Consider the following 54,082-nt stretch of genomic DNA (forward strand, 5'->3'; position numbering starts at 1 on the left):
GTCCACCCTGAAGCTGCTGCGGGTCCTCGAACACGAAGACGTAATAGCCCGGGCCAGGGACGACGCCCAGGCAATCGTCGGCGGTGACCCGCTGCTGGCCGGCCACCCCGGCCTCGCCGATGCCATTGAGCAGTACCTCAACCCCGAGAAGGAGGCGTTCCTTGAACGCGGTTAGCAACGAGGGCGCACCGGGCGCCGCCGGATCGCGGTGGGCGCCGTGACGCGGATCATCTCCGGGGCCGCCGGCGGCACACCGCTGGCAGCTGTTCCAGGATCGTTGACCCGGCCTACGACGGACCGGGTCAAGGAAGCGCTCTTCTCCCGCCTCGATGCCTTCGACGTGATCGCCGGCGCCCGGGTGCTGGATCTTTATGCCGGTTCCGGTGCCCTGGGCGTGGAAAGCGGCAGCAGGGGAGCGCGGGCGGTGGACCTGGTCGAGTCGGACGCCAAGGCCAGCGCCGTGTGCCAGCGCAACGCTGACCTCATCAATGGAGTGCTGGGCCAGAAAACCGTAACCGTCCACCGCTCCAAGGTGGAGCCGTTCCTTGACCGCGCGGCGGCAACGGCCGCCTGGGACCTGGTGTTCCTGGACCCGCCGTATCCGCTGGAGGACGGCACGCTGTCGGCGGTGCTGCAGAAGCTCGCGGTCCACCTGGGCCCCGGAGCCGTGGTGGTGGTGGAACGCTCCTCGCGGTCGCCGGAACCGGGCTGGCCGGAGGGGATGACCAGGTTCGCCGAAAAGAAATACGGGGAGACCAGGCTGTGGTTTGCGGAGCCGTTTGTTCCTGACGCCATCGCCCCCGGTGACTTGGCTGACGGTGACCTGGCGGACGCTGACGGGGCTGAGTCCCCGGGCGCCTAGGCCGAGAAAGGGTCCAGGTCCACTCCGGCCAGGACCTTTGCGGGGTGGGGGCCGCGCGATGTCAGCTCAGCTGTCCACGATTCCGGCCAGGGGCCCTGGGTCCCCGCAAGGATGATGTTTCCCGGATACCTGCCCTGGAACATGCCGGCCTCGGCAACGGCGCCCACATCGGCCATGGCCCCGCGCATCGCCGCCACCTGGCTCCTGACGAGCGTGAGCGCCGGCTCGTCACCCACATTCACGATCAGGAGCCCTTCCGGGCCCAGGCGCTCCCCGGCCTCGCGGTAAAAACTGCTGTTGGCGATGTGCGCCGGTGCCTCCGGGCCGGAGAAGATGTCCAGGATCACGACGTCGAACGTGAGGCCCGGGTCAAGCGCACCGAGTGCTTCGCGGGCATCGCCGATGACGGTGGTCAGGTTTGTCCCCTCGGGCATCGGAAGGTGCCGCAGGACAAAGTCCAGCAGTTCACGTTCCAGCTCCACCGCGTACTGGGTCGAGCCCGGACGGGTCGCCTGGATGTACCGCGCCAGCGTCAGAGCCCCTGCCCCCAGGTGGAGCGCCCTGATCGGTTCCCCGGCCGGTGCCGCCAGATCCACCAGGTGCCCGATCCGGCGCAGGTACTCGTAGAAGATGTCTTCCGGCCGGTCAAGGTTGACGTGTGACTGTTCGGCGCCGCCGATGCGCAGGACGTAGCCGCCATCGGTAAAGGCGTCGGGTTCGATCGTGGCGTGCTGGCCGGTGGTCCGCAGGAAGCGGCTGGCGCCACTGCCGCCGCGGCCGGACATCAGAGCCTGCCGCGCAGGGTTGCCAGCCGCTCGGCGGCCTCCTCCAGGACTTCGGTCCTCTTACAGAAGGCAAAGCGGAGCAGGCTTCGTGTCCGTTCCGCGCCTTCCGGGTGGCAAAAGACCGGAACAGGGATGGCGGCGACCCCCACCAGTGCCGGCAGGCGCCGGGCCAGGTCCAGCGCGTCCGTGATGCCCAGCGGGGCTGTATCCACATTGACGAAGTAGGTTCCCTGCGGAGAAAAGACGTCAAAGCCGGCAGCCCGGAGCCCCGCGCTGAGAATGTCCCGCTTCTGCTCCAAAGCAGAGGCGATGCCGGTGTAGAAGCCATCCGGCAGGGCCAGTCCCCGGGCGATCGCTGCCTGGAGGGGGGTGCCGGAACTGTAGGTGAGGAACTGCTTTACCGTCCGGACCGCCGCGACCAGTTCCCCGGGGCCGCTCAGCCAGCCGATCTTCCAGCCGGTGAGGGAAAACGTCTTGCCGGCGGAGGAAATGGTGATGGTCCGGTCAGCGGCGCCCGGAAGAGTGGCCACGGGGGTATGGCTCACGCCGAAGGTGAGGTGCTCGTACACCTCGTCGGTGATGATCATGCTGCCGTGCCTGGCCGCAAGATCCACCACCCGCTGCAGGATTGCCGGCGGAAAAACGGCTCCCGTGGGATTGTGCGGGTTGTTCAGCAGCACCACCCGCGTCCGTTCGTTGAAGGCTGCCTCCAGCGCCGCCAGGTCCGGCATGAAGTCCGGGGCCGCCAGGGGGACAGTGGTGTGGGTGGCTCCGGAGAGTCCAATCACCGCGCCGTAGGAGTCGTAGAACGGTTCAAACGTGAGGACTTCATCGCCCGGCCCGGCGAACGCCAGCAAGGAGGCGGCGATGCCCTCGGTAGCCCCGGTAGTGATGATGACTTCCGTTGCCGGGTCCGGCGCCAGCCCGTAAAAGCGCTCCTGGTGCGCGGCCACCGCCTCCCGGAGTTCCGGAAGGCCCTTGCCCGGTGCGTACTGGTTGGCACCGGCCGCAATGGCGGCCCGCGCCGCCTCCCTGATTTCCGCCGGCCCGTCCTCATCGGGGAAGCCCTGTCCCAGGTTGATGGCCCCCGTCTGGACGGCCAGGGTGGTCATCTCTTCGAAGATGGTGACTCCGAGTCCGCCGTCCGGGGCCAGGAGGTTTGCTCCGAGCGCGGTGCGCTGCCACGGAGCAGGTGCCAGGGGTGTGGAAAGTTCCCGTGCTCGATGCATCCAGTCATGGTATCCCGGCCTTTCCATGAGGTAGGTTCGGAGCATGAGACGCGCTGTGTGCCCCGGATCCTTCGACCCCATCCACAACGGCCATCTCGAAGTCATTGCACGGGCTGCCGGTCTTTTCGACGAGGTCATTGTGGCCATCTCCACCAACTATGCGAAAAAGTACATGTTCAGCCTGGAAGAGCGGCTGGAGATGGCGCGCGAGACCCTGGCGTCGCTTAAAGGAATCGTGGTGGAACCGGTGGGTGAGGGGCTCCTGGCGGAGTACTGCCGCCAGCGTGGTGTCTCCGCCATTGTCAAAGGACTGCGGTCGTCGTCGGACTTTGACTACGAGCTTCCCATGGCCACCATGAACCGGCAGTTGAGCGGGGTGGAGACGGTCTTCCTCCCGGCAGAGGCCAGCTACGTCCATCTGTCCTCCACCCTGATCAAGGAGGTGGCTGTCCTGGGCGGCAGCGTCTCGGACTATGTGCCCCGGTCGGTGCACCGGCGCATGGTTTCCGGCGAGCCTTCGCCGGATCAGCAGCCAAAGCGGTAGGCTGGATCGGTACTTCGGCGCTGCCCGCTGCCGGTTTGAGTCACCATGGCTCTTCAGGCTAAGATGGTACGTCGGTCATATGTTCAACAGGAGTTCTCATTAACAGAGATGCTGGTTCGCCCTTGGCGTTCGACGTCAAGGACCTCGGGCGCAGCCCGGGAAGCATGCGGACACTGAAGGAACATGTACCCGCACCGGGTGATCTTGGTGTGGCGCTCATTGGTGTTCAGGAAGGCTCGGATGTCGAGCTCGACCTGAGGCTGGAGGCCGTACACGAAGGAATTCTGGTATCAGGAACCGTTATCGCCGAAGTAACCGGCGAGTGCGGCCGATGCCTGGATCCCCTTGCGTATGACCTTGAGGTCAATGTGCAAGAACTTTTCTTCTACGAGGGCACTGAGCTCTCGGATGGAGAAGAAGATGAAGAGCAACGTCGAGTCGAGCACGATGTAATCGATCTTGAACCGGTGTTGCGGGACGCGGTTGTCACCAATCTGCCGTTCCAGCCGGTGTGCCGGGAAGACTGCCAGGGCCTTTGCTCCGAATGTGGAGTTCGCCTGGAAGACGAGCCGGGGCACCACCACGAGGTCCTGGATCCTCGCTGGGCTGCCCTAGCTGATATGGCTAAGCCTGACCGGCAAAATTGATTTGTACGTGTTTGTCTAGAGAGAAATGAGTTAGCCGTGGCTGTTCCCAAGCGGAAAATGTCTCGCTCGAATACCCGCGCCCGCCGCTCGCAGTGGAAGGCGACCGCCCCCCACCTGGTGAAGACCGTTGAGAACGGCCAGGTCACCTACAGCCTGCCGCACCAGGCAAAGGTCGTTACCGACTCTGCTGGCACCGCGCTGTTCCTTGAGTACAAGGGCCGCAAGGTCGCTGACGTCTAATCGGCCCCAACAGGCTGACTGATGTCTTCAACTGAAGAGCTTCTGAAGCGTCTCGGTGTCTCTATTGACGCCGGGACGCTTCGTCTTGCGCTTACCCACCGCTCGTACGCGTACGAGAACGGCGGTATCCCCACCAACGAGCGCCTCGAGTTCCTGGGCGACTCCATCCTGGGCTTTTCCGTCACTGATGCCCTGTACCGGGACAACCCGGACCTGCCCGAAGGCGAACTCGCCAAGCGCCGGTCCGCCGTCGTCAGCACCCGTGCCCTTGCGGGCATCGGACGCAGCCTGGGCATTGGTGAGTACATTTACCTGGGCCAGGGCGAGAAACTTACCCACGGCAAAAACAAGGCATCCATCCTCGCGGACACCATGGAGGCCCTGATCGGGGCAACCTACGTCTCCAACGACATCGAGACCGCGCGGCAGCTGGTCATGCGGCTGATCGGACCGCTGCTGAAGGATGCCGCCGTCCTGGGCGCCGGCACCGACTGGAAGACCAGCATCCAGGAACTCGCGGCCAGCCGGCAGCTGGGCAGCATCCATTACGCAGTGGATGGCTCCGGCCCGGACCATGCCCGCACCTTCACCGCTGTGCTGAACATCGGTGGAACGGCCTACGGCAAGGGCTCCGGGCATTCCAAGAAGGAAGCGGAGCAGGAAGCCGCGGCCGACGCCTGGCGTGTACTTTCGGGCGCCGAGACACGGAGTGCAGCCGGCACGTCCGCGGGCTCCGTGACCGCCACGTAGTGTTCCATGCCTGAACTGCCCGAGGTCGAAGTGGTGCGCCGCGGCCTGGTGAGCTGGGTCCGCGGCCGGACCATCAGTGCTGTCGACGTCCTGGATCCGCGCTCTGTCCGGCGCCATGCCCTTGGGCCCGGGGACTTTGCCGGCAACCTTGAGGGTGCAACGGTGTCCGACGTCGTGCGCCGCGGCAAGTTCCTCTGGATGCCGCTGACGGACGGCTCCGCTGCACCGGAAAATCCTGGGACCGCACCGGTACCGGAAGTCGCGCTCATGGCACATCTGGGGATGAGCGGGCAACTCCTGATGCAGGATCCGGACGTCCCCGATGAAAAGCACCTCAAGGTCCGCCTCCGCCTGAGTCCACGGGAGGGCATGCCGGACCAGCTGCGGTTCGTGGACCAGCGGATCTTCGGCGGCCTGTTCGTTACCGCTTTAGTACCCACGGACGACGACGGCCCCGGCGGCCTGGCAGAGTCCCCCCTTCCGCTGATCGCCGCGGAAGCTGCCCACATCGCGCGCGACCCCCTGGACCCGTCCTTTTCCTTCGACCTCTTCTACCAACGCCTCCGCAAACGGAAGACGGGCTTGAAGCGGGCACTCTTGGACCAGGGGCTGGTGTCCGGCATTGGCAACATCTACGCCGACGAAGCCCTGTGGCGGGCCCGCCTGCATTTCGCCCGGCCCACCGACACCCTTCGCCGCAGCGAGGCGCGGCGCGTCCTGGACAGCGCCCGGGAGGTCATGCTCGATGCCCTCGCCGCAGGAGGAACCAGCTTCGACTCGCTGTACGTCAACGTCAACGGCGCCTCAGGCTACTTTGACCGGTCCCTCAGCGCCTATGGCCGCCAGGGCGAGCCGTGCAAGCGGTGTGCCGCAGCCGGGATCAACGCGATCATTCGGCGGGACCAGTTCATGAACCGGTCGTCCCACACCTGCCCGGTCTGCCAGCCACGGCCGCGCAACGGCCGCTGGTAACTTGGCCTGACGAAACGGAGGGACTCTGCGGATTCTGCGGTTCCTGAATGTGGAATCCGCTGGAACACTGGGGTGATGAAGCCCGCGGTTCCATTCACCAGCACGAGGTGGCCCTCATGACGGTCCTGAAACGTTTGTGTCTTACAGGGGCGGGTGCAGCCGTCGCGCTGGCCGGCGTTGCCCTGGTGCTGAACCAGGCCACGGCTGAACCCCTGAAGACGTCGGCAGTAATGCTGGCGTCCACGGAAACCGGAGGAGTTGCCGCGCTCAGCCAGCCGCAGGCGTCCCTGCCTGCTGCATCCCGTTCCGGGCAGGGGCAACGGCCACTGGAAGTTCTGCCACCCGTCCAGGCACCGCCGCGCGCCCTTCCACTGCCCGCCGCTCCGGCCCCGCTGGTGCGGGCCCCGCTTCCGGCGGCGGCCTCGGCGAGGAATTCGGTAGTCCGGGGCTTTCCGTCCAACATTGTTTCTTTTCCGGACAAGACCGTGCCGGTCTTCACCGCCGTAAGTCCGGGGGAGGGGGCCATGGAGTTCACAGCGGAGGGCATCACTCCGCTGACTATCGACCAGGCCCTTGCCCACTTCCAACAGAGCCTGTTCAAGACTGGATTCCGAAGCGAAGCTGCCCAGGCCGGCCAGGGCGGGGCTGCTATAAATCTTGTCCGGGGCAAGGACCAGATAACTGTTTCCGCCACAAGCACGGGAACCGGCGCCACCCACTTCAGCCTGCTCGGAAGATTCCACACCAGTGCGGGTAAGTAAGCATGTATATTTCCGTCTCTGACCGTAACGTCGGCCAAGGCGGGACAGAACAGGCACGCACTGCTGTTCCCTTCAGGTTCGCCCCGACCATCGTTTGGCTCGGTATCGTCAGCCTGTTTACCGATGTCTCCTCGGAGTCAGTGGCGGCGGTTCTTCCCCTGTACCTCACAGGCTACCTGGGCCTCTCGGTGATCGCGTTCGGTGTCCTGGACGGTATCAACCAGGGCGCGGGTTCGCTGGTCCGGATCGCGGCCGGATGGTATTCGGACCGCGCCGGCCGGCCCAAATATGTTGCACTGGCCGGTTACGGCCTGTCCGCCACGGCGAGGTTGGCATTGCTTTTTGCCGGGGGATTCTGGAGCCTCACCGGCACTATCACCGCGGACAGGATCGGCAAGGGAATCCGGACCGCGCCGCGGGACGCCCTGATCACAGTCAACGCGCAGCCTGAGCACCTTGCACGGCATTTCGGCGTCCACCGCATGCTCGACACCGTCGGCGCGGCGCTCGGTCCCCTGCTGGCCGCCGCCATCCTGCTTCTCATACCATCCGGATATTCCACCGTCTTTGTGGTTTCCCTGGCCTTTGCCGTGATTGGTGTGGCGGCACTGGCGCTATTTGTCCCGGACTTGCCGGCCCTAAAACTGCGCACCGCGTCCGGAAGCAGAAAGGCGGGTCCTGCACCCATCATCCGGTGGAGGACGCTGCACCGCAGCGGACTCGGCCGCCTCCTGATTACCGCGGGACTTTTTGGCCTGCTAACGGTCGGTGACGGATTCATCTACCTGGCACTCCAGGACCGCAATGCCTTCGAACTGCAATGGTTTCCGATGCTGTACGTGGGCACCAACGCCGTCTTCCTGGCGCTGGCCATCCCGCTGGGGAGGCTCGCCGACCGCTGGGGACGGACCAAGGTGTTCGTCGCCGGCCACCTTGCCCTGTTGGCCTGCTACCTGCTGGCTGCCCTCCCTTTCACGGGCGCAGGAGCAGTTGCAGGGTGCCTGGTCCTCCTCGGCATCTTTTACGCGGCGACTGACGGGGTCCTGACCGCATTGGCAAGCCAACTGGTTTCTCCGGAGCGTCTGGCCACAGGAATAGGTGCAGCCCAGACGGTTGTGGCGGTGAGCAGGATGGTTGCTTCGGCCGGATTCGGTGTCCTGTGGTTCGCGGTGGGGCCCACCGCAGCTCTGATCCTCGTGGGTTGCCTGCTGGCCCTCGCGGTGCTGGCCTCGCCGCTGCTCCTTGGCCGCGCCAAAGCAGCTAAGGTGCATGCATGATCCTTCGTGCCAGGCCCACCGGTGACAAAGGCCGGTGGGCCGTACTGCTGCTTGTCGCTGCCATGGCCCTTGCGGGAGCCGGTTTCTTCGCCTTCCAAGCCGTCCAGCGTTTCCAGGAAAGCCAGGCGGCGGCCTCCGAATCCGACGTCTCCGCGGGAGGGTCTCCGTTGCCCGCGGAACCGTTCGTCCTCTTCCGCAACACGGCCTCGGGCCAGGCCTACGGTCAGGCCGCCACGGTTTCCTTGTCCGATCCGGCCGGCGCCCGTGCGGTCAGCGGCGTGGACTGCGACCGGACCTATGGAACCAGGAGCGCAGTCATCTGCCTGCGCACCCAGCGGGGCCTCGTTACCCGTTTTGAGGCTTCCCTGTACGACAGGAATTGGCAGCAACAACGCAGTTGGGCGCTGCGCGGCATACCCAGCCGGGCCAGGATTGACAGCACGGGAAACTCGGTCGCCACCACAGTCTTCGTCACAGGCCATTCCTACGCCGGCGCAGGTTTTTCAACCGAAACTTCGATCACCCCGCTCGGGGCCGGCAGTGAATCGGGCAGCCTGGAGGAGTTTGCCCTGGTGGTGAACGGAGAAAGGGTCATGGCCAACGACCGCAACATCTGGGGGGTGACGTTCGTCCCCGGCCAACCGGATGCCTTTTATGCCACGGCTGCATCCAGCGGCCGTATCTGGTTGGTCGAGGGCAGCGTTTCGGAACGCACCCTTACTGCTGTCTACGACGGAGCGGAGTGCCCCTCCATCTCTCCGGACGGAACACGCGTGGCCTACAAAAAGAATGCCGCCGGCCCGCTCGATCCCCATTGGAATATCGCTGTCCTTGACCTGGCCAGCGGCAGTGAGACCGTTCTTCGGGAGACAGCGAGTGTTGATGACCAGGTGGAGTGGCTCGACAACGCCACCCTGCTTTATGGACTTCCGCGGTCCGATGAGGCGGGCGACAGCGATATCTGGCAGATCGGCGTGGACCCGGCCGCCAATCCTGTGCTGTTCATCGAACATGCCTGGTCACCCTCCGTTGTCCGCTGATTCGCGGCGGTCGTTCAGGCCGGATCCGGCGCGAAGACAACGTCGACAAAGTAGTTGGTGCCGGACGATGTCCGGTTGGGCACAGCCGTTCCCGTCCCATACCTGAAGAGACCGTTTTTTGCGGCTGGAGCCACGAGCACCCCGCTGGTCCAGTCTTTGGTAAAGAAGTTGCTGGTGTACGAGTACTTGCCCGCTGGGGCGTTGTAGGACACCACATACGTGGACCCCACCGTGAGCCTGACGGGCGTTGAGAGGACGGCTGTCTGCCATCCGCTCGCTGTCTCGTTCGCGTAGGTCACCCCCGCCACCTTGACGCCGGACGGATCCCACAGGGCGCCCGTATGGACTCCGGTATTGTTTGGCCCCTTGTAAAAGCGCAGGGCAGTAACCGTCCCGGGCGCCGTGGTCCGGAACGCAGTACCCAGATCGATGGCCCGGGTCTCCGTAGACGTCGCAACCTGCGGCTGAATGCTGGAGAAGAGCGTCTGGCTGGGTGGCGGGGGGCTCGCGGTGGTGAACTGCCAGGAGGTGGGCGCGAGGACGGCGCCGCTCGTGGAAACCACGTTACTGGCGCTTGCCGTGATGGCAGCGCCCGCCGGCAGGAGTTGCGCGGGGCTGAAAGTGATGGTCCGCCCGTCGGCCGACAGGGCGGAACTGCCCGTAATGCTGGTTCCTCCGGTGGAAAGCAGCAACGCCGAGCCCGGCTGTACCGCCGCTGACAACGTCAGTGCGGGTTTGGTGTCCACCGCCACCCCCGTTGCGTTAGCTGCGGGTGAGAGGGAGCTGACCGTCAGCGACGCTGTGGCTGTGCTTGTGAAGACCACGTCCACAAGGTAGCTGTTGCTGGACGAGTTGCCGGGGAAATCACTGCTGTACGAGTATCCGCCCGAGCCCTGCGTGGTGCGCAACGGGCCACTGGTGAAGCCGGTGGAGAACCCGCCCTGGGTGTAGGAGTAGGTGCCGGTGGGGGACTTGTAGGCGGCTATGTATTCAGTGTCGGCGGCTATGGCCACTGGTTGGCTGAAGGTTGCCGTTTGCCACCCGGCGGTGGATTCCCCGGAGAACGTGACGCTGGCCAGTTGCTGCCCTGCCGCGGTGAACAGCGTTCCCGTGTGCGTTCCGGTGTTTCCAGCGGCTTTGTAGAACCTGATTCCGGTGATGTTGCCACTGGCGGAGCTGGCGAACCGCACTCCCAGTGACAGCGGGACACCGTCTTTGACCTCGAGGGTGGTGGGCGTCACCGTGTCCTGGTAGAGCGTGCAGGGGCACGTGCCTTCGACCCGTGGCGGAGGAACCGTGGTGAAGGTCCAGCTGCCGCCGGCGCTGAGCTGCTGCCCTGTGCTGGACGTGGCAGTGACGGTTGCCGTGTAGGTTGAGGACGGGTTCAGGGGAACGGACGGTGTGAAGGTCACCTTTCCGGCCGTGGAGTCGAAAGCCGTGGCCCCTGGCACTCCCGCACCATCAGGCCCGGTAAGGACCAGGGCAACCGTTGAGGCTGTGGCCGGCTTGGAGAACGTCGCCGATACCAGGGTGTTAAGGGGAACACTCGACGAGCCGGGAAGCGGCGTTTGGCCGGTCGCGGTGAACGGCGGATCCGGATACTGGACCACGACGTCCACCAGGTAACTCGTTGTCGAGCGGTTGGCCGGGAAATCGCTGGTGTAGGAGTAGGCTCCGGCGTCGGACACCGCCCGGAGGTTGCCCGACGAGAGGCCGGAACCAAAGCCGTTGACAGTGGCCGAATACGTGCCGGTGGTGCTCTTGTACGCCATGATGTATTCGGTGTTTGCGGTCATTGCCACTGGCTGGTTGAAGTAGGCCGTCTGCCATCCCGAGGTTGACTCATTCGCAAACGTGACAGTCGCCAGGGCGGTGCCCGACCCCGAGAAGAGCGTTCCGGTGTGGGTTCCGGTGTTGCCTGCCGACTTGTAGAACCGCACGCCGGTCACAGTGCCGTCAGCGGTGCTGGAGAAGCGTATGCCCAGGGTCAGCGGCGTCCCGTCCTTGACCTCCGGGATGCCGGGCTGGACCGAGTCGTCGTAGAAGCTGCATGGGCAGGTGCCGGGGGTCGGTGGAGAGACGACTGTCGTAAACGACCACGTCCCTCCCGCCGTCAGGGTGCCGCCCGTGGAAGCAGTCGCCGAGAGTACGGCGGTGTACGTCGTCGCCAGCGCCAACGGGGAGGACGGCGTAAAGGTCGTCTTGCGGCTCACGGAGTCGTACACCGTTGTTCCGGCCACCTGGGTACCGTTCGCGGCCGTGAGGTTGAGCTGTACGCTGGAGGCCGTCACGGGCTTGGAGAATACAGCGCCCACGGTGGTCGACTGGGGAACGCTTGAGGATCCCGGCAACGGCCACTGTCCCGAGGCCGTCAGGGGAGTGTTGTCCGTGGTGTCGAAGACTGCGTCCACGAAGTAGTTTCCGTTGCCGTACGAGGCGGACGGATACGTATCAGGGCTGCCGTAGACGCCTGCCGCCGGGCTTCCGAATCCTCCCGCCACCGTCATGGGCGGATCGCTGAAGCCGAAGTACGCCCACTGGTAGTCCTTGACCGCGTAATGTCCTTTCGGATCGGTGTAGGAGACGGTGTAGGTCGTCCCTGCGGTGACAGCCACAGGCTGGGTGAAGAGAACCTTTTGCCAGCCGGTTGCGGTTTCGGAAGCGAAAGTAGCGCTGGCAAGCCGCTGTCCGTCAGGGCTCCACAGCGAACCGACATGGGTTCCGGTGTTGGACGTGCTCTTGTAGAAGCGCACGCCGGTAATGAAACCGTCGGTGGTGGGGGTGAACTTCATGCCGAGTTCGTAGGCTCCGCCGTCCTGGCCGTCGTCCACCGCGGGGACTTGCTGCCCGAAGACGGTGTACGGGCCGCTAAGCGAAATACTCCGGGTAGCCGCGGTGCCGGCGTTCGCGCTGTCGTCGATTGCCCGGACCCGGATGCTGGCGGTGGACAGGCCCTTCTGGATGTAGGTGTACGTCCAGTTCTGCTTTCCCTGGGCAGGGTGCCAGGTGTTGCCGCCGTCCGTTGACACCTCGACGCCGGCCACGATGCCCCCGGTGTCGGTGGCGGTTCCGGATACCGTCACGGACGATCCGTGCGCGATGGTGGTGCCGTCTGCGGGGGAGGTGATGGACACCGTCGGTCCTGCTGTGTCGGTGCTGGCGCTCGCAGCCGTCAATGCCGCGTCAAGAGTGGCGGGTTGGGCTCCCATGTCCGCCAGAAGGTTGACCTGCGCCTGCTGCATCCGGGGATCAGGAGCCGCGCCGGGGCCGTCATGTTGCTGGTCGAGCCCCCAGGTCCACTGCACGCTGCCTGCAGAGAACACCAAGGCCCCGCTGGCGGCCTTGTACAGCGTGACGTTATGGGTTGTTGTGCCGGGCTTCACGGTATTGCCGAAGTCCTGCAGGTACTGGTCCACGGCCCCGGTAGTGGTGGAGAGCCTGACCAGTCCTGCAGGCCTGAAACCGTTGTCCAGATCTTCGTCCGATTCGTAGCCCACTGTGTGGGGCGCAAGTTGGGCGGAGCCTCCCACGGGGAGCGAGGCAAGGGACGTGTTGCGCCATAGACGGGACTTCCCCTCCGCTGCGCTCACCGTGACCGGCAGGTCCGTGAAGTTGGACATGTACATCGTGCCTGTCAGGCCGTTCTCCGGCCGTCCGCCGCCATTGGCGGGTGCGGCATAGCGGGGATCGCGCCACGTTCCCGTCCATTCAGTGCTCGGGTCGATTTTGGCGTTCGACCAGGTTTCCTTGTAGGAGACCAGGGTGCGGTACGCCGCCCCGTCCGTTTTCGATGGTTCATATCTGGTGCGCCAGTAGGCTTCATTGCCGGACAGGAACTGCATATTCACTCCGGCATCGCGCGCTTTCTCGACATTGGCGCGCTGGGCGCCGGACCAGTACTCGTCGTGGCCCACGGACAGGAACACTTTGTGGTTGAGCAGCAGCGAACCGTTCCGGTCAGTGTCCACGCCGCTGATGTAGGAGACGTCATAGCCGTTCTTTTCGAGGAACCTGACCAGGGGGTACTCATTGCTGAAGTAGAAGTCACGTCCATCGGGACCGCTGCGGGTGGCGACGGGCCGGTTGTAGCTGATCTTGTAGGCGCGCCCGTTGCTGCCGCCTTCATAGAAATCGGAACCGCCGTAGGTGTTATAGGCCTGCCAGGTCGGGTCGGAGGTCTGGAAGACCACAGGGGCCTGGCTGCTGTCGTTGCGGACGATGAAGGTGATGTGGCTCCGGCCGCCGGTGTCGGGACGGTTGAGGACTGCAAGGTAGATGCCGGAGACGGCTGTGGACGGGACCTGCCACGTGGCGGAGACGGCCCACGTGCCGCAGTCGTAAAGTCCGGTGGCCACGTCCGACGTACATTGCGGCTGGGCCTGCCGGAGCGCGGAGGGAACCACATCGGCGACCTTCCGGGCACCAAGTCCCTGGTACCACCCGGTCCGGTAGATCGCGATGGTGTAGTTGCTGGCGGTTGTATCGATTTTGAACTGCAGCGGTTGGCCCGCGTTGACGCTGATGTCCGTCGAAAAGCCCTGCAGGGTGCTGTCACCGGCTCCGTCGATGTCCCATTCCGAGGACGGGCTGCCCGGCTTCGAATTCTCGCACGCAATGGGATTGAGCAGCGGCGCGCAAGGGTCCGCGGCGTAGGCGGACTGGAGGACTCCCAGGGGTGCAAATGCGGGAAGCAATGCTGCAAGAAGAGCGAGTACCAACGTGGCAGCTGTCCTTTTCAGGACCAGCCGGTGATGCGCCTTCGATGCGGGCATTGTGAACTCCTGGGTTGAAGCGAAGGTATCGGCGGGACATTGGCGTCCCTGCCGAAAGCCGCTCCCCCCGGGGCAGCCAAACCAAGATATTCAGTTGTCCCTGCGTCAGGACCCAATAACCGGAGCTGTCTGCACTGGCAGTTGGAAGGCGTTGGCGGGAACCGGTCCGAAAGACCTTCGAGACCACCAACGCCAGCCAGCAGGCAGCCCTGTAAGCGAGAGTCTAGGGGCGGCCGGGACGCGCCTGCAGGAAATGGAAAACCATTTCGGGCAGGTGTGTGGAAATCCACACAGGCCCCTGGGGCCCCGTCGTCACCGGGATATGAGCCCTGCGCCCATGAGCTGTCCCGGCAACGTCACGGGAGCCTGGCGCCCCAGCGCCGGTGAAGCGGCTCAGCGGGAGCGGTAGTAGTCCGCCAGCCGCTCAAGGCCTTCATCGATGGAGACGGCGGGAGTCCAGGCAAGGAGTTTTTGGGTCTCACGCTGATCGAACCAGTGTGCCGTGGACAGCTGTTCAGCAAGAAACCTGGTCATGGGCGGTTCGTCCTCTTTGCCGAGCCTGGGCCACGCTTTTTCCACCACTGATCCCGCAATCCGGGCAAGCTTTCCCGGTACGGACCACGACGGCGCGGGAACGCCCCCGGCGGCGCAGATGCCGGCAATCAGTTCGCCTACCGGCCGCGGTTCGCCATTGGTGACAACCAGCGCCCTCCCGTGGATTTCACTGATACGGTCCAGGGCCGCAACGATCGCCGCCGCCGCATTGTCCACATACGTGGTGTCGATAAGCGCAGCGCCCGCATCCAGCAGCGGCAGGCGGTTCCGGGCCGCCCGCGCCAGCACGCGTTCCACCAGCTGGGTGTCACCGGGTCCCCAGACCACGTGCGGCCGCACGGCGGCGACGCGGAAGCCCGGGGCGTCCGCGTCGAGGGCCAAAAGCTCCGCCTGCGCTTTGGTGCGGGCGTAGTCGCCGTGGGCGCGTGCCGGATCGGCCGGTTCTGCGCCGAGTCCGGCGATGGCGGCGCCTGAATTGGCCACCGACGGTGAGGAGACAAATACAAAGTCGCTGACTCCGGCTTCGCGCGCCGCCAGGACCAGGCGCCGCGTTCCCTCCACGTTCACGCGGTCAAACTCGTCGGCCCGGCCGGTGAAGGATACTTTGGCCGCGAGGTGGATGACTGCCTCGGTGTCCCCCACGGCAGTCCTGACGGCGGCGTCGTCGGTGAGCGAACCGCAATGGTCCGCCGCGCCGTCGACCCCTGAGGGACGCCGCTGGAAGGTGGTGACGGCGTGGCCCCTGCGCACCAGCAGCCCTGCCACTTCCCGCCCCAGCAGGCCGCTTGCCCCGGTGACCAGGATTTTCACGGCGCAACCCGCCTGCCGCCGGCCAGCACTGACGAGGCCCATTGGGCCAGCCGCGACCTGTCGATCTTTGCGTTGTGGCGGATGTCGGTGGGTTGCGCGGGGACAACCAGGACTGCCGCCACGGACACGCCTGCACCCTGGGCGGCGCTCCGTACCTTCCTGGCCAGTTCCGTGCCCGCAGGGCCGGCCTTACGGGCCGGCGGTACGGTTTCGACGACGGCGGCGACGGCCTGGGTGCCCGCGGGCCCCACGCCCACGACGGCTGCCATCCGAACACCGTCCAGCCGTTCGATGGCCTGTTCGGCGCCGACCGGAGTGACCACTCCAGGGGGCGCCGTGATGATGTGCGCCAGGCGCCCTTCCACCCACAGGCGGCCATCGGCGTCGAAATGGCCCACATCTCCGGTGCGGTGCCAGCCGGCCGGCCCGGCGCTCGCCTGCCCGGTCAGCCAAAGCCTGTCGTAGCCGTCCTTGACGTGCGGCGCGCTGACCAGGATTTCCCCCGTTACCCCCGGTTCCGTCACCGGCTCGGCCCCCGGGGCGGTACCGTCGGCCGCCAACGGGATCACGGCTATGCGGGCGCCCTGGACGGGATGCCCTACGCAGACGCCGTTGCCGGCCCCTGGCGTTCTTCCGGCTTCGGCGTCGGCCGCCGCGGCCTGGATCTGTTCGAGGCTGATATCGGTGACAGGCAGGGCCTCGGTCATGCCGTAGGGGGTATGCAACGAGGCGGCGGGCAGCAGCCGCTGCACCTCCGCAAGGAGAGGTTCCGGAACCGGTGCGCCGGCAGAGAGCAGCAGCTGGACGCGGCGGAGGGCAGCGGTGCCCTCCGGGCTGAGGCCGTCCCGGGTGGCGACGACGTTGCGCAGGGCGGCAGGGGACGCGAAGACCACCGTGGCGTCGATGGCCGCTGCAGCATCGGCCAGAGCGCGCGCGGTCAAGGTTCGGGGCGCTGTGACATCCATGGCCGGCGTTACGGACACGGTTCCCAGCGCCGGCCCCAGCAAGGCGAACGGCGCAAAGCCTGCCACCAGCTTCTGGCCCGGCTTGATGCCGAAGGTTCCCGCCACGGTGTCCCGCATGGCCGCAAGCTGCCGGTGGGTGTACAGCACGCCCTTGGCGGGACCGGTGGAGCCGGACGTGAAAAGGACGGCGGCGGGGGAGTCCGCGTCCGGGCTGGAGGCGGGAGCGGTGCCGGCAGCGGCACGCCCCGCGCCTGCCCTCGCCAGGGCGGCGAGTGAGGTCTCCACCCCGAGGAGCCGGCGCGGACCTGCCGGCAGGTCCTGCACACTGATGCGCCTGGACGCCCAGCCCAGTGCCCGGGCAGCGGCAAGGGCTTTGTCAATCCCGATCAGGACATCGGGCGTCGCTCCCTTGACCGCCCGGCTCAGCCCCCTGGTGCCCAGGCCGGCGTCGGCAACCACCACCACGGCTCCCAGCCGCAGGCAGGCATACAGGGCCACGGTCAGGTCCACCCCGGGCGGGACCATCAGGCTCACCCGGCTGCCCGGTCCTACGCCGGCCCCCTGCAGGCCTGCGGAGAGGTGCCCGACGCTTTCTTCCAGCTGCCGCCAGGTGAGGGAGCGGGCCACCGTGCCATCCGGTGCCATTTCGACGACGGCCCTTCCGCCCGCGGACGGTCCGCCGGCCAGCTCCCCAAGAAGCGTCCACAAGGGCGTGAAGCCACGGCCGTCAGCCGGGGCGGCGGGTCCAGTGACCGCGTCGCCTTCAGCAGCTGGGCCAGGGTCCGCTACACTGTCGCCGCCGTGCGTGACGCGGCCGGCAAGCCAGTCGAAGACCGCCGGCGCGATGTTCCGGTCCTCTGCCACCAGGTGCCCCGCATCCTCGTAGCGGTGCACGTCCGCGTGAGGGAGGCGGGTGAGCAGATCCTTCAGGTAGCGGTCGGAGAAGATGGGGTCCCGTGGGCCCCACAGCATCAGGACCGGCACCTCAAGGCCGCGCACGCCGTCCGCGACGCCGTTGAGGGCAGCAAAGCTGGGGTGTGAGGCGTCAACGGGAATGTCCGCCACGAAGTTGCCCACCCCCGCACGGCGTGGGGCGCTGCGGTACGGGGCCATGAAGGCGTTCCGCACGTCCGCGGGCAGCGGCGGGTGTGCCAGCGAATGCGTCACCCGCAGGAAAGCATCGGTAGTGGTGGTGCCCCACCGGTGCACGGCAGGGTGGAGGGCAAGGCGCAGCGCCGGCGGGATGGGGGAGCCGGCGGGCTGGTGGACGGCGGTGTTGGTCAGGACCACGCCGGCCAGTTGGTCGGTGTGGGCCAGCGCCCAGCCGAGGCTGATGACCCCGCCCCAGTCGTGGCCCACCGAGACCACGGGCCCTGCCAGGTCCAGGGCGGCGGTCACGTCGCCAAGGTCGTTGATCCTGTCCGCCAGCCGCCGGAAGGTCCCGGTCCGCTCGGAGAAACCCATGTCCAGCTGGTCCACGGCCACCACGCGCCACGGGTGCGCGGGATCCGAACCGGCGGCCAGCAGGCTCCGCCACAGGTAGGACCACGTGGGGTTGCCGTGAACGCACAACAGGGTTCCCTGGGGAGCCAGGCCGCGGCGTGCCAGTTCCCCGCCGTTGTCCAGCAGGTGCCAGCGGCGCACCGTGCCGGGGAAGTCAGCCCCCGATGTGGAGGGGACATCGATGTGGCGCGACCACTCGGGGTTGACGCCCGGCCAGTCCGCGATCACCAAACGATTTCCAGCATTGCGGTGTTCAGGCCGGATCCGACGCCCATGCACAACACCCTGTCACCGCTGCCCAACGACTGCGCCTCGGCTGCGAGCGTCATAGGGAGCGATGCCGGACCCACATTGCCCCAGTGCGGGAACGTGATGGGCACCTTGTCCGGGTCCAGGTCGATCGCATCGATGATGGCCTGGGTGTAGGCGTTGCTGACCTGGTGCGTGACGTAGCGGTCCATCGCGGCCCAGTCCCATTCGGGCTGGGCTTCCTGCCATGCATCGACCACGAGCTGGAGGCCGCCGTCGAGCAGCCCCTTCGTGTCGGTGTTCATGCCGTCGATGCCGCCCACGCACAACTCGTGGTGCTCGGTGCCGGCGCGCATTACGCCGCCCACCACCCGGTGTGCTCCCGGGTGCTCGTCGGCGGGCCCCAGGACGGCCGCGGCCGCCCCGGATCCCAGGGTCAGGGTGGCGAACTCCCGGTTGAAGTCATCGCGCGTTGTCTCGGGACGCTGCAGCCGGGCCAGGGTGGCCTCCTGCGTCAGCTGGGCGTCCTCGCCGTTGACAATGACGGCGTACCGTATCTGGCCCGAGTCGATCATGTTGGCTGCCAGGGTCAGGGCATTCACGAAGCCCAGGCAGGCGTTGGCAAGGTCGAAGTTCATGGCCGACGACGGCAAGCCCAGGCTGTGGTGGATCTTCACCGCCACTGAGGGTTCAAGGTTGCGCCGGGTCACCGAGGTGTTGATCAGCAGCCCGACGTCGGAGGCTTCGATGCCGGCCTCGGCGAGGGCCTTGGCGCCGGCTTCCACCGCGGCGTCGTCGAACGACGTTCCGGCAGCCCACCACCGGCGGTGCGTGATGCCCGCCACGCGCTCAAGCAGCCGCGGCGGAAACTTGAGCCGCTGCAGGGTCGATGCCAGCCGCCGGTCAAAGTCCGTGGAGCTCACAATCCTTGGAGCCTCGACGCTGCTCACTGAGAGCAGCGCGGTGTTGCTGTGGCGGAAGGTTGCATTACCTGCCAATTCAAGCCCCTCTTCGTTTTCGTCCCGCGTTCCTGCGGTGACCGTACCCACATCTGCGCAGGCTCAAGAGCTTAACTATGCCTTTGCAGTGCCGGAACACGCATATCCACCCCCGGTGCCCGTGCCGGTTCCCGGGTGCTGCTGCCGGGAAATGTCGGTCCTGCGCAGTAGATTGTAGTAACCCGGTTCCAGCAAAATGCCCCACCCGCTCCAGGAGACCAGAAAAGCCTTGCACCTCAAAAGCCTCACCGTCCGGGGGTTCAAGTCCTTTGCGTCCGCCACCACCTTCGACTTCGAACCCGGCGTCACCGCCGTCGTGGGTCCCAACGGATCCGGCAAGTCCAACGTGGTGGACGCCCTGGCGTGGGTCATGGGCGAGCAAGGGGCCAAAACCCTGCGCGGCGGCAAGATGGAGGACGTCATTTTTGCCGGCACGTCCGGGCGTCCGCCGCTGGGCCGCGCCCACGTTTCGCTCACCATCGACAACACCGATGGCGCACTCCCCATCGAGTACAGCGAAGTCACGATCTCCCGGACGCTGTTCCGGACGGGCGGGTCCGAATATGCCATCAACGGCGCAGGCTGCCGCCTGCTGGACATCCAGGAACTGCTCTCCGATTCCGGCCTGGGCCGGGAAATGCACGTCATCGTGGGCCAGGGCCAGCTGGACCGCGTCCTGCACGCCACTCCCGAGGACCGCCGCGGCTTCATTGAGGAGGCTGCCGGGATCCTCAAGCACCGGCGCCGCAAGGAACGGACGGTACGGAAGCTCGAGGCCATGCAGGCCAACCTCCAGCGCCTGACCGACCTCACCGGGGAGATCCGGCGGCAGCTCACGCCCCTTGGGAAGCAAGCCGAGGTGGCCCGCCGCGCGCAGCGGGTCCAGTTCGACGTCCGGGACGCCCGGGCGCGCCTGCTCGCCGACGACCTGGTGCAGCTGCAGCAGGCGCTGGAGCAGGATGTGGCGGACGAAGCGGCGCTCAAGGCGCGCCGGACCGCCGTCGAGCAGGAACTCGAGGCCGGGCGCAGGCAGCAGGCAGCGTTGGAACAGCTCGCAGCCGAGGCCACACCGCGGCTCAATGCCGCCAGGGACACCTGGTACCGGTTGTCCACGGCCCGTGAACGGCTTCGGTCGCTCGGCTCGCTCGCCACGGAACGGAGCCGGCTGCTGGGTTCCGAGGATGCCGCGCCGTCTTCCGGCCGGGACCCCGAACAGCTGGAGCGCCAGGCAGCCCGGGTGCGGCAGGAACTGGCCGAACTCGAACAGGACATCCAGTCCAGGCGGAGCGCCCTGGACGCGGCCAGCGCAGCGAAGGTGGAAGCGGAGCGGGCCGCACAGGCCGAGGACCAGCGGCTCACCGCGCAGCTCCGTGCCGCAGCGGACCGGCGCGAGGGCCTGGCGCGGCTGGCCGGCCAGGTCGCGGCGGCCAGGTCCCGGGTGGAGTCCGCCCAGGCGGAACTTGGAAGGCTGCGTGAATCCCTTGCCGCCGGAACTGAACGCCGGGCCCGTGCCCAGGCCGAGTTCACGGCGCTGGAAAACCAGGTGGCCGGCGTGGAGGAGGGAGAGGAATCCCTTGACGCCGACTATGAGGCCGCCAGCGATGTCCTGGACGCCGTGCTGGGGGAGATCGCGGACCTCAAAGCCGCCGTCAACGAGGGGGTCCGCAAGCGGGACGCCCTCGCCGCGCGCCTCGATGCCCTGAAGCTCGGCCTTGACCGCAAGGACGGTGCCAGGCACGTGCTGGAGTCCGGGCTCCCCGGCGTGCAGGAAAGCCTCGCTGCCGGGATCACCGTGCAGGGCGGGTACGAGCCGGCCGTCGCCGCCGCCCTGGGGGAAGCGTCAGAGGCAGTGCTCGTCCAGGACGGGGAGGCGGCGGCCGCTGTACTAAGGCGGCTCAAGGACGACGACGCCGGGCGGGCGTCGCTGCTCCTCGCATCGGCCGCGGAACCCCGTCTGGGGGATGGCGGGCAGGTGACGCTGCCTGAGGGAGCGCAGTGGGCCGCCGGCCTGGTCGATGGGCCTTCGGGGCACGTCGCCCTGGTCCGGCACCTGCTGTCCCGGACCGCCGTCGTACCCGGCATCGAGGCCGCGGCTGCCCTGGTTGCCGCACTGCCGGACATGACCGCCGTCACCCGCGAAGGGGACGTCTTCACTGCCGTCTCCGCCACGGGCGGCTCTGCCAAGGCGCCGTCCCTCCTCGAGGTGCAGGCGGCCGTGGACGACGCCGAGCGCGGACTTTCGGCGGTCACGGCGGACCTGGAGCGGAACAGGTTTGCCCTGGCCGCCGCGGAGGCGCGGCGCACAGGGGCGCAGGAGGAGGCGGACGCAGCGCTCGACAAACTGCACGAGTCCGACGCCCGCCTCGCCGCCGTAGCCGAACGTCTGGGCCACCTGAACTCTGTCCTGCGCAGCGCCGTTGGCGAGAGCGAACGGCTGGCAGCGTCCCTGGCACGGGCCGAAGGCAACGTCGCGGCGGAAGAGGAAGCGCTCGCCGCCGTCGCTGTCCGGTTGGCCGCGGCGCAGGAAGCGCCGGTGGAAGAGGAGCCGTCCACGGAGCAGCGCGACGCCCTGGCGCGTGCAGCCTCCGCCGCCCGCGCAGCCGAGGTCGAGGCACGGTTGTCGCTGCGCAGTGCCGAAGAGCAATTGGTGGCCACCCGCAACAGGGTGGCGTCCCTGGAACGCGCCGCCGCCACCGAACGCCGCGCCCGTGAGGAGGCGGCAGAGCGCGCCCGCCGCCGTCGCATCCAGGCCCGGCGGGCGGCCGCCGTTTCCTCGGGGGTGGAACTGGCTCTTGGCTATGTGGACGTCTCCGTGGACCGTGCGCGGCACGAACGGGATCTGGCCGAGGAGAACCGCGAGCTCCGCGACCGCGGGCTGCGGGAGATCCGGGAGGCGAACGATGCCCTGGCCAGGGAGCTGGCCGAACTCACCGACAACGTGCACCGCGACGAACTCGCCCGGGCCCAGCAGCGCGCCCGGATCGAGGCGGTGGAAACCCGCTCCGTGGATGAGCTGGGCATCACCCCCGAAGCGCTGGTCAACGAATTCGGGCCGCACGTGCCGGTGCCCGTTCCGGCGGAGGAATCCGGTGACAAATGGGCGGCCCTGCGGGCCCCGGTTGACGCGGACGGGGAAGAGATCCGGGAAGGCAAGCCCTATGTCCGGCAGCAGCAGGAGAAACGGCTGCGGAAGGCTGAGCGGGACCTCGCAAGCCTGGGCAAGGTCAACCCCCTGGCGCTGGAGGAATTCGCGGCGCTGGAGGAGCGGCACCAGTTCCTCAGCACCCAGCTTGAGGACCTGAAGGCGAGCCGGCGGGATCTGCTGGACATCATCAAGGAAGTGGATGACAGGGTCCAGCGGGTCTTTGCCGAAGCGTTCGAGGACACCCGGGCCCAGTTCGTCCGGGTTTTCGGGCGGCTCTTTCCCGGCGGCGAGGGACGCCTGGTCCTGACCGACCCGGCAGACATGCTCACCACCGGCATCGAAGTGGAGGCCCGCCCTGCCGGCAAGAAGATCAAGCGGCTGTCCCTGCTCTCAGGCGGCGAACGCTCCCTGACCGCAGTGGCGCTCCTGGTGGCCATCTTCAAGGCGCGGCCCTCGCCCTTCTACGTCATGGACGAGGTGGAGGCGGCCCTGGATGACACTAACCTCGGCCGGCTCATCACCATTTTCGAAGAACTCCGGGAATCCAGCCAGCTCATCGTCATCACGCACCAGAAGCGGACCATGGAAGTGGCGGACGCGCTGTATGGGGTCACCATGAGGGGCGACGGCGTCTCCACTGTCATCAGCCAGCGGTTGGGGGCCGAGGTATAGCGGCTGGTCAGCTGCCTGATGGCTGCCGGAAGCGGGCGGCCCGTTTGTGAGAAGCTAGGGGAGTGAATGACATCCTTCCCATTGTTCTGTCCATTCTTGCTGCGCTGGTGGTCATCGGCGGGCTGATTCCGGTCCTGCTGAAGACGCGGAGGAACATCACCCGCTACCCGGGCACCAGGGATGCCAACGACCCCGAAATCCGCTCCGGCGGAAGCACGGCGGTGGCGGACCGCGAAGGAACCATCGAAGGCAGGGCTCCGGAGGGTGTGGACCTCGAAGGGCTGGACACCACCGCCGTTCCGGACAATGCGGCCGGGCTGGAAACCATTCCCGTCGAAACCCCGCTGCCCGTCGCCGGCCGCCTGGCCCGGCTTCGGGAACGGCTGGCCCGCTCCAACAATGTCATGGGCAAGGGCCTGCTGGCGCTGCTGTCCAGCGACCGGATCGACGAGAGCGTCTGGGATGAAGTGGAGGAAACCCTCCTGCTCGCGGACCTGGGCACCGAACCCACCATGCAGCTGGTTGACGCCCTCCGGGAGCGCGTCAAGGTACTGGGCACCCGCACCCCCGAACACGTCAAGACCATGCTCCGGGAAGAACTCATCAAGCTTGTGGACCCCACCATGGACCGCAGCCTCAACGTACAGCGGCATGCCGACAAGCCCGCCGTGATGATGGTGGTGGGCGTGAACGGCGTGGGCAAGACCACCACCGTGGGCAAACTTGCCCGTGTGCTGGTGGCCGAGGACAAGGACGTCCTGCTGGGCGCCGCGGACACGTTCCGCGCCGCTGCCGCTGAGCAGTTGGCCACGTGGGGCCAGCGCGTGGGCGTTCCCACCGTGAAGTCGGACATCGACGGGGCCGACCCCGCCTCGGTTGCCTACGAGGCAGTGAAGGCCGGCATCGAGCAGGAAGTCGACGTGGTCATGATCGACACCGCCGGGCGCCTGCAGAACAAGGTGGGCCTGATGGACGAACTGGGCAAGGTCAAGCGCGTCGTGGAGAAGCTGGCCGAGGTGGACGAGGTCCTGCTGGTGCTGGATGCCACCACCGGCCAGAACGGGCTCAACCAGGCGCGGGTCTTCTCGGAGGTGGTCAACATCACCGGCATCGTCCTGACCAAGCTGGACGGAACTGCGAAGGGCGGCATCGTCGTCGCCATTCAGAAGACCCTCGGCGTGCCCGTCAAGCTCATCGGGCTGGGCGAAGGCGCCGACGACCTTGCCCCCTTTGACACCGAAGGCTTTGTTGACGCCCTGCTGAACTGACAGGGGCGCTTAGGAGCCGGCCGCGCGCAGTGTCTCGCGGGTGGGCAGCCAGCCGGCGGCTGCAAGGAGCATGACCCCGCCGGTCACGCCGAAAGCCCAGCCGAACCCCAGCCTGTCGGCCAGCATCCCCGCCACGAGCGGCCCAACGATCGCTCCGACGTCGGACGTCATCTGGTACACCGCCAGCACCTTGCCCCCGGACCGCCCGTTGCCAATGACATCGGCGACGGCGGCCTGCTGGGCGGGACCGAAGAGACCGGACCCGACGCCGGCGAGCGTCGACGCCGCCAGGAACCAGGGCAGGTCTGAGGTGATGCCGATGGCTGCAGTGGACAGGGCCGCCACCAGGAGGCCGGAGATCATCATGGGCTTGCGCCCCACGGAGTCCGCCAGCCGTCCCGAGAAGGTCAGGGCAGCGGCGTTGCCGGCAGCAAATACTGCCAGTGCCAGGCCAGCGGCCTGAGGACCTGCCCCGAAGGCGGCCGCGGCGAACAGCGGCACCGTTGCCATCCGGACACCAAAGGTCGCCCACCCATTGGCAAAGCTGGAGACCAGGGCGGACCTGTAGGTTCCGGCAGCCAGCGCTTCGCCAAAGCGCATGTCCGGGGCGCGGTCCTGTACCTCGGCGCCTCCCCGGCGCTGGTGGCTCAGCTGGGTCTGGACAACGAACGCGGCCACAAGCAGTGCGGCGGCGTAGGCAAGGAATGGGACCCGCAGGCCCAGTCCCGCCAGCAGGCCGCCCACGATCGGCCCGCACACATTTCCGATCAGGAAGGCCGACGCGTAGGCCCCTGAGACCCTGCCCCTGCTTTGGGGCGGCGCCAGCCGGACCACCAGGGCCATCGATGCCACCGTGAACATCACAGACCCGGCCCCGCCCAGCCCGCGGAAGAGCAGCAGCTGCCAGTAGTCCTGGGCAAAGGCGCACGCCGCAGTGGACAGCGCCACGATCAGCAGCCCGGCAACGTAGATGGGGCGTTCCCCGCGCCTGCCGATCAGGGCGCCGCCGGCAGGGGCGAATGCAAGGCGCATGAAAGCGAAGATGGCCACGATGACAGCGGCCTCAGTGTTCCCCACACCGAAGGTTGTTGCGAATTGCGGCAATACCGGCGCAACAAGCCCGAAGCCAAGCGCGATCAGGAACGCCGCGGCCAGCATCACCTTAATGTCCCGGGGGAGTTTCTCCCGCTGGGGCCTCAGCCGGGCCAAAAACCTCGAAGTGGCGCCGCTTGAGCGGGGTGGTGCCGTCATGGTGCAGGAGTCCTTGCTGGAAAGGGAGCCGGGTGGCTGCGCGGGTGCGGAAACATAACCGTAACAAGGCGGATATGCACCATTTACTTCCTAGAGGTTGTTGTAACAGGCCCGCAATCTAAATCCTCCGCGGGCGAAACACGCCGCCCACACACTCATTACAGGACGCAAAAAGGCGTTGGCAGGCGGAGTATTCCGCAAGATTCGATGAGAGAGGACGTGCACCATGGAACTTACCGCAGGTCACGTTTGGGTCATGGTAGCGGCAGCTCTCGTGCTGTTCATGACACCCGGTCTGGCATTTTTCTACGGCGGCATGACCCGCGCCAAGGCAGCCCTGAACATGATGATGATGAGCTTCATCTCCATCGGCATGGTGGGCGTTGTCTGGGTCCTGTGGGGCGCCTCCATGAGCTCCGGGGAAGGGTTCATGGAAATTGTGGGCAACCCGTTCGCCACATTCGGCCTTGAAGGGATCACCACCCCTGACGGGCTGATCAAGGTGGGCTACGCAGCCACCTTCGCCATTATCACCGTGGCCCTGATCAGCGGCGCCATCGCCGACCGCGCCAAGTTCGGCGCCTGGTCCGTGTTCGTTCCCATCTGGGTCACGCTGGTGTACTGCCCGTTGGCCTACATGGTGTGGGGCGGCGGCCTCTTCGGCCCCGAAGGCGCCATCGGCAAGGCCCTCGGCCCGGCCATCGACTTCGCCGGCGGCACCGTGGTCCACATCAACGCAGGTGTGGCAGCACTGATCCTGGTCCTGATCATCGGCAACCGCAAGGGCTTCGGCAAGGACCCCAACCACCGCCCGCACAACATCCCGTTCGTCATGCTCGGCGCAGCCATCCTGTGGTTCGGCTGGTTCGGCTTCAACGGTGGCGCGGCCACCACTGCCGAACAGGGCGGCCTCATCTGGATCAACACCCTCGCAGCCCCGGCCGCGGCCATGCTCGGCTGGCTCGTCACCGAGCGCATCCGCGACGGACACCCCACCTCTCTCGGTGCCGCGTCCGGCGTCGTGGCCGGCCTCGTGGCCATCACCCCCGCCTGCGCCAACGTCAGCCCGGTCGGTGCCCTTGGCCTCGGCGTGGTCGCCGGTGTCGCCTCAGCCCTCGCCGTTGGACTCAAGTTCCGCTGGGGCTTCGATGACTCCCTGGACGTCGTCGGCGTCCACCTCGTCTCCGGCATCATCGGCACCGTGGCCCTGGGCTTCATCGCACTGCCCACCGACGGTGTTGGCGGCGGCCTCTTCTACGGCGGCGGACTCACCCAGCTGTGGGCGCAGCTCGCGGCAGCCGGCATCGCGATTGCCTACTCAGCGGTCCTGACGTCCATCATTGCGCTGGCCATCCACAAGACCATGGGCTTCCGGGTCTCGCAGGAACAGGAAACGGTGGGTGTGGACCTCAGCCTGCACGCCGAGACTGCCTACGAGTTCGGTCTCAGCGGCCACGGTGGAAGCTTCCAGCCGCTGCACGACATGATCACCGGCAAGGGCCAGGGCGAGACGGTCCAGGCAGCACCGGGTGCGCAAAAGGCACAGCCGGCAACAGGTAAGGAAAGCGTGGGGGCATGAAACTGATCACTGCAATCGTCAGGCCGGAAAAGCTCGAAGCCATCAGGGAGGGCCTGGAAGCCTACGGCGTGCAGGGCCTGACCGTCAGCGCGGCAAGCGGGTACGGCCGGCAGCGCGGGTACACCGAGGTCTACCGCGGAGCGGAATACAACGTGGACCTCCTGCCCAAGATCCGGGTGGAAGTCCTGGCCACGGACGAACAGGCCGACGACATCCTGGACGTGATCATTGCCAGTTCCAACACCGGCCGGGCCGGGGACGGCAAGGTCTGGACCATGGACGTCCATGAGGCAGTGCGCGTCCGGACCGGGGAACGCGGAGTGGCCGCCATCTAGGCGGGGCGGCACGGTCCCCTGCAGGGCAACAACTGAAGAGTGATACAGGACGGGCGGGAACCGAAAGGTTCCCGCCCGTCCTGTCTGCCGTGAAGGCTCAGTCCTTGTGCCGGTTGGTGGGCCACGACGCCGGGCCGGCCGATCCGGCGTCGTACTCCTCCAAGGGAACTTTGCCCTGTTCCCAGGCCTTGAGCACCGGCTCGACAATCCGCCAGCAGTCCTCGGCAGTGTCGCTCCGGACGGACAGCAGCGGGTCGCCGGTCAGGACACCTTCGAGCACTTCACCGTAGGGCAGGAGGTCGGAGGCGCTCAGTTCCGCTTCCAGGGTGACCCGGCCCAGGCTGAAGATGTTCCCGGGACCGTTGACGTCGACGTCGAACTCCAGCGTGTCCGGACCGAAACCGATCCGCAGCTGGTTGGGGGAGTCCACCCCGGTAAAGCCCTGCGGGAGGTGGGGCACCGGAAGGAAGGTGACCACCGCTTCCTTCCGCTTGTCGCCCAGGGCCTTGCCCGAGCGGAGGATGAAGGGGACTCCCCGCCAGCGCCAGTTGTCGATGTCCACCTGGATTTCGGCGAGGGTTTCCGTGCCCCGGGCGGGGTCCACCCCGTCCTCCTTGGCATAGTCCGGCACCTCCTTGCCTGCCACGGAACCCGCCGTGTAGCGGGCCCGCCGCGTTGAGTCGGTGAAGGGGGTCCTGACGCTGCTGGCGCGGAGGACGGCGGAGACCGCGTCCCGGAGGTCGCGCTCGCCGATGGTGGCAGGCGGTTCAATCGCCATGATGGCCATGACCTGCAGGAGGTGGCTCTGGATCATGTCGCGGAGCGCGCCGGCGCCGTCGTAGTAGCGGGCACGGCCTTCCAGCGCCAGGTCCTCGTCGAAGAAGATCTCCACCTTTTCCACGTGCTGCCGGTTCCACACGGGTTCAAGGAAGTTGTTGGCAAACCGCAGGCCCAGGATGTTCAGGACCGTGGCCTTGCCCAAAAAGTGGTCCACCCGGTGGATGTGGTCCTCCGGGACAAGGCGGCCCAGGGTCCGGTTCAGGGAACGGGCCGACTCCTCACTGGAGCCGAACGGCTTCTCCATCACCAGGCGGGTGCCTTCCGGAACCTCCGCCGGCTGGAGCGTCTCGCAGGCCAGCTGGCTGATCCTGGGCGGAAGGGCGAAGTAGACGGCCACCGGGCCGTGCAGCCCGGCGAGCAGGGCAGCAAGGGCACCCTTGGCCGTGACGTCCACCTGGTGGTAGGCCGTCTCCTTCTGCATGGCCTCCAGGGCGTCCTTCCCCGGCTGGTCGGCTATGCCGGCCGCCGCGGCAAAGGACGACTCCACCCGCTCCCGCCATTGTTCCGGTGTCCAGGGATCCGAACCCGCGCCCACCAGGCTGAGGCCCTCCGCCCGGCCTGCCGCAACAAGGCGGGCGAGGCCCGGCAGGAGGAGCCGGCCCGTGAGGTCGCCCGAGGCGCCGAGGATGAGCAGGGTCTTGACAGTTGTTTGGCTCGTCATTTTGCCAGCATGCCATCTACCGTGCCTGACTTGATACCCTAGATAGTCGAGTCCCGATCATCTCCTGAAAGAAGTTCACGGCGCGTGTTCAATTCACTCTCTGACCGGTTGACAGCAACCTTCAAGAATCTCCGCGGCAAGGGCCGCCTGACGGAGGCCGATGTTGATGCCACTGTCCGCGAGATCCGCCGTGCCCTTTTGGACGCCGACGTCGCCGTTCCGGTGGTCCGTGAATTCACGGGCCGCGTCCGCGAACGCGCACTCGGCGCCGAGGTTTCGGCTGCCCTGAACCCCAGCCAGCAGATCGTCAAGATCGTCAACGAGGAACTCGTGGAGATCCTCGGCGGCGAGACCCGGCGGATCCGGCTGGCAAAGAACGGCCCCACCGTCATCATGCTGGCCGGCCTCCAGGGTGCGGGCAAGACCACCCTGGCCGGCAAGCTGTCAAAGTGGCTGAAGGCCCAGGGCCACAGCCCCCTGCTGGTGGCGTGCGACCTCCAGCGCCCCAACGCCGTCACCCAGCTCCAGGTGGTGGGCCAGCGCGCCAACGTGCCGGTCTTCGCCCCGCACCCGGGAGCCACCTCCACGGAGCTGGACCAGCCCGCCGGTGACCCGGTCGCCGTCGCGCGCGCCGGTGTGGAGGAAGCACGCCAGAAGCTGCACGACGTCGTCATCGTGGACACCGCCGGCCGCCTTGGCGTGGACGCCGGCATGATGGAGCAGGCCCGCCAGATCCGCCGGGCCATCGTCCCCAACGAAGTCCTGTTCGTGATCGACTCCATGATCGGCCAGGACGCCGTCAACACCGCCCTGGCGTTCGACGAAGGCGTGAACTTCACCGGCATCGTGCTGTCCAAGCTCGACGGCGATGCCCGCGGTGGTGCCGCACTGTCCGTTGCGTCGGTCACCGGCAAGCCGGTCATGTTCGCTTCCACCGGTGAAGGCCTGGACGACTTCGAGCTGTTCCACCCAGACCGGATGGCCTCGCGCATCCTCGACATGGGCGACATCCTCACGCTCATCGAGCAGGCCGAAAAGGCCTGGGACAAAGACGAAGCTGCCCGCATGGCGAAGAAGTTCGCCGACCAGGAAGACTTCACCCTCGAAGACTTCCTGGCCCAGATGCAGCAGATCCGCAACATGGGCTCCATGAAGAAGATGCTCATGATGATGCCGGGCGCGCAGAACATCCGGCAGCAGCTCGAACAGTTCGACGAGCGGGAGATTGACCGCGTCGAGGCGATCGTCCGGTCCATGACCCCCCACGAGCGGCTGGCCCCCAAGATCATCAACGGCTCACGGCGCGCCCGCATCGCCCGTGGTTCCGGTGTCCACGTCTCCGAGGTCAATGGCCTGCTGGAGCGCTTCGCCCAGGCCCAGAAGATGATGAAGAAGATGGCGCAGGGCGGCATGCCGGGAATGCCCGGGATGCCCGGCCTGCCCGGAGCCGGCGGCGGTGCGCGCAAGAACGCCAAGAACGCGCCGAAAAAGAAGCCGAAGTCGGGAAACCCGGCCAAGGCTGCGCAGGAGCGCAAGGAGGCCGAGGCCCGCCGGGCCAACGCTGCCAAGGCACTGCCCACCGGCGCGGCCTTCGGCCAGCAGGGCGGCGACTTTGACCCGTCCCAGCTGAACCTTCCCAAGGGCTTCGACAAGTTCATGGGCAAGTAGCAGTTCCCCAACATCGGGAAGCGCCAGGTGCCGTTTTGACCGCTCAAGACGACACCTGGCGCTTTTTCGTTGGGATGCCGGCACCGTGGAATAGGGTTGGGATATGTTCAAGCAGAGGGTAGTGTTCGTGCACGGCGCCGGTACCTTTGGCGCCGCCGCATGGCCCCGCCAGCACGGCATGGGACTTGCCTATGATGCCTTGTTCCTCCGCAGGCACGGCTACGATTCCGCCGCGGAGCCGCTGGAATCCTCCTTCACGGAAGACACCGCGATCATCCTAAGGTCGCTTGCCGACGATGGCCGCGGGGCCGCCGGCGGACATGTGGTGGCGCACTCCCAGGGGGCGATCCCCGCCATGATGGCCGCGGTGGAACGTCCCGACCTGGTCTTTTCCCTGACCCTGGTGGAACCGGCCTGCCTGTCGCTGACGGCGGAACTGCCGGCCACGGCCGCGCATATCAGCCTGATGCAGCCGCTTTTCGACGTCCGCCACCAGCTCAGTGACGACGACTTCCAGCGCGAATTCGTCCGCCGCGTCTACGCCACCGACCTCCAGCAGCCGGCCACCATCGAGGAAAAACGCTCCGCCCGCAGGCTGCGCCTTCAGGCGCCGTCCTGGGATGCGCCGCTGCATATTGTTCCCGGTGTCCCCACGCTGGTCCTGACCGGTGGCTGGGAGCCGCTTTATGAGGAAATTGCCGGGTACCTCAGGGAGACCGGTGCCCTGCACCGCGTTGCCGCGGGAGGGCACCGGCCCCAGGACTCCCTGGACGGGGACCGGGCCATCCGCCAGTTCATCAGCGGGGTCAGCCGAAGCCAGCCCGCCCGGGCGTCCTAGCTGCCGGCAGCGACCGTCGGTTCCGGCAGGTACACCTTGCCGCCCTTGGCCAGGAACTCCTGGCTCTTCTCCCGCATGCCGGATGCCATGTCCGCCAGTGCCGCCTGCGAGTCTGCCGACCCGTATTCGTCACGGATGTCCTGGCTGATCCGCATGGAGCAGAACTTGGGGCCGCACATGGAACAGAAGTGCGCCGTCTTGGCCGGTTCAGCGGGAAGCGTCTCGTCGTGGAACGCCTCCGCGGTCACAGGATCCAGGGACAGGGCGAACTGGTCGCGCCAGCGGAATTCGAACCGTGCCTTGGACAGGGCGTCGTCCCGTTCGTGCGCCCCCGGGTGGCCCTTGGCCAGATCCGCCGCGTGCGCCGCGATCTTGTAGGTGATGACACCCGTCTTGACGTCGTCCTTGTTGGGCAGGCCCAGGTGTTCCTTTGGCGTGACGTAGCAGAGCATGGCGGTCCCGTACCTGGCAATCTCGGTGGCGCCGATTGCCGACGTGATGTGGTCGTAGCCGGGAGCGATGTCGGTGACCAGCGGGCCCAGGGTATAGAAGGGCGCACCCTTGCACAGCTCCTGCTGCCGTTCCACATTCTCACGGACCAGGTGGAAGGGAACGTGGCCGGGCCCCTCCACCATCACCTGGACATCGTACCCCCAGGCCCGCTGCGTCAGCTCGGCGAGCGTGTCCAGCTCCGCGAACTGCGCGGCGTCGTTGGCGTCCGCCGTGGAACCAGGGCGGAGGCCGTCACCCAGGGAGAAGGCGACGTCGTATTTGGCGAAGATTTCACACAGCTCGTCGAAGTGCGTGTACAGGAAGTTCTCCTGGTGGTGGGCCAGGCACCAGCCGGCCATGATGGAGCCGCCGCGCGAGACGATGCCGGTCACCCGGTTGGCCGTCAGCGGGACATAGCGGAGCAGCACGCCGGCGTGGATGGTCATGTAGTCCACACCCTGCTCGCACTGTTCGATCACGGTGTCGCGGAAGATCTCCCACGTGAGGGCGTTGGCCTCGCCGTTGACCTTTTCCAGCGCCTGGTAGATCGGCACCGTCCCGATCGGCACGGGGGAGTTGCGGATGATCCACTCCCGCGTGGTGTGGATGTCGTCGCCGGTGGAGAGGTCCATGACGGTGTCGGCACCCCACTGGGTGGCCCACTGCAGCTTGTCCACCTCCTCCGCGATGGAACTCGTCACCGCGGAGTTGCCAATGTTCGCGTTGATCTTCACCAGGAAAGCCTTGCCAATGATCATCGGCTCGGATTCCGGATGGTTGATGTTGTTCGGGATGATGGCCCTGCCGGCAGCAACCTCGCTGCGGACCAGCTCAACGTCGCAGTTTTCGCGCAGCGCCACGAAGCGCATTTCCTGCGTCACGATTCCCTGCCGGGCATAGTGCATCTGCGTCACCGTCCGGCCGTCGACGGCGCGGCGTGGCACCGGCTGTGCGCCCTTCCACTCCGCGGAGGCAGCACCGCGGCGCACGGCCGAGCGGCCGTCGTCGAGCAGGTTGCGCTCCCGGCCGCCGTAGGGTTCGGTGTCCCCGCGCGCGGCGATCCACTCTGCGCGGAAGGGCTGCAGCCCGCGGACGGGGTCGCTGCCGGGTCCGGCAGTCCGGTAGGTCCGGAAGGGTGCGTTCGGCTGGCCGTTGGGTGATGGTTCAAGGGAAATTTCCGTCACCGGTACCCGGATCCCGGACGCCTCATCCGCAAGGTAGGCGAGGGAATGGGACTTCAGGGACTGGGTTACCTGCGGAACTGATGTGTCGCCGGGCTCCCCGGCGGACGGCAGCAGGGCAGGGTTCAACTGCGTGTTTTGCGTACTCAAGGGAATACTCACTTCCTTCGCCGGCATTACCCGGACAGGTTCAACGGTCGCAGGCTGCGTCAGCCCGATCTCAGCCCCTGCAAGGGCACCCGTGTGGTCAGGAACGAAGCTACCACAGGCCCCTGAACCAGGCTTGTCATAATTGCGGTGCTAGCCTGACCGGGCATCGAAAGGAGCCCCATGGCAGACATCATCCACTTCCGTGGACCCGTCCTGACCGCGCCGGACCGGGTGCGGCATGGACTTTGGTCGGTGGACGGAAGGCTCACGTTCAACAAGCCGGACACTCCTCCCGGCCGGGTACTCGACGGCTGGGTCCTGCCGGGCTTCGTGGACGCCCACTGCCACATCGGCCTGGGCCCTGCGGGCCCCGTGGAGCCCGCAGCCGCCAGGGACCAGGCGCAGGCGGACCTCAACGCCGGAACCCTCCTGGTCCGGGATGCCGGCTCGCCGGCGGATACCCGCTGGATGCAGGGTGGCAGGGACTTCCCGGTGTTGATCCGTGCCGGGCGCCATATCGCCCGGACGCGCCGTTACCTGCGCGGCTTCGCTGAGGAAGTTGAACCGGACGGCCTCGTGGAGGCCGTCCGCAAGCAGGCGCGCGACGGCGACGGCTGGGTCAAGCTGGTGGGTGACTGGATTGACCGCAGCGCCGGTGACCTGGCGCCGTCGTTTCCCGCCGCCGTCGTCCGCGATGCCGTCCAGGCGGCGCACGACGAAGGCGCCAGGGTGACGGCGCACTGCTTCGCCGAAGACACCCTGGACCAGGTGCTGGACGCCGGTATCGACTGCGTCGAGCACGCCACCGGGCTCCTGTCCCGCCACCTGCCCCGGTTCGTGGAGCAGGGCGTACCGATCGTGCCCACGCTCATCAATATCGCCACCTTCCCCGACATTGCGGCCCAGGCGGACGCGAAATTCCCGCGCTATGCAGCCCACATGCGCGCCTTATGGGAACGCAGGCTCGAGCGGGTGGCGGAAGCCCACGCAGCGGGTGTGCGCATCTTTGCCGGCACCGATGCCGGCAGCGTGATCCGGCACGGCAGGATCACCGACGAAATCCTCGCCCTGCACGCCGCCGGCCTCCCCATGGACGCGGCCCTCGACTCCGCCTGCTGGGCAGCACGCAGCTGGCTGGGAGCGGATGGAGTGGAAGAGGGGGCCCGCGCCGACGTCGTCGTATGCCGGGAAGATCCGCGGGCTGTACCGAAGGCCATTACGGCGCTGGAGCACGTGGTGCTGGGCGGGCGGATCATTCGCTGACAAACGGTTCACGGGGGCTTGGAATAAATTGAAGCTTCAAGTAATTTTAATAGGTGACAGGCCGCCAATGGGACGGCCGCCAATGCAAGGAGCCTTCAATGACCGCATCAGCCAGCAGCCAGGATCTTCTTCCTGCCGACCTCGCCATGGGCACCGTGATGCTCAAAGTGGGCGACATGAAGGTCATGACCGACTACTACCAGCGTGCGCTGGGCCTTGAGGTGGTGGCGGAGCAGGACGGCGGGCTCTACCTTGGCCGCCTGGGCCGGCCGTTGGTCCACCTTGCGCCGGCTCCCGGACTGCACCTTCCCGGCAGGGGAGAGGCGGGCCTGTTCCACACCGCGCTGCTCTTCGAGGACCAGGCCTCCCTGGCCGCGACCGTCGCCACTGCTGCCCAGTACGAGCCGCGGGCCTTCACGGGCAGTGCCGACCACCTGGTCAGCGAAGCCTTCTACTTCACCGACCCCGAGGGCAACGGCATCGAGCTGTACTGGGACCGCCCCCGCAGCAACTGGTCCTGGAACGGGACCGACGTGGTCATGGACAGCCTGGCGCTCCCGCCGCAGCGCTACCTTGAGCAGTACCTCACCGAGGAGTCCCTGGAAGGCCAGCGGCAGACGGCGGCCGGCGTAGGCCACGTCCACCTCCAGGTTGGCGATGTGCAGACCGCCCGCGACTTCTATGTGGGAACGCTCGGTTTCGAAAAGACCGCGGGTTGGCACGGGCAGGCACTGTTCGTCTCCGCAGGCCGCTACCACCACCACATGGCCATGAACGTCTGGAACAGCCGCGGCGCAGGTCCGCGCAAGGACACCCTTGGGCTGGGTGAGGTGCTCATCGAGGTTCCGTCAGGGGACGACGTCGGGGCGCTGACCGACCGCCTGAAGGTTGCCGGGGTGCCCGCCCACCACACCGGTTCGGAACTCAGGTTCGAGGACCCGTGGCGGAACCGGATCCGCGTGGCCGTCCGCTGATTAATCCCGCCCCGGGCCACGCTGCGCGGGCGGACCGCGGGTGTGCGCCGGCCGCCCCGCAGCTACTAGGCTGATCCCGTACGGCCGGGCGGCAGGCAGCGCCCGGCGCGCAGCTCCGCCAACGGAAGAAGGGCACCAGCCATGGGCTTCACCGAGATCTTTGTCGCCACCCATGACGCCGCGCTGAAACGCGCCGGCCTCCTTGATGAAGGACGCGGCTCCGCGGACGGCGCTGCTGCCGGCCAGGCCGTGCGGATCCAGGGCATCAGCGACTTCGAGGTGGAGCAGCTCGGCGATCTTGCCGGGACGGCCGTCCACGCGGGCGGGGCCGATTATGAGCTGACCATGGTCGATGTCGCCAGCGACTCGCTCCTTGCCGTTCCGCCGGCAATGGTCCGGGCCCTGGCCGACCTGCTCACCTATGAAACCGAGGGTGAAGGCAACGTCCTTGACGACGTGGCGGAGCAATGGGCCGCCCAGGAGGACATGCCGTTTGATGCCGCCCAGGCGCGGACGTACGTGCAGCAGCTGGCGGAACTTGCTGCCGGAATCGACGATTCCGAACGGACCGGGCTGTACGTCTGGTCCGCCTGACCCTTCCCGGCCCGTTTTCGGAACTGCCCTGCGGGCCGCAGGCAGTCTTCGGGCTGCCTGCGGCGCCACGGGCGGCAGCGCCAAGTCGAAATAACAGCGCTCATCTGGCACAATAAACAGGTACTCGATCTGCGTGGCCCCTCTCTCCGCGTCCGGATCTTGTCCTTCGAGCCCGCAAGTATGGCCCGCCCCACGGGTGCAGAACGCCGGGTTCACCCCTTTTCTGAAACAGGAGTGACCACAAAAGTGGCCGTAAAGATTCGCCTTAAGCGCTTCGGCAAGATGCGCGCCCCGTACTACCGCATCGTCGTCGCGGACTCACGCACCAAGCGTGACGGCCGCGCCATCGAGGAAATCGGCAAGTACCACCCCACCGAAGAGCCCTCGTTCATCGAGGTCAACTCCGAGCGTGCACAGTACTGGCTGTCCGTCGGCGCCCAGCCGTCCGAGCAGGTTGCCGCGATCCTGAAGATCACCGGTGACTGGCAGAAGTTCAAGGGCCTGCCGGGCCAGGAAGGCACCCTCAAGACCAAGGTCGAGAAGGAAGCTTTCGTTGCCCCGGAAAAGGGCTCGGTCATCATCCCGGAAGCCATCACCAAGAAGGCTTCCAAGTCTGACGCTGCCGAGGCCCCGGCCGACGCCGAAGCTGAGACCACCGAGGCTGAGTAGATTGCTGGCAGAAGCGCTCGAGCACCTGGTCCGCGGAATCGTTGATTCCCCGGACGACGTCAAGGTCAGTTCCAAGAGCAACCGCCGCGGGGACACCCTCGAGGTGCGCGTTCACCAGGACGACCTCGGACGGGTGATTGGCCGCCAGGGCCGCACCGCGCGCGCTTTGCGCACCGTGGTGGCTGCACTGGCCGGCGGCGAACCGGTACGGGTCGACGTCGTCGACACCGACCGTCGCCGCTGAGCGCTCGGCAATACCAGTTTTTGCTCCGGCCCCTCCACCACCAGGTGGAGGGGCCGGAGTTCTTTCACAACAAAGTGCTTTCAGTAGAAACACCACAACGCGGAACAGAGGAACAGATGCAGCTTCAGGTGGCACGGATTGGCAAGCCGCACGGCATTCGCGGGGAAGTCACCGTCCAGGTGTTGACCGACGCCCCGGAGGACAGGTTTGTCCCCGGAACGGAGTTCGTGGTCGAGCCTGCCGCGGCCGGTCCCCTGACCGTGAGCAGTGCGCGCTGGAACAAGGACATCCTGCTGCTCGGTTTTGAGGAAGTGGCGGACCGGAACCGTGCCGAAACCCTCCGCGGAGCCAAGCTCTTCATCGAAACCGAAGAGCTGGACGAGGACGACGATGAGGGCTGGTACGAGCACGAACTGGTCGGCCTGGAAGCACGGGTCGGGTCCCAGGTGGTGGGCAAGGTGACAGCCCTGAACACCATGCCGGTCCAGGACCTGCTGGTGGTCACCACCCCGGGCGGCGACGAAATCCTCATCCCGTTCGTGGAGCAGATCGTCCCTGAGGTGAACATCGAGGAAGGCTTCATCCTCCTCACCCCGCCGGACGGCCTCTTCGACGTCAACTCGGACGAAGCCGCCGCCCCGGAAGCCGAAGGCAACGCCTAGATGCGGATCGACGTCGTCAGTATCTTCCCCGAATACCTTGCCCCGCTCGAACTCTCACTGATCGGCAAGGCCCGCCAGGACGGCATCCTGGACCTGCACGTCCACGACCTGCGCAGCTTCACCACGGACAAGCACCGTTCCGTCGACGACACCCCGTACGGCGGCGGCGCCGGCATGGTCATGAAGCCCGAGCCCTGGGCTCAGGCACTCGCGGCAGTGGCCGACGGGCGCCCGGACCCGGACCGCAAGCCCGTGCTGATCGTCCCCTCGCCCGCCGGGGAGCGGTTCACCCAGGCCCTTGCCTACGAACTGGCTGAGGAACAGCACCTCGCGTTTGCGTGCGGACGGTACGAGGGCATCGATGAGCGGGTCATGGAATGGGCGCAGGAGCACTTCACTGTCCGCCCGGTGAGCCTGGGCGACTACGTCCTCAACGGCGGGGAAGTGGCCGTCCTGGCCATGGTGGAGGCCATTGGCCGCCTGCTGCCCGGGGTGGTGGGAAATCCCGAGTCGCTGGTGGAGGAATCCCACTCTGACGGGCTCCTGGAGTACCCGGTCTACACCAAGCCCTCCGTCTGGCGGGACCGCGAAGTGCCCCCGGTGCTCCTCAGCGGCAACCACGGCCGGATCGCCCAGTGGCGCCGCCACGAACAGTACCGCCGCACCGCGGAGCGCCGTCCGGACCTGCTGGAAGGGTTCGACGCCGGCAGCCTCCCGCGCGCCGACCGCACCGAACTGCACAACCTTGGTTACGACGTCGTGGACGGCAGGCTTGCCCGCCGGCCCGGGATGGCAGCTGAACACCAGGACTAGCGCCGCCGGAATTGGCGTAACCCTGCCGTTGTGGCAAAATTAACCCTTGTGTCTGCTGGGTCCGCACCTGCCACAGGGGGTTGCGCGGCCAACAGCCGGACAACCGGCCCCATCAACCCTTGAAGCGGCCGGAGACTTTACTTCGGCGGCGAGACCCGGCCTGCATTCCAGCAGCCCGACTTGCCTGCCGTGACCCAAAGTGAATGACCTGTGGCGTTCACCAGGAGTGCAATTATGCATATTCTCGATTCCGTCGATGCAGCCTCGCTGCGCAACGATGTTCCCGAATTCCGCGCGGGTGACACCCTCAAGGTGCACGTGAACATCATCGAAGGCAAGAACACCCGTGTCCAGGTCTTCCAGGGCTTCGTCCTGGGCCGCCAGGGCGATGGCGTGCGCGAAACCTTCACCGTCCGCAAGGTTTCCTTCGGTGTCGGCGTGGAGCGTACCTTCCCGGTGCACTCCCCGATCATCGAAAAGATCGAGGTTGTCACCAAGGGTGACGTCCGCCGCGCCAAGCTTTACTACATGCGTGCGCTGCGTGGCAAGGCCGCCAAGATCAAGGAAAAGCGCGACTTCAGCTCCGCCAAGTAAGTCCTTACCGGACTTACCGCCAGGCAGGAGCGCGGCCGTACCCGGCAAGCGCCGGAGCAATGCACCAGCGCCAGGATACGGACCATGCACCAGACAAAACGCCAGCCCCGCAAAATGGGCTGGCGTTTTGTTTTTCTGGCGCTGCTCCTTGCGGTCGCCATCAGCGGGTTGGTGAGGTCTTTGTGGCTGGATGTCTACTTCATTCCGTCCGAGTCCATGGAGCCGCTCCTGGAAGGCGGGGACCGGATCCTGGTTTCGCGCACTGATTTCCAGTCCGACCCCATCCGGCACGGGGACGTTGTGGTCTTCGACGGGCGTGGCAGCTTTGCGCCCCTGAACAGCGGAAAGGGCCCGCTGGTGGATGCCGCAGCCTCCGCCATGCAATGGCTCGGGCTGACCGGCAGCGACACCACCTACGTCAAGCGGGTGATCGGCCTCCCCGGTGACACGGTGGTCTGCTGCGACGCCGGCGGAAAGGTCACCGTGAACGGGGCTGCCCTGGATGAGCCCTACATCTTCCCGGGGGATGCGCCAAGTACGCAGAAGTTCAACACCGTGGTTCCCGAAGGCAGGCTATGGCTGATGGGGGACCACCGTTCGGTGTCCGCCGATTCACGGAGCCTGCTCGGCGCCCCCGGCGGCGGACTCGTCCCGCTGGACCGGGTCATCGGCAGGCCGGTCCAGATCCTCTGGCCGCTTGATAGATTTGCCCCAGTAGCACGGCCGCCCGCACCGGGGCCGACAACACAGAACGGACGGTAAATGCCCGAGAACCACGCGCGGAAACCTGAGCCCCGCCACGACGGCGCTTCAGAAGTACCGGCCGTTCCAGTTTCTTCCACGCCCGCTGAGGGTCCGGAGGCGTCAGAACCCGTCCACCGGCGGGACCGGCAGGGGTCCAAAGCTGCCGGGAAGTCAGCCGGCAATCCCTTGCTGGGATGGTTGAAGGAAATTGCCACCGTGGTGGTCATCGCGGTGGTGTTGTCCTTCCTCATCAAGACCTTCCTGTTCCGGGCCTTCTTCATCCCCTCCGAGTCCATGGTGAACACCCTGGACGTGGATGACCGGATCTTCGTCAACCTCCTGGTCCCCGAGCCCTTTGCCCTCAGCCGCGGGGACGTTGTGGTGTTCCGTGACACCAAGGGCTGGCTCGGTCCCGCCCCGGCCAAGGCACAGGGCCCGTTCACCTGGGTCCAGGACGGCCTGACCTTCGTAGGCCTCCTGCCGGACAATTCAGAGCAGCACCTGGTCAAGCGGGTCATCGGACTGCCGGGCGACCACGTGGTCTGCTGTGACGCGGGCGGTAAACTGACCATTAACGGGACCTCCGTCGACGAGACCTACATCAATCCCGCCGAAGTCCCGCAGGTCCGCAACTTTGACGTCACCGTCCCGGAGGGCAAGGTGTGGGTGATGGGTGATAACCGGAACCACTCTGCGGACTCCCGCGCGCACATGGAGACCGACGGCGGATTCGTCGACCTCAAGGACCTCGAGGGCAAGGCCGCAATCATCGCGTGGCCGCTGAACAGGATCAAGACGCTGGACAACTACCCGGACGTGTTCAAGAACGTGCCGGCGGCCCGCTGACCATGTCTTCCGCAGTACAGGCCTCCCCGGCCGCCACGTCCCGTCCCGCCACCAAGCCCGCGCCCCGCGGAGCCAAGGCGCCGACGCTGCGGCACGAGCGAACCTTCAAGGCACAGGGGATACGGTTCCTGGCAGGCGTTGACGAGGTTGGCCGCGGTGCCCTCGCGGGCCCTGTCAGCGTGGGAATCGCCGTGGTGGACCTGGAGCGCCAAAAACCGCTTGCCGGCGTGCGGGACAGCAAACTCCTGAGCCCGGCTGAACGGGAACGGCTGGATCCGCTGGTGCGGCGCTGGAGCGTCGCATCCGCGGTGGGGCACGCCACCGCCGGCGAGATCGATTCGCTCGGCATCATCGCGGCCCTGCGGCTGGCCGGAACCCGGGCCTGGGGGAGCATCCTCGGTTCAGGCATTGTCCCGGACGCGGTCCTGCTGGATGGAAGCCACAACTGGCTTTCCCCGGCGGAGCAGCTGTCCCTGTTCGACCAGCCCGTCCTGGAGGCCGCGTGCGAGGCCCCGGTCCACACCAAGGTCAAGGCCGACATGCAGTGCCTCAGTGTGGCCGCCGCAAGCGTCATCGCCAAGGTGGAGCGGGACCGGATGATGCGCGAACTGCACACCGAGTACCCGGACTATGGCTGGGACATCAACAAGGGTTATGCCACGGCAGCCCATCGGAACGTGCTTCGCGCAGCGGGACCCACCCCCTACCACCGGGTCAGCTGGCGGCTCCTCGGCGGGGAACTGCAGGCCGCGGAGGTCCCCGACGGGGACGGGCCGTACGAAGACTGACTCCCGCCGCCCGGCGCCAGCCGTGCCGGACATGGTGCAAGATGGATGCATGAGTGCTGAGGATCTTGAGAACTATGAAACCGACATGGAGCTTCAGCTCTATCGTGAATACCGCGACGTGGTCGGTCTGTTCAGCTACGTTGTCGAGACCGAGCGGCGCTTCTACCTGGCCAACCACGTTGACCTCCAGGCCCGCAGCGCTGACGGCGAGGTCTACTTCGACCTGACCCTGCAGGACGCCTGGGTCTGGGACGTCTACCGTTCAGCCCGCTTCGTCAAGAGCGTCAGGGTCCTGACGTTCAAGGACGTCAACGTCGAGGAACTGCCCCGCAACGAGGACCTGGCGTTGCCCAAGGACGTGGACCTGGGGAACTAGACACCCCGGAATTCCCGACTTTCCCTCCACACCGGCCCCTGTCCACATAGGACAGGGGCCTTCTGTTCTCCGCTTGCCTCCGCCGCCAGGCTGGTTGCGGAGGTAGAAATGAAATCGAAAGACCTGTTGGGCAGGCACGGCGAAGACCTCGCCGTGGGGTACCTTGAATCGCTGGGCATGCTGGTGGTGGAGCGCAACTGGAGGTGCGCCGGGGGCGAGATCGACATCGTTGCCCTGGACGGTGACGCGCTGGTCATCGCTGAAGTCAAAACCCGCCGCTCCCTGGATTACGGCCACCCGTTTGAGGCGGTGGGTCCGGAAAAACTGGCGCGGCTGCACCGGCTTGGCGCCGCGTGGTGCCGCGACCGCGAGCTGCGGATGCCGCTGCGGCGTGTGGACGTTGTGGCGGTGCTGGACGACGGCGGCGGGGAACCCCTGGTGGAACACCTCAAGGGGGTGGGGTGATGGCGCTGGGCCGGACCTATTCCGTCGCCCTCGTAGGGCTCAATGGCTACATGGTTGAGGTGGAAGCGGACATCGGCCAGACGCTGCCCGCTTTCGTCCTCCTGGGATTGCCGGATGCCTCCCTCAACGAGGCCAAGGAGCGCATCCGCTCAGCCGCCAAGAACTCCGGGATCCCGCTCAGCCGCCGGAAGATCACCGCCAACCTCATTCCCGCCTCACTTCCCAAGCGCGGTTCCGGCTTCGACCTTGCCGTCACCATGGCCGTACTCCGGGCCGCGAACGACATCAAGCCCACGGGGCGCAGTGTCTTCATCGCGGAACTGGGGCTCGATGGCAGGCTCCGCCCCGTGCGCGGAATCCTGCCGGCCGTCATGGCGTCGGTGCAGGCCGGCTATCCCGAAGTCGTGGTGGCGCAGGCCAATCTCGCCGAGGCCTCCCTTGTCCCGGGTGCCGTGGTGCGTGGATACCGCACGCTTGCCCGGCTCGCCCTCGACTTCGGGGCAGATCCGCAGGAACTTGCCCTGGACTTCGAACCCGATGACGCGGATGGGGGCGGCGACGGGCCCGCCCTTCCCGGCCCGTCTCCCGACATGGCAGATGTCTCCGGCCAGGGCGACGCCCGCAAAGCCCTGGAGGTGGCCGCCGCGGGTGCCCACCATCTGCTGCTCACCGGGCCGCCGGGCGCCGGCAAGACGATGCTGGCGGAGCGGCTGCCCGGTCTTTTACCCGACCTTGGCGACCATGAGTCCATGGAGGTCACGGCCATCCATTCGCTGTGCGGCCTCCCGTCGTCCACCGTGCAGCTCCTGCGCCGGCCGCCCTTCGAGAACCCGCACCACTCCGCCACCGCTGCAGCCATCATCGGCGGCGGGTCGGGCCTGCCCAGGCCTGGAGCGGCATCCCGTGCGCACCGGGGCGTGCTCTTCCTGGACGAGGCGCCGGAATACGAGCGGCGCGTCCTGGACGCGCTGCGGCAGCCCCTGGAGAGCGGGGAACTGGTGATTCACCGATCCGCCGGGACTGCGGCGTACCCGGCCCGGTTCCAGCTGGTGCTTGCAGCTAATCCCTGCCCGTGCGGCAAGGCCTCCGGCAAAGGGCTGGACTGCACCTGCACTCCCGTGATGCGCCGCCGCTACCTTGCCAGAATGTCCGGGCCCCTGCTGGACCGAGTGGACATCCAGCTCCAGGTGGAGCGGGTTTCCCTGGCTGACTTCGGCCAGGCAGGGGCCGAGGAGGACACCGCTTCCGTGGCGGACCGGGTGCGGGGTGCCCGTGCGCGGCAGGCGGATCGCCTGCGATGCTTCGGGCTTGAGACGAACTCCCAGGTACCGGGGCGAATCCTCCGCGGTGACCTGCGGCTCGCGCCGGCAGCAACCCGGATCCTGGACCAGTCCCTTGAGCGCGGCATCCTGACCGCCCGCGGGTACGACCGCGTCCTTCGGCTCGCCTGGACCCTGGCGGACCTGGGTCGCCGGGATACGCCGGACACCAACGACATCGGACAGGCACTGGGCCTGCGGCAGGCTACGGCGGCCGCGGCATGACAAGCCTCCAGGAACGGAACGAACCAAAGGAACTGCGGGTGGACAAGGAACGGGTCGTGGAAAAGACGCGAAGCATTGATAAGGAACGGCTGGCCCGGGCCGCCCTCTCACGGCTGATGGAACCCCAGGACGCGGCGGGCCTTGCCCTCGTTCGGACTGCGGGGGCAACAGACGCCCTGCTCATCGCTACCGGACAGGTGTCGGCCGGCCCTGGCCTTGAGCGGGAAATCACCGCATTGCTGGCGGACACCGCGGCGGCCGGCAGTTGGGCCGGCCTTGCCGCAGCGTTGAAGCGGTGGCAGCCACGGATCCCTGACCTCGCACCCGAACGTGACCTTGCCACCATGGCCCGGCTGGGCGGCCGCATCATCATCCCGGGCGACGAACTATGGCCGGCCCAGGTCGCAGACCTGGGCATCCAGGAGCCCATCTGCCTCTGGTGGCGGGGAGAGGAACAGCCATTGCCCGCACTGGATAAATCCATCGCCCTGGTGGGGTCCCGGGACAGCACGAGCTACGGAGCGGCGGTCACAGGCGACCTGGCCTACTCGCTGGCGCAGCGGGGCTTCACGGTCGTTTCGGGAGGAGCCTACGGCATCGACGCCCATGCGCACCGGGCAGCCCTCGCCGGCAGCTCCACGGCGGTACCAACGGTCGCCGTCATGGCCGGGGGAGTGGACAGGTTCTATCCGTCCGGCAATGAGGACCTGCTGCGCGCCGTGGCCAACCAGGGAGCCGTCCTGGCCGAGGTGCCACCGGGATCGGCCCCCACCCGCTACCGGTTCCTGCAGCGGAACAGGCTGATTGCCGCCCTCTCCGCGGTGACGGTGGTGGTCGAGGCCCGCTGGCGTTCGGGAGCTCTTAATACGGCCCACCACGCCGAGACCCTGGGCCGTGCGGTTGGTGCCGTTCCCGGATCAGTCCACAGCGCCAACTCCGCCGGCTGCCACCGTCTTCTGCGGGACGGAGGGGCGGTCTGCGTCACCGATGCGGCGGAGGTGGCTGAACTTGCCTCGCCCAGCGGAACTGCCCTGCCAGGGCAACGGACTACGGAAGCGGCAGTCCAGGACGGCCTGACCCTGGAGGACTTGATCCTGCTGGACGCACTGCCGCTTCGCTCCACCACATCCGTGGAAAAGCTCTCCGCCGTGGCCGGCCTGGGACAGGACTCGGTGCGGGCCGGACTTGGCAGGCTGGGGCTGCTGGGCCTGGCCGTGTCGGAGCGGGGAGGCTGGAAACACGGCAAAGGATAGCCGTGTCCGCGCACGGTGCAGGGCCCGCAACTGGGAAAGTAGAGGAGTGGAACATGAAGAACTGCCCGGGGCACTCGGCAAGGCACTGGACGCGTTCGCCGGCTACCTGTCGGGGGAGCGTGCGGTGTCAGACCACACCAGGCGCGCCTACCTGGGCGACCTGCACAGCCTCCTGGTCCATGCGGCATCGGAAGGCGTGGCAGAACTGAAGGACCTTGAACTGGGAACGTTCCGCCGGTGGCTCGGAAGCCAAAGCTCTGCGGGCGCCTCGCGGGCGACCCTTGCCCGCCGGTCCGCCACGGCGCGGGTCTTTACAGCCTGGGCACTCCGGGAAGAGCTCATCGACACAGATCCCGCCCTTCGCCTGAAGGCACCCAAACGGGAAGGATCCCTGCCGGGGGTGCTTCAGGCGCCGCAGCTCACGCGCCTGCTGGATGGTCTGGAGGCCTCCGCCACGGACGGTGAGCCACTGGCTGTCAGAAACCGCGCCCTGGTGGAACTCCTGTACGCCACGGGCATCCGGGTGGGCGAACTGGCCGGGCTCGATGTCGACGATCTTGACCCTGACCGGCGCACGCTCCGCGTGATCGGCAAGGGCAACAAGGAACGCACAGTTCCCTTCGGCGTTCCCGCTGCCGTGGCGGTCGACGACTGGCTTCGGCGGGGGCGTCCGGCGCTGGCGAAAGGCAACAGCGGGCCTGCCCTTTTTCTTGGAGCCCGCGGCGGCCGCATCGATCAACGGCAGGTCCGTGCCCTGGTCAACACGCTGTTCGCGGCATTGGGCGACACCTCGGCGTCCGGGCCCCACGCGCTGCGGCACTCGGCCGCCACGCATCTGCTTGATGGGGGCGCGGACCTGCGCGCGGTGCAGGAGATCCTGGGCCACAGCAGCCTGGCGACCACCCAGATTTACACCCACGTCTCGGTTGACCGCCTTCGGAAGAGCTATCAGCAGGCGCATCCAAGGGCCTGACCCGGTGTGGCTAATCGCACTGGCGTAATTCTGCGGGGTACGGCACAATAAGAGTCACGTCCGGCAACTTTCAAGTGTCGCTTGAAGCTCCCTGAGCTTTGTGCGGCGCGGCAAGTCCGGACTCAGCTTTATGTGATACATCTGAATACGCGCAGGGAACCACCGCCGCAGAGCAGGGCACGGCAGTTCCATCCAGGCAGAGGTCGTTGGGGAAGACGTACCTATAGCTATGGAGGATGGAATGTCTGTTGCAATGACCCGCGGTGTGCTGTTCGTTCACTCGGCCCCGACGGCGCTGTGCCCCCACGTTGAGTGGGCGGTTGGCGCTGTGGTGGACAAGCGGACGGACCTTGAGTGGACCCCGCAGCCTGCCGCGCCCGGCATGTTCCGGGCCGAGTTGTCCTGGACCGGTACCCCCGGCACGGGAGCCAAACTGGCGTCCTGCCTCCGCGGCTGGGCGCATCTTCGGTATGAAGTGACGGAGGAGCCGAGCCAGGGCGTGGACGGCGGCCGCTGGTCGCACACTCCCGAACTGGGGATTTTCCATGCCGTGACGGACGTCCACGGCAACATCATGGTGTCCGAGGACCGGATCCGTTACGCCTATGAGTCCGGCGCCGGTGACCCGGCTGCGGTGTACCACGAACTCTCGCTGGCCCTCGGGGAAGCCTGGGACGAGGAACTCGAACCGTTCCGCCACGCTGCCGAAGGCGCCCCGGTGCGCTGGCTCCACCAGGTGGGCTGACCGCCGTCGTCCGTCCCCCGGTGACCTTGGGTACTGCAACACTTCCATAGCAAAAAAGGGAGGCCCCGCCAGTTGGCGGGGCCTCCCTTGCGTTTCCGGGGCGCTTCCCCGGCAATGCCTAGACGCTGCGGATTGCCACGACGGCGTTGTGGCCGCCGAACCCGAACGAGTTGCTCAGCGCCACGATATTGCCGGCAGGCAGGTCGCGGGCGGAGGTGACAACGTCGAGCGGGATCTCCGGATCCTGGTTCTCAAGGTTGATGGTGACCGGTGCCTTGCGCTCATGGACGGCCAGCACGGTGAGGACAGCCTCCACCGCGCCGGACGCGCCCAGGAGGTGGCCCATCTGCGACTTGGTGGCGGAAACGGCCACGTTGTCCACGTGGTTGCCCAAGGCGGCACGCAGGGCCGTGTACTCCGGCTTGTCACCAACAGGAGTGGAGGTTGCGTGGGCGTTGACGTGAACCACGTCTTCAGCCTGGATGCGGCCATCAAACATGGCAGCCTTGAGTGCACGGGTGGCACCCAGACCTTCGGGGTCCGGTGCGGTGATGTGGTAGGCGTCGGCGGTGACGGACGTGCCGGCAAGTTCGGCGTAAATGCGGGCGCCGCGCGCCAGGGCGTGCTCCTCGGCTTCGAGGACAAGGGCGCCGGCACCTTCGCCCATGACAAAGCCGTCACGTGCGGTGTCGTACGGGCGGGAGGCGCGCTGGGGATCGTCGTTCCGGCGGGAGAGTGCCTGCATGGAGGCGAAGGCCGCCAGCGGCATGGGGTGGATGGCGGCTTCTGCTCCACCGCACATCACCACGTCTGCCTTGCCCGAGCGGATGAGTTCCAGGCCCAGGTGCATGGCCTCCGTCCCGGAAGCGCAAGCGGAGACGGGGGTGTGGGCGCCGGCGCGGGCGCCGAGGTCCAGGCTGACGGCTGCGGCAACGCCGTTGGGCATCAGCATGGGGACGGTCATGGGCAGGACCCGGCGGGGGCCCTTTTCCTTCAGGGTGTCCCAGGCGTCCAGGAGGGTCCAGACGCCACCAATGCCGGTGGCGAAGGCGACTGCCAGCCGGTCCTGGTCGATTTCCGTGATGCCGGAATCGGCCCAGGCTTCCCGGGCAGCGATGACGCCGAACTGGGTGGAGGGGTCCATCCGCTTTGCTTCAACACGGCTGAGCACGTCCAGTGCCGGGGTGCTGCAGCGGGCGGCGAAGTGGACGGGGAGCTCGTACTTGGCTACCCAGTCGTCCTCGAGGGTGCGGGCACCGGAGACCCCTTTAAGGGCGTTGTTCCACATCGTGGGTACATCGCCGCCGATGGGCGTGGTGGCACCCAGACCGGTAATGACTACTTTGCGCGTCATGGGATCACTCTTTCGTCGGTGGGGAGTCCGTCTGCGCCTGTCGCAGGGTCCCGCACATGTTGATGATCGGCCAGTCCCGGTCGGGGTTCTGCCCGGATAAATGCGGCGGGCTGCCGGTCCGGTCAGTCCGGACCGGCAGCCCTGCCAAGCCGTGAGACGGCGGAAAGCCTGTTATTAGGCCTGTGCTCCGGCGATGAAGCTGACGGCGTCGCCAACGGTCTTGAGGTTCTTGACCTCTTCGTCGGGGATGCGCACGCCGAACTTCTCTTCAGCGTTGACCACGATGGTCATCATGGAGATGGAGTCGATGTCCAGGTCCTCGGTGAAGGACTTGTCCAGCTCGACGGCCTCCGGGGCCAGGCCGGTTTCTTCGTTGACGATTTCAGCCAAGCCGGCCAGGATCTCTTCGTTGCTAGCCATTTGTGGCTCCTTTTCTTGTATTGCCGGCAGGGGCTGCCGGAAACGGTCCGGGCCGCGGTTGCGACCCTTGGGCGTATCTAGGGAAGGACAACTACCTGTGCGCCGAAGACCAGTCCGGCACCGAAACCGATCTGCAGGGCCAGCCCGCCGCTCAGTCCGGGGTTCTCCTGCAGGAGCCGGTGGGTTGCGAGCGGGATGGAGGCAGCGGACGTGTTGCCGGCCTCGGCAATGTCCCGTGCCACTGTAACCGTCTCGGGCAGCTTCAGCTTCTTCACCATCTCGTCGATGATGCGCATGTTGGCCTGGTGGGGGATGAAGGCCACCAGGTCTTCCGCCTGGATCCCGGCGGCATCGAGTGCCTGCTGGGCCACCTTGGCCATCTCCCACACGGCCCAGCGGAACACGGTCTGTCCGTCCTGGCGAAGGGTGGGGTACAGCTCCTGGGCTTCTTCCAGCAGTGCGAGATCGCCCGTGGAGTCCGACTGGCGGGCAGCCAGGCCGAGGTCGCGGACGTCAAGCATGGAGCGCGTCATGCCGATGGCGTCCCACCTGCTGCCGTCCGAGCCCCACACGGACGGGGCAATGCCCGGCGTGTCGGAAGGGCCTATGACGACGGCGCCCGCGCCGTCGCCGAGGAGGAAGGAGATGGTGCGTTCCCGGTTGTCGATGACGTCGGAGAGCTTCTCCGCACCGACCACGAGGACGTACTTCGCGGTGCCGGACCGGACCAGTGCGTCGGCCTGGGCAATGCCGTAGCAGTAACCGGCGCACGCAGCGGAGATATCGAAGGCAGGGGCCGGAGTGGCACCGATGCGGTCGGCCAGGCTGGCCGCGGCGGAGGGAGTGGCGTAGGGGTGGGTCACGGTGGACACAATGACTGCACCGAGTTCAGAGGCTTCAATGCCTGCCTTCGCCATGGCTTCACGGGCTGCGCCTTCGGCCATGTCGATCACGCTGACGTCGGCAGCGGCACGGTGGCGGGTGACGATGCCGGTGCGCTGGCGGATCCATTCGTCGGAGGAGTCAATCCACTGGCAAACATCTTCGTTGGTGACGATGACGTCCGGCCGGTAGGCGCCGAGGCCGAGAATGCGGGTGTGCTCCTGGATGGGAGCCTGTTTCAGCGTGGGAACGCTCATGCGTTGCCCTCCAGTTCTGCGAAGAGCGCCAGTGCGGCGGACAGGTCATCGGGGGTTTTGACGGCAACGGTCTTGACGCCGGGCATGCCGCGCTTGGCCAGGCCCGCCAGCGTGCCGGCAGGCGCGAGTTCGATCACGCCGGTAACACCGCGCTTCACCATGGTTTCCATGCACAGGTCCCAGCGGACCGGGCGGGAAACCTGGGCGATCAGGCTTGCGACGGCGGCATCACCGTCGGTGACTTCGCCGCCGTCGTAATTCGACAGGAGGGGCACCTTGGGGGCAACCGGGTTCAAGGTGGGTTCCAGCGCCTTGAGCGCATCAACGGCGGGCGACATGTGGCTGGTGTGGAACGCGCCGGCCACCTTGAGCGGGATGACGCGGGCTTTTGCCGGCGGGTTGTCGGCAAGGGCCTTCAGCTGTTCGAAGGTTCCTGCCGCCACCGTCTGGCCGGCACCGTTGACGTTGGCGGGGGCAGCGCCGGCGGCTTCAATGGCGGCCAGCACCTCGGCGGGGTCGCCGCCGACGACGGCGCTCATGCCGGTGGGGGTGACGGCTGCCGCGGCGGCCATGCTGTTGGCCCGTTCACGGACGAACGTCATGGCTTCCTGTTCGGTCAGCACACCGGCCAGGGCTGCTGCGGTGATCTCACCCACGGAATGGCCGGCGAGGATCACCGGGAGGGAGTTGAGTTCCACGTCGAAGAGGGAAGCCGCGGCGACAAGCCCGGCAGCAACGATCAGGGGCTGCGCCACGGCAGTGTCCTTGATGGTTTCCTCATCGGAGGTGGTTCCGTGGGCTATCAGGTCGATGCCTGCGATGTCACTCAGGGAGGCCAGCTGGCCTGCCACCGAGGGAAGTTCCAGCCAGGGGGCAAGAAAACCCGGGGTCTGTGAGCCCTGTCCAGGGCAGACTATTGCAAGCACGTAACCAGCTTTCCAAATTACTGTGTGATCCAGCGGTGTTTCTCCGCACCAAGCTCACGGGGTCAGGTTGTAGGAAGTCTACAATGCCTCAGGCCTGGTTCCGGGACGCCTGGCGCTCCGTGGCGGCCTTCGGTGGCGCCGAAAGACGGCCCACCACCAGTGCTGCCTGCAGCACGAACGCCTCCCGCGGGAGCAGCGGGTCCCAGCCTGTAACATCGCAGACCCGCTTCAGCCGGTAGCGCACCGTGTTGGCATGGACGAAGAGTTCCCGGGCCGTGGCCTCCAGTGAGTGGCCCAGTTCCAGGTAGGTTCCCAGTGTCTCCACCAGCCCGTTGGAGGCGGCCAGGAGCGGCCGGTAGATGTTCTTAACGAGTGAGCGCCGGGCAGCGTCATCCCCGGAAATCACCCGCTCCGGCAACAGGTCGTCCGCGGCCACCGGACGTGGCGCAGACGGCCACGCCCTGGCTGCCGTCAATCCGGCGAAGGCGGATTGGGCGGATCCGCTGGCCTCCAGCAGCGAACTGGCCTCGGGTCCATAGACCACCGGCCCGGGGGCGAACATGTCGCTCAGCTTCACATAGGCGGTTTCGCGGTCCTGCACCCCGCCGAGGATGAGGATCAGCCGGTCGCCCTGGATGCCCACCAGCGCGTCCTCGGCATAACGGCCAGCCATCCGACGCAGTTCACTGACATAGCTGGCGCTGGGCTCAGACGGGGAATTGCCCACCATGACGGTGAAGCGCTCCTGCGCCTTCCAGCCCAGCGCGGCGATACGGGAGCGCAGGGCGTCCGTGTTTTCGCCGCGCAGGATCGCATCCACAATCAAAGCTTCCAGCCGGGTGTCCCAGGAGCCGCGGGACTCGGCGGCGCGGGCGTAGACGTCCGCGGCAGCGAATGCGACTTCCCGCGAATAGCGCAGCACGGCCTCCCGCAGGGAGGGCTGGTCGGCCTCGGGCGCAATGACGGGAACCTGGTCCTCCACCACTTCCACCACGATCCTGATCAGCTGGAGCGCCTTCTGCAGGCTGATGGAACGCGTCAGTTCCGTGGGGGCCGTCCCAAAAACGTCGGTGAGGATCCAGGAGGGAGAGCTTGGCCGCTCGTACCAGGTGACGAACGCCGCGATGCCGTTCTGTGCCACCATGCCGAGTGCGGAACGCTCATCAGCGCTGAGCCGGCTGTACCACGGCAGCGACTGCTCAAGCTTGCGCATGGTGGTCGTGGAGAGCTGGCCCACGTTGGCGCGGAGCTGCTTGAGGGTCTCGGACTTCTCCGGCGTGACCTTCGGCGGGGACGGTTTCCGCTTCGGGGACTGGCTGGCTGATGCTGGCATTCTTTGAGCATACGGCCACCGCGGGGCAAGCTCCATTTGTGCGAAGGCTACAACCCGCCTTGCGCTGCGTCACAGCCTCCGTACCTGCCGGCGGCTTACCCCGGGACAGAACGACGGCGGCCCTCACCTTGTGGGGTGAGGGCCGCCGTCGTGTAGCGCTGCTGGTTCCGATGTCCAGCCGGAAGGCTAGGCTTCGCCTCCGGCGTTGCCGGTGGTGCCGGCGTTGACGTTGAGCAGCTTGTACTTCTCGATCGCCTTCACCGGGGCGTCGACATCCACCTCGCCGCGGCGCGCCAGCATTTCAAGGGCACGGACCACGATGGAGTGGGTGTCGTTCTTGAAGAAGCGGCGGGCTGCTGCGCGGGTGTCGGAGAAGCCGAAGCCGTCGGCGCCGAGGGTGGCGTATTCGTTGGGGACGAATTGCCGGATCTGGTCGGGGACGGCTTTCATGTAGTCCGAGACGGCGACGATGGGGCCGGTGGCTCCTTCGAGTTGCTGGGTGACGAACGGGACGCGGGCGGGTTGGCCGGGGTTGAGGAAGGCTTCCTCTTCGGCGGCGAGGCCGTCGCGGCGCAGTTCGTTCCAGGAGGTCACGGACCAGACGTCGGCGGAGACGTTCCAGTCATCGGCCAGCACGCGCTGGGCTTCGATGGCCCAGGGCACGGAGACGCCGGAGGCAAGGATCTGGGTGCGGGGACCGTCGATCTTGGCCGGGGCGAGCAGGTAGATGCCCTTGATGACGCCTTCGACGTCGAGGTTCTCCGGTTCTGCGGGCTGGATGATGGGTTCGTTGTACACCGTGAGGTAGTACATGACGTTCTTGTCCGTCGAATCCGCACCGTACATCCGTTCCAGGCCGGAGCGCATGATGTGTCCGATTTCGTAGCCGTAGGCGGGGTCGTAGGTGAGGACGGCGGGGTTGGTTGAGGCCAGCAGGGGGGAGTGTCCGTCGGCGTGCTGGAGGCCTTCGCCGGTGAGGGTGGTCCGTCCTGCGGTGGCGCCGATGATGAAGCCGCGGGTCATCTGGTCTCCGGCGGCCCAGAAGGCGTCGCCGGTGCGCTGGAAGCCGAACATGGAGTAGAACACGTAGACCGGGACCAGGGGTACGCCGTGGGTGGCGTAAGAGGTTCCGGCGGCGGTGAAGGCTGCCACGGCGCCGGCTTCGTTGATGCCGGGGTGGATCAGCTGCCCTGCGGGGGATTCCTTGTAGGCCAGGACGAGGTCCCGGTCCACCGACAGGTAGTTCTGCCCCTTGGGGTTGTAGATCTTCGCCGTCGGGAAGAACGCGTCCATGCCGAACGTGCGGGCTTCGTCCGGGATGATCGGGGCGATGTGCTTGCCGAAGTTCTTATCCCGCATCAGGTCCTTCAGGAGCCTGACGAACGCCATGGTGGTCGCGGCCTGCTGCTTGCCCGAACCGCGCTTGGCCACCTCGTAGGACTTGGCCTCCGGCAGCACGATCTCGGCGTGGGTGTCGCGGCGCTCCGGGACGGATCCGCCCAGGGCCGCCCGGCGCTCCATCATGTACTTGATTTCCGGGGCGTCGTTACCGGGGTGGTAGTACGGCGGCCGGTAGGAGTCCTTCTCCAGCTGCTCGTCGGTGACCGGGATCCGCAGGTGGTCGCGGAACTTCTTCAGGTCATCGAGGGTGAGCTTCTTCATCTGGTGGGTCGCGTTGCGGCCCTCGAAGTGCGGGCCCAGGCCGTAGCCCTTGACGGTGTGGGCGAGGATGACGGTGGGTTTGCCCTTGAATTCGGTGGCGGCCTTGTATGCGGCGTAGACCTTGCGGTAGTCGTGGCCGCCGCGTTTGAGGTTCCAGATCTGGTCATCGGTGAGGTCCGCGACGAGGTCCTTGGTCTGCGGGGTCTTGCCGAAGAAGTGTTCGCGGACGAACCCGCCGGACTCTGCCTTGTAGGTCTGGTAGTCGCCGTCGACGGTTTCGTTCATGATCTTTACCAGGGACCCGTCGGTGTCGCGGGTGAGCAGGTCATCCCACTCCCGTCCCCAGACGACCTTGATCACGTTCCAGCCCGCGCCGCGGAAGAACGCTTCGAGTTCCTGCATGATCTTGCCGTTGCCGCGCACCGGGCCGTCCAGGCGCTGGAGGTTGCAGTTGATCACGAAGTTCAGGTTGTCCAGGTTCTCGTTCGCTGCCAGCTGCAGCAGGCCCCGGGACTCGGGCTCGTCCATTTCACCATCGCCCAGGAACGCCCAGACCTGCTGGTCCGAGGTGTCTTTCAGGCCCCGGTTGTGCAGGTAGCGGTTGTTCTGGGCCTGGTAGATCGCGTTCATCGGCCCGATGCCCATGGACACGGTGGGGAATT

At 66.8% G+C, this 54,082-nt stretch carries 48 protein-coding genes and 1 riboswitch (1 of these 49 only partly in view); of the genes, 33 read left to right on the forward strand and 15 right to left on the reverse strand.

Features of this window, described 5'->3' with window-relative positions:
* On the forward strand, positions 1-175 hold the 3' end of the coding sequence (locus PUN51_RS13670; RefSeq protein WP_275181310.1) for an ATP-dependent DNA helicase RecG. It extends 2,096 nt beyond the left edge of the window; the window shows 175 of its 2,271 coding nt (coding positions 2,097-2,271); its start codon lies beyond the left edge, outside the window; it ends in the stop codon at positions 173-175.
* 42 nt (positions 176-217) lie between these two features.
* Positions 218-862 carry a 16S rRNA (guanine(966)-N(2))-methyltransferase RsmD gene (gene rsmD, locus PUN51_RS13675; RefSeq protein WP_275181311.1) on the forward strand — a complete coding sequence of 215 codons (645 nt, stop codon included), beginning with the start codon at positions 218-220 and terminating at the stop codon, positions 860-862.
* Here rsmD and PUN51_RS13680 read toward each other — a convergent pair.
* Positions 859-1,647, reverse strand: a complete 789-nt coding sequence (locus tag PUN51_RS13680; RefSeq protein WP_275181312.1) for a spermidine synthase — start codon at positions 1,645-1,647, stop codon at positions 859-861. The genes rsmD and PUN51_RS13680 overlap by 4 nt on opposite strands.
* Positions 1,647-2,876 (reverse strand): aminotransferase class I/II-fold pyridoxal phosphate-dependent enzyme, encoded by a 1,230-nt coding sequence (locus PUN51_RS13685; protein ID WP_275181313.1) that lies wholly within the window; start codon positions 2,874-2,876, stop codon positions 1,647-1,649. The genes PUN51_RS13680 and PUN51_RS13685 overlap by 1 nt, the downstream gene beginning before the upstream one ends.
* Positions 2,877-2,919: 43 nt before the next feature.
* On the opposite strand from PUN51_RS13685, the gene coaD reads away from it, so the two are divergent.
* The 8 genes from coaD (at position 2,920) to PUN51_RS13725 (ending at position 9,107) form a co-directional block, all read left to right on the forward strand.
* Positions 2,920-3,420, forward strand: a complete 501-nt coding sequence (coaD, locus tag PUN51_RS13690) for a pantetheine-phosphate adenylyltransferase (RefSeq protein WP_159631722.1) — start codon at positions 2,920-2,922, stop codon at positions 3,418-3,420.
* Between the two features lie 122 nt (positions 3,421-3,542).
* Positions 3,543-4,067 carry a YceD family protein gene (locus PUN51_RS13695; protein WP_275181314.1) on the forward strand — a complete coding sequence of 175 codons (525 nt, stop codon included), beginning with the start codon at positions 3,543-3,545 and terminating at the stop codon, positions 4,065-4,067.
* 36 nt (positions 4,068-4,103) lie between these two features.
* Positions 4,104-4,307, forward strand: a complete 204-nt coding sequence (gene rpmF / locus PUN51_RS13700; RefSeq protein ID WP_009356569.1) for a 50S ribosomal protein L32 — start codon at positions 4,104-4,106, stop codon at positions 4,305-4,307.
* 21 nt (positions 4,308-4,328) lie between these two features.
* A complete protein-coding gene (gene rnc, locus PUN51_RS13705) occupies positions 4,329-5,057 on the forward strand; it encodes a ribonuclease III (protein ID WP_224026410.1) in 729 nt (242 codons plus the stop codon).
* A gap of 6 nt (positions 5,058-5,063) precedes the next feature.
* A complete protein-coding gene (mutM, locus tag PUN51_RS13710; RefSeq protein WP_275181315.1) occupies positions 5,064-6,029 on the forward strand; it encodes a bifunctional DNA-formamidopyrimidine glycosylase/DNA-(apurinic or apyrimidinic site) lyase in 966 nt (321 codons plus the stop codon).
* 116 nt (positions 6,030-6,145) lie between these two features.
* Entirely contained in the window at positions 6,146-6,790 is a 645-nt protein-coding gene (locus PUN51_RS13715; RefSeq protein WP_275181316.1) for a hypothetical protein, read from the forward strand.
* Between the two features lie 2 nt (positions 6,791-6,792).
* A complete protein-coding gene (locus tag PUN51_RS13720; protein WP_275181317.1) occupies positions 6,793-8,067 on the forward strand; it encodes an MFS transporter in 1,275 nt (424 codons plus the stop codon).
* Positions 8,064-9,107 (forward strand): TolB family protein, encoded by a 1,044-nt coding sequence (locus PUN51_RS13725; RefSeq protein WP_275181318.1) that lies wholly within the window; start codon positions 8,064-8,066, stop codon positions 9,105-9,107. Before PUN51_RS13720 ends, PUN51_RS13725 begins: the two co-directional genes overlap by 4 nt.
* A gap of 14 nt (positions 9,108-9,121) precedes the next feature.
* On the opposite strand, the gene PUN51_RS13730 is transcribed toward PUN51_RS13725, so the two are convergent.
* From PUN51_RS13730 to PUN51_RS13745, 4 genes are all read right to left on the reverse strand, one after another.
* Entirely contained in the window at positions 9,122-13,879 is a 4,758-nt protein-coding gene (locus PUN51_RS13730; RefSeq protein WP_275181319.1) for a DUF4082 domain-containing protein, read from the reverse strand.
* Between the two features lie 393 nt (positions 13,880-14,272).
* Complete coding sequence (locus tag PUN51_RS13735; RefSeq protein WP_159631730.1) at positions 14,273-15,244, reverse strand: NAD-dependent epimerase/dehydratase family protein; 972 nt, start codon at positions 15,242-15,244, stop codon at positions 14,273-14,275.
* Positions 15,241-17,943: an alpha/beta fold hydrolase gene (locus tag PUN51_RS13740; protein ID WP_275181320.1), complete on the reverse strand. Its 2,703-nt coding sequence runs from the start codon at positions 17,941-17,943 to the stop codon at positions 15,241-15,243. Before PUN51_RS13740 ends, PUN51_RS13735 begins: the two co-directional genes overlap by 4 nt.
* Positions 17,937-18,959, reverse strand: coding sequence for a 3-oxoacyl-ACP synthase III (locus tag PUN51_RS13745; protein WP_275181321.1), 1,023 nt, complete (start codon positions 18,957-18,959; stop codon positions 17,937-17,939). Before PUN51_RS13745 ends, PUN51_RS13740 begins: the two co-directional genes overlap by 7 nt.
* Positions 18,960-19,188: 229 nt before the next feature.
* Here PUN51_RS13745 and smc point away from each other — a divergent pair, with 229 nt between their 5' ends.
* Positions 19,189-22,776, forward strand: coding sequence for a chromosome segregation protein SMC (gene smc / locus PUN51_RS13750; RefSeq protein ID WP_275181322.1), 3,588 nt, complete (start codon positions 19,189-19,191; stop codon positions 22,774-22,776).
* Positions 22,777-22,838: 62 nt separating this feature from the next.
* On the forward strand, positions 22,839-24,044 hold the full coding sequence (gene ftsY, locus PUN51_RS13755) for a signal recognition particle-docking protein FtsY (RefSeq protein ID WP_275181323.1): 1,206 nt from the start codon (positions 22,839-22,841) through the stop codon (positions 24,042-24,044).
* Positions 24,045-24,053: 9 nt separating this feature from the next.
* Here ftsY and PUN51_RS13760 read toward each other — a convergent pair whose 3' ends face one another.
* Positions 24,054-25,295, reverse strand: coding sequence for an MFS transporter (locus tag PUN51_RS13760; protein WP_275181324.1), 1,242 nt, complete (start codon positions 25,293-25,295; stop codon positions 24,054-24,056).
* 226 nt (positions 25,296-25,521) lie between these two features.
* Between PUN51_RS13760 and PUN51_RS13765 the strand changes: the two genes are divergently transcribed.
* Positions 25,522-26,874 (forward strand): ammonium transporter, encoded by a 1,353-nt coding sequence (locus tag PUN51_RS13765; RefSeq protein ID WP_159631735.1) that lies wholly within the window; start codon positions 25,522-25,524, stop codon positions 26,872-26,874.
* Entirely contained in the window at positions 26,871-27,209 is a 339-nt protein-coding gene (locus tag PUN51_RS13770) for a P-II family nitrogen regulator (protein ID WP_159631736.1), read from the forward strand. Before PUN51_RS13765 ends, PUN51_RS13770 begins: the two co-directional genes overlap by 4 nt.
* A 97-nt stretch (positions 27,210-27,306) precedes the next feature.
* Here PUN51_RS13770 and PUN51_RS13775 read toward each other — a convergent pair whose 3' ends face one another.
* Positions 27,307-28,710: a glucose-6-phosphate dehydrogenase gene (locus PUN51_RS13775; RefSeq protein WP_275181325.1), complete on the reverse strand. Its 1,404-nt coding sequence runs from the start codon at positions 28,708-28,710 to the stop codon at positions 27,307-27,309.
* Between the two features lie 84 nt (positions 28,711-28,794).
* Between PUN51_RS13775 and ffh the strand changes: the two genes are divergently transcribed.
* Positions 28,795-30,378: a signal recognition particle protein gene (gene ffh, locus PUN51_RS13780; RefSeq protein WP_159631738.1), complete on the forward strand. Its 1,584-nt coding sequence runs from the start codon at positions 28,795-28,797 to the stop codon at positions 30,376-30,378.
* A gap of 103 nt (positions 30,379-30,481) precedes the next feature.
* Positions 30,482-31,216, forward strand: a complete 735-nt coding sequence (locus tag PUN51_RS13785; RefSeq protein WP_224026398.1) for an alpha/beta hydrolase — start codon at positions 30,482-30,484, stop codon at positions 31,214-31,216.
* On the opposite strand, the gene thiC is transcribed toward PUN51_RS13785, so the two are convergent.
* Positions 31,213-33,039 carry a phosphomethylpyrimidine synthase ThiC gene (gene thiC / locus PUN51_RS13790; protein ID WP_374114950.1) on the reverse strand — a complete coding sequence of 609 codons (1,827 nt, stop codon included), beginning with the start codon at positions 33,037-33,039 and terminating at the stop codon, positions 31,213-31,215. The genes PUN51_RS13785 and thiC overlap by 4 nt on opposite strands.
* Positions 33,035-33,142: riboswitch (TPP riboswitch) on the reverse strand. Its footprint overlaps the gene before it by 5 nt.
* Before the next feature lie 77 nt (positions 33,143-33,219).
* On the opposite strand from thiC, the gene PUN51_RS13795 reads away from it, so the two are divergent.
* The 17 genes from PUN51_RS13795 (at position 33,220) to PUN51_RS13875 (ending at position 46,586) form a co-directional block, all read left to right on the forward strand.
* On the forward strand, positions 33,220-34,302 hold the full coding sequence (locus PUN51_RS13795) for an amidohydrolase family protein (protein WP_275181326.1): 1,083 nt from the start codon (positions 33,220-33,222) through the stop codon (positions 34,300-34,302).
* Positions 34,303-34,400: 98 nt separating this feature from the next.
* Complete coding sequence (locus PUN51_RS13800) at positions 34,401-35,276, forward strand: VOC family protein (protein ID WP_141160153.1); 876 nt, start codon at positions 34,401-34,403, stop codon at positions 35,274-35,276.
* Between the two features lie 141 nt (positions 35,277-35,417).
* Entirely contained in the window at positions 35,418-35,870 is a 453-nt protein-coding gene (locus PUN51_RS13805; protein ID WP_224026396.1) for a hypothetical protein, read from the forward strand.
* A gap of 246 nt (positions 35,871-36,116) precedes the next feature.
* On the forward strand, positions 36,117-36,539 hold the full coding sequence (gene rpsP, locus PUN51_RS13810) for a 30S ribosomal protein S16 (RefSeq protein WP_043453174.1): 423 nt from the start codon (positions 36,117-36,119) through the stop codon (positions 36,537-36,539).
* A gap of 1 nt (position 36,540) precedes the next feature.
* Positions 36,541-36,783: an RNA-binding protein gene (locus tag PUN51_RS13815; protein WP_013601399.1), complete on the forward strand. Its 243-nt coding sequence runs from the start codon at positions 36,541-36,543 to the stop codon at positions 36,781-36,783.
* Between the two features lie 116 nt (positions 36,784-36,899).
* Positions 36,900-37,445 (forward strand): ribosome maturation factor RimM, encoded by a 546-nt coding sequence (gene rimM / locus PUN51_RS13820; RefSeq protein ID WP_201302412.1) that lies wholly within the window; start codon positions 36,900-36,902, stop codon positions 37,443-37,445.
* Positions 37,446-38,258: a tRNA (guanosine(37)-N1)-methyltransferase TrmD gene (trmD, locus tag PUN51_RS13825; RefSeq protein WP_275181327.1), complete on the forward strand. Its 813-nt coding sequence runs from the start codon at positions 37,446-37,448 to the stop codon at positions 38,256-38,258. It abuts the gene before it with no gap.
* 234 nt (positions 38,259-38,492) lie between these two features.
* The gene (gene rplS, locus PUN51_RS13830) at positions 38,493-38,852 is read left to right on the forward strand and encodes a 50S ribosomal protein L19 (RefSeq protein ID WP_018768283.1); all 360 of its coding nucleotides are present in this window, start codon (positions 38,493-38,495) and stop codon (positions 38,850-38,852) included.
* An 84-nt stretch (positions 38,853-38,936) separates the two neighbouring features.
* Positions 38,937-39,614 (forward strand): signal peptidase I, encoded by a 678-nt coding sequence (gene lepB, locus PUN51_RS13835; RefSeq protein WP_159631744.1) that lies wholly within the window; start codon positions 38,937-38,939, stop codon positions 39,612-39,614.
* Positions 39,615-40,442: a signal peptidase I gene (lepB, locus tag PUN51_RS13840; RefSeq protein WP_159631745.1), complete on the forward strand. Its 828-nt coding sequence runs from the start codon at positions 39,615-39,617 to the stop codon at positions 40,440-40,442. It abuts the gene before it with no gap.
* Between the two features lie 2 nt (positions 40,443-40,444).
* Positions 40,445-41,230, forward strand: coding sequence for a ribonuclease HII (locus tag PUN51_RS13845; protein ID WP_275181328.1), 786 nt, complete (start codon positions 40,445-40,447; stop codon positions 41,228-41,230).
* Between the two features lie 49 nt (positions 41,231-41,279).
* Positions 41,280-41,606, forward strand: coding sequence for a DUF2469 domain-containing protein (locus tag PUN51_RS13850; RefSeq protein WP_159631747.1), 327 nt, complete (start codon positions 41,280-41,282; stop codon positions 41,604-41,606).
* A 108-nt stretch (positions 41,607-41,714) separates the two neighbouring features.
* Positions 41,715-42,071, forward strand: a complete 357-nt coding sequence (locus PUN51_RS13855; RefSeq protein ID WP_159631748.1) for a YraN family protein — start codon at positions 41,715-41,717, stop codon at positions 42,069-42,071.
* Complete coding sequence (locus tag PUN51_RS13860; protein WP_224026392.1) at positions 42,071-43,615, forward strand: YifB family Mg chelatase-like AAA ATPase; 1,545 nt, start codon at positions 42,071-42,073, stop codon at positions 43,613-43,615. The genes PUN51_RS13855 and PUN51_RS13860 overlap by 1 nt, the downstream gene beginning before the upstream one ends.
* Positions 43,616-43,731: 116 nt before the next feature.
* The gene (dprA, locus tag PUN51_RS13865; RefSeq protein WP_275181340.1) at positions 43,732-44,868 is read left to right on the forward strand and encodes a DNA-processing protein DprA; all 1,137 of its coding nucleotides are present in this window, start codon (positions 43,732-43,734) and stop codon (positions 44,866-44,868) included.
* Positions 44,869-44,914: 46 nt separating this feature from the next.
* Positions 44,915-45,841 (forward strand): tyrosine recombinase XerC, encoded by a 927-nt coding sequence (locus PUN51_RS13870; protein ID WP_275181329.1) that lies wholly within the window; start codon positions 44,915-44,917, stop codon positions 45,839-45,841.
* A gap of 241 nt (positions 45,842-46,082) precedes the next feature.
* Positions 46,083-46,586 (forward strand): DUF3145 domain-containing protein, encoded by a 504-nt coding sequence (locus PUN51_RS13875; RefSeq protein ID WP_159631751.1) that lies wholly within the window; start codon positions 46,083-46,085, stop codon positions 46,584-46,586.
* A gap of 118 nt (positions 46,587-46,704) precedes the next feature.
* Here PUN51_RS13875 and fabF read toward each other — a convergent pair whose 3' ends face one another.
* From fabF to aceE, 6 genes are all read right to left on the reverse strand, one after another.
* Positions 46,705-47,940, reverse strand: coding sequence for a beta-ketoacyl-ACP synthase II (fabF, locus tag PUN51_RS13880; protein ID WP_224026390.1), 1,236 nt, complete (start codon positions 47,938-47,940; stop codon positions 46,705-46,707).
* A gap of 174 nt (positions 47,941-48,114) precedes the next feature.
* Positions 48,115-48,360: an acyl carrier protein gene (locus tag PUN51_RS13885; protein WP_009359314.1), complete on the reverse strand. Its 246-nt coding sequence runs from the start codon at positions 48,358-48,360 to the stop codon at positions 48,115-48,117.
* A 77-nt stretch (positions 48,361-48,437) separates the two neighbouring features.
* Entirely contained in the window at positions 48,438-49,499 is a 1,062-nt protein-coding gene (locus tag PUN51_RS13890; RefSeq protein WP_224026389.1) for a beta-ketoacyl-ACP synthase III, read from the reverse strand.
* Entirely contained in the window at positions 49,496-50,425 is a 930-nt protein-coding gene (locus tag PUN51_RS13895; RefSeq protein WP_201302413.1) for an ACP S-malonyltransferase, read from the reverse strand. Before PUN51_RS13895 ends, PUN51_RS13890 begins: the two co-directional genes overlap by 4 nt.
* A gap of 88 nt (positions 50,426-50,513) precedes the next feature.
* Entirely contained in the window at positions 50,514-51,758 is a 1,245-nt protein-coding gene (locus tag PUN51_RS13900) for a PucR family transcriptional regulator (protein WP_159631754.1), read from the reverse strand.
* A gap of 186 nt (positions 51,759-51,944) precedes the next feature.
* Positions 51,945-54,082, reverse strand: a 2,138-nt coding sequence (gene aceE, locus PUN51_RS13905; protein WP_275181330.1) for a pyruvate dehydrogenase (acetyl-transferring), homodimeric type, incomplete at its 5' end; no start/stop codon positions are given.

The organism is Arthrobacter sp. NQ4 (genome assembly GCF_029077345.1).
GTDB lineage: Bacteria > Actinomycetota > Actinomycetes > Actinomycetales > Micrococcaceae > Arthrobacter.

Bases quoted from the DNA above. Each gene is read 5' to 3' on its own strand.
- PUN51_RS13680 (WP_275181312.1), bottom strand. From the start codon at position 1,647: ATGTCCGGCCGCGGCGGCAGTGGCGCCAGCCGCTTCCTGCGGACCACC.
- PUN51_RS13685 (WP_275181313.1), bottom strand. From the start codon at position 2,876: ATGCATCGAGCACGGGAACTTTCCACACCCCTGGCACCTGCTCCGTGG.
- coaD (WP_159631722.1), top strand. From the start codon at position 2,920: ATGAGACGCGCTGTGTGCCCCGGATCCTTCGACCCCATCCACAACGGC.
- rnc (WP_224026410.1), top strand. From the start codon at position 4,329: ATGTCTTCAACTGAAGAGCTTCTGAAGCGTCTCGGTGTCTCTATTGAC.
- mutM (WP_275181315.1), top strand. From the start codon at position 5,064: ATGCCTGAACTGCCCGAGGTCGAAGTGGTGCGCCGCGGCCTGGTGAGC.
- PUN51_RS13715 (WP_275181316.1), top strand. From the start codon at position 6,146: ATGACGGTCCTGAAACGTTTGTGTCTTACAGGGGCGGGTGCAGCCGTC.
- PUN51_RS13720 (WP_275181317.1), top strand. From the start codon at position 6,793: ATGTATATTTCCGTCTCTGACCGTAACGTCGGCCAAGGCGGGACAGAA.
- PUN51_RS13725 (WP_275181318.1), top strand. From the start codon at position 8,064: ATGATCCTTCGTGCCAGGCCCACCGGTGACAAAGGCCGGTGGGCCGTA.
- PUN51_RS13730 (WP_275181319.1), bottom strand. From the start codon at position 13,879: ATGCCCGCATCGAAGGCGCATCACCGGCTGGTCCTGAAAAGGACAGCT.
- PUN51_RS13760 (WP_275181324.1), bottom strand. From the start codon at position 25,295: ATGACGGCACCACCCCGCTCAAGCGGCGCCACTTCGAGGTTTTTGGCC.
- PUN51_RS13765 (WP_159631735.1), top strand. From the start codon at position 25,522: ATGGAACTTACCGCAGGTCACGTTTGGGTCATGGTAGCGGCAGCTCTC.
- PUN51_RS13770 (WP_159631736.1), top strand. From the start codon at position 26,871: ATGAAACTGATCACTGCAATCGTCAGGCCGGAAAAGCTCGAAGCCATC.
- PUN51_RS13775 (WP_275181325.1), bottom strand. From the start codon at position 28,710: ATGACGAGCCAAACAACTGTCAAGACCCTGCTCATCCTCGGCGCCTCG.
- PUN51_RS13785 (WP_224026398.1), top strand. From the start codon at position 30,482: ATGTTCAAGCAGAGGGTAGTGTTCGTGCACGGCGCCGGTACCTTTGGC.
- PUN51_RS13795 (WP_275181326.1), top strand. From the start codon at position 33,220: ATGGCAGACATCATCCACTTCCGTGGACCCGTCCTGACCGCGCCGGAC.
- PUN51_RS13800 (WP_141160153.1), top strand. From the start codon at position 34,401: ATGACCGCATCAGCCAGCAGCCAGGATCTTCTTCCTGCCGACCTCGCC.
- PUN51_RS13805 (WP_224026396.1), top strand. From the start codon at position 35,418: ATGGGCTTCACCGAGATCTTTGTCGCCACCCATGACGCCGCGCTGAAA.
- rimM (WP_201302412.1), top strand. From the start codon at position 36,900: ATGCAGCTTCAGGTGGCACGGATTGGCAAGCCGCACGGCATTCGCGGG.
- trmD (WP_275181327.1), top strand. From the start codon at position 37,446: ATGCGGATCGACGTCGTCAGTATCTTCCCCGAATACCTTGCCCCGCTC.
- rplS (WP_018768283.1), top strand. From the start codon at position 38,493: ATGCATATTCTCGATTCCGTCGATGCAGCCTCGCTGCGCAACGATGTT.
- lepB (WP_159631744.1), top strand. From the start codon at position 38,937: ATGCACCAGACAAAACGCCAGCCCCGCAAAATGGGCTGGCGTTTTGTT.
- lepB (WP_159631745.1), top strand. From the start codon at position 39,615: ATGCCCGAGAACCACGCGCGGAAACCTGAGCCCCGCCACGACGGCGCT.
- PUN51_RS13845 (WP_275181328.1), top strand. From the start codon at position 40,445: ATGTCTTCCGCAGTACAGGCCTCCCCGGCCGCCACGTCCCGTCCCGCC.
- PUN51_RS13850 (WP_159631747.1), top strand. From the start codon at position 41,280: ATGAGTGCTGAGGATCTTGAGAACTATGAAACCGACATGGAGCTTCAG.
- PUN51_RS13855 (WP_159631748.1), top strand. From the start codon at position 41,715: ATGAAATCGAAAGACCTGTTGGGCAGGCACGGCGAAGACCTCGCCGTG.
- PUN51_RS13860 (WP_224026392.1), top strand. From the start codon at position 42,071: ATGGCGCTGGGCCGGACCTATTCCGTCGCCCTCGTAGGGCTCAATGGC.
- dprA (WP_275181340.1), top strand. From the start codon at position 43,732: ATGGAACCCCAGGACGCGGCGGGCCTTGCCCTCGTTCGGACTGCGGGG.
- PUN51_RS13875 (WP_159631751.1), top strand. From the start codon at position 46,083: ATGTCTGTTGCAATGACCCGCGGTGTGCTGTTCGTTCACTCGGCCCCG.
- fabF (WP_224026390.1), bottom strand. From the start codon at position 47,940: ATGACGCGCAAAGTAGTCATTACCGGTCTGGGTGCCACCACGCCCATC.
- PUN51_RS13885 (WP_009359314.1), bottom strand. From the start codon at position 48,360: ATGGCTAGCAACGAAGAGATCCTGGCCGGCTTGGCTGAAATCGTCAAC.
- PUN51_RS13890 (WP_224026389.1), bottom strand. From the start codon at position 49,499: ATGAGCGTTCCCACGCTGAAACAGGCTCCCATCCAGGAGCACACCCGC.
- PUN51_RS13900 (WP_159631754.1), bottom strand. From the start codon at position 51,758: ATGCCAGCATCAGCCAGCCAGTCCCCGAAGCGGAAACCGTCCCCGCCG.